Here is a 56452-nt window from a genome sequence, read left to right on the forward strand (position 1 = left end):
CAGGCCATCGCAAACGAATTTGGCCAGCTCCGAGAAGTAGGTATCATGTGGGGGGGCGACGCTATCGTCTAGGATCAGGCAATTGTCTTGGTCTGAGACGCCCGTTTGTTCTTGCCGTCCCTGACTGCCGCACGCGGCCCATAGGTAGGGCACGGGCGGGGGGCCTAACTTTTGCTCCGCGAGGGTGAGGAGGCGTCGGGTTGCGGCGTCGGCAATGTCGGTGATCAGGCGCGTGATCGTGCCATGCTCGGTCTTGGCAGCGACCAATTGCGCCAACAGGGCTGGGATTTGGGCCGTGGACTTGGCCATTTCTTCAGCTGAACCCGCACGCACCACGTCCGCGATCAACTGCCCAGAGGACAGAGCCTGATAGCGAGTCAAATCGGTCTGGGTAATGATCCCGGCGACATCGCCCGTGGCATCAACAATCGGCAGGTGCGAAACCTTACGCTCTAGCATCAGGTGTAGGGCATCAGACACAAGGGCCGTCGGGCTGAGAGTGAGAGGATCAGGCGTTTGGATGTCCGCGATCGCGGTTGAGGCGGGCAGGGACTGGGCCAGCGCCTTGAAGGTCATGTCCTTGGTTGTCACGATCCCGGCAAGCGCGCCGCCGTCAGTCACGATCAGGGAGGACACTTTGGCATCCCGCATCATCTGGGCCGCGACTTCTACCGTTGTGTCTGCGGCGCAGGCGACGGGTGTCCGGCTCATCAGGTCTGAGACAGGCATGGTCATCAGATCGCGTTTTCGGGGGCCTGCGGGGGTTGTGCGGGCGTAAAACGCCTCTGCGTCGGGGTGGGTCGCGCAGAGCTGGGTAAATGCGCTGGCGTTCAGGCAATACAACGTGACTGCCGTTGCGGCCTGCGCGGATGTCACGGCGGTGCCGTCCTTGCGCAAGCCGCGTTCGCCGAATTGGTTTCCCGCCCGCAGATGCGAGAGGGTTGAGCCAAGCGCGTCGGTGACTTCAACCTCACCCTCAGCAATCAGATACAGCCCGGCCAGTGTTTCGCCGGTGGAATAAATCGTCGCCCCCGCGGCGTAGCGCATCTGCGTCAGGCTGGCCGCAATCTCACGCTTCGTGGTCTCCGGCAGAGCCACGAAGGGCGGCGTGGTGTTCATCAATTCAAGTTCGGTAAAAGAAATGTTCGGCATGATGCAGCCCTGCGAAAAATAAAACGGCGCGCCTCAAGTGTGGGGCGCGCCGCAGGTTTGGGGAAGGGGCCGCATCGTCGCGGGAGGTGCGAACGATGGTCGTCGCGGCCCCTAAGCCGTTAGTGGTCGGCTGCCGCAGCGCCTGCACCCTTGGGGATACGAACGCTTTCCACCAGGTCCACGATCTCTTGTGGAGGGGCGGCAGTTACGCGGGACACACCAATTGCGACTGCAAAGTTGATCATCGCGCCCACGGCCCCGAAGGAGGTGGATTTGATGGTCAGAAGCAGTGGGTCTGCATCTGTGAAGCTGTTCGTGTCAGGAATGAACAACCAGCCTTTGTGCAGGAAGATGTAGACCAACGTTGTGACCAGACCTGCGAGCATGCCCGCAACTGCGCCACGGTTGTTGATGCGCTTAGAGAAGATGCCCATCATCAGTGCAGGGAAGATCGATGCCGCAGCGAGACCAAAGGCCAGTGCCACAGTTTGCGCCGCGAACCCGGGAGGGTTGAGGCCCAAGATCACCGCCACAGCGATTGCAACAGCCATCGAGATCCGTGCCGCCATCAGTTCCGATTTCTCGGACATGTTTGGCGTCAGCTGACCCTTGAGCAGATCGTGCGACACAGCAGACGAGATCGCCAGCAGCAGACCCGCAGCCGTGGACAGAGCCGCAGCCAAACCACCGGCAGCCACAAGGGCAATCACCCAACCTGGCAGACCTGCGATTTCTGGGTTCGCCAGCACGAGGATGTCCCGGTTCACGCTCAGTTCGGAACCTGTCCAGCCACGCTCAGCCGCCGTAGCCGCAAAGCCATCGGAGCCTTCGTTGTACCACTGGATGAGGCCGTCACCGTTTTTGTCGTCGTACTTGAGCAGACCGGTTTTCTCCCATGTGGCCATCCAATCGGGACGCTCTTCATAAGCGATCGGTGCGGATGCTGTGCCATCGGGATAAACAGTCGTGATCAGGTTCAAGCGCGCCATGGAACCAACAGCAGGAGCCGTCAGGTACAACAGTGCGATGAATACCAGTGTCCAACCAGCGGACCAACGAGCGTCAGATACGGTAGGGACCGTAAAGAAGCGCATGATCACGTGGGGCAGACCAGCAGTACCGATCATCAGCGACAGGGTGAACAGAACCATGTTCAGCGTATCGGCGTGGTGGCCGGTGTAGCTGTTGAAGCCCAGTTCGGTCACAAGACCGTCCAGTTTCTGCAGGAGCGGTTCACCGGAGGCGGTGTGCTCACCCAACATGCCCAGAGCGGGGATGGGGTTACCTGTCAGTTGCAGCGAGATAAAGATCGCGGGGATCGTATAGGCAGTGATCAGCACGACGTACTGAGCAACCTGCGTGTATGTCACACCCTTCATGCCGCCGAAAACGGCGTAGGCGAACACAACACAGGCACCGATCAGCAGACCGGTTGTTGCCGACACTTCGAGGAAGCGACCGAACGCAATACCCACACCCTGCATCTGACCGATCACATATGTGATGGAGGCCACCAGCAGACAGATCACAGCAACCATGCGTGCAGTCTTGGAGTAGAAACGGTCCCCGATGAACTCGGACACGGTGAATTTGCCGAATTTGCGCAAGTAAGGCGCAAGCAGCAGAGCCAAAAGCACGTAGCCGCCGGTCCAACCCATGAGGAAGGTCGAGTTATCGTAGCCAGTGAACGCGATCAGACCCGCCATCGAAATGAACGACGCCGCAGACATCCAGTCCGCGCCTGTGGCCATACCGTTGGTGATGGGATGAACGCCGCGACCTGCTGCGTAGAATTCAGATGTGGAACCCGCGCGGGCCCACACAGCGATGCCGATATACAGAGCAAAGGACGCCCCGATAAACAGCCAGTTAAGAACGAATTGGTCCATTTATCAGTCCTCCTCAACGCCGTGTTCGGCGTCCAGCTTGTTCATGCGCCAAGCGTAGAAAAAGATCAGCGCCAAGAAGACCAGGATCGAGCCTTGTTGCGCGAACCAGAAGCCCAAGTCAGTGCCGCCCACGGCGATGCCAGACAGCATCGGACGCAGGAGAATGCCAAAGCCGAACGACACAACAGCCCAGATAACGAGACACCATGTCACGATCCGGATGTTTGCCGACCAGTAGGCGTTTTTGTCGGATTGGTTATCAGCCATGTCCAACTCCCTTTTTGGTTGAAAATGCTCGCGTGCCCTTCCTCTGGCCACGCGCGCGGTTACTGTTTGCGCGGGGAATTCACGAATTCACCCCTCGCGCGCGACTTTCCCTACGATGGTCGACAGGTGCGAGGCGATCGCGTCGATCTCGCCCATGGCATCCACCGTTGTGAGAGTTCCTTTTGCGTCATAAAACGCGATGAGAGGGGCCGTTGAGGCGTGATACGCCTCCAGCCTTGCGGCGACCGTCTCTGCATTGTCGTCGGCTCGGCGTTTGAAGTCCGAGCTTCCGCAATTGTCACACGTCCCGGCCACCTTGGGGGCTTTGAACGTGTCGTGATAGCCTTCGCCACAGCCGCCACAAGTGAACCGGCCAGACACCCGTTCGACCATGGCCGCATCATCCACCGCGAGCGAAATAACGCTGTCGACGGTGGCGTTGTGCTCAGCCAGAAGCCCTTCGAGCGCCTCTGCCTGTGCGGTTGTGCGGGGAAAGCCATCAAGGATCACGCCGCGTGCGCAATCATCGTCGCCCATACGGTCGCGCAGGATGTTGATGACGATCTCATCAGAGACCAATTCACCCGCTTCCATCACGGCCTTGGCCGCTTTGCCTGCGTCGGTTCCAGCGGCAACTGCGCCGCGCAAAAGATCCCCTGTCGAGAGTTGCACAAGACCGAAGTCTTGTTCCAACATCCGCGCTTGGGTGCCCTTGCCTGCGCCCGGAGGCCCAAGCAAGATGAGCGTGACGGGGCGGGTCATGGTTTCAGTCATGCCGTCCATCTCACTTCACCGCGCGGTTTGCGATCAGGTCGTCAACGACGGACGGATCGGCCAGGGTGGATGTGTCGCCTAGACCGTCGACCTCATTCTCGGCGATCTTGCGCAGGATACGGCGCATGATTTTACCGGAGCGGGTTTTCGGCAGGCCGGGGGCCCACTGGATCACGTCGGGCTTTGCGATGGGGCCGATTTCCTTGCGGACCCATGCTTGCAGCTCTTTGACCAGCTCGTCCGAAGGATCAGCATCGGACATCAGGGTGACGTAGCAATAGATGCCTTGGCCCTTCAGTTCGTGCGGGTAGCCAACCACGGCAGCCTCGGCCACTTTTTCGTGGGCGACCAGTGCGCTTTCGACTTCGGCGGTCCCCATGCGGTGGCCGGATACGTTGATCACGTCATCGACGCGGCCGGTGATCCAGTAGTCGCCATCGGCGTCACGGCGGCAGCCGTCCCCAGTGAAGTAGTAGCCTTTGTAATCCGCAAAGTATGCCGACACGAAGCGATCTGCATCTCCCCAAAGGGTCCGCATGATGCCGGGCCATGCGTCTTTCATGCACAACACGCCTTCGGCTTCTACGGTGGTGATCTCTTCGCCCGATTGTGGGTCAAGGATCACGGGCTGCACGCCAAAGAACGGCTTGGTCGCCGCGCCGGGCTTGAGTTTGGTTGCGCCGGGAAGCGCAGTGATCAGGTGGCCGCCGGTTTCGGTCTGCCAGAAGGTATCGACGATGGGGCATTTGCCCTTGCCGACGACCTCATTGTACCAGTTCCAAGCCTCGGGGTTGATCGGCTCACCCACCGAGCCAAGGACCTTAAGGTCGCTCAGGTCGTACTTGGTGACGAAATCATCCGACTGGCCCATCAAAAGACGGATCGCTGTGGGCGCGGTGTAGAATTGGTTCACCTTATGCTTTTCGCACACAGCCCAGAAGCGGCCCGCGTCGGGATAGGTAGGCACGCCTTCGAACATCACGGTTGTCGCGCCGTTCACGAGGGGACCGTACACGATGTAGCTGTGGCCGGTGACCCAGCCTACGTCCGCGGTGCACCAGAACACGTCGTTCTCTTGGTAATCAAAAGTGTATTGGTGCGTCATGCCCGCATACACGAGGTAACCGCCGGAGGTGTGGACGACGCCCTTGGGTTTGCCTGTGGAGCCCGAGGTATAGAGGATGAACAACGGGTCCTCTGCGCCGACTTCTGCGGCGTGGCAGAAGGTCGAGGCGGATGCGGCCATTTCATCGTACCAGATGTCGCGGTTTTCCTGCCACGTCACTTGTTGGCCGGTCCGCTTGACCACCAGACATTTGACGTGATCGTCGCAATGCAACAGCGCCTTGTCGACGTTGCCCTTAAGGTCGGTGACACGGCCACCGCGCGGCGCGCCATCGGAAGTGATGACAATTTTTGCGCCCGAGTCGTTGATCCGCGAGGCAAGCGCGTCAGGGGAGAAGCCCGCGAAAACAACAGAGTGGACCGCGCCGAGGCGGGCACAGGCGAGCATCGCGTAGGCGGCAGCCGGGATCATGGGAAGGTACAGAACCACCCGATCGCCTTGCTTGACGCCAAGGTCCTTGAGGACGTTCGCGAATTTACCAACTTCATCAGAGAGCTGTTGGTAGGTGATGTTCTGAGCGGGTTCATTCGGATCATCGGGTTCAAAGATGATCGCGGTTTGATCGCCGCGGGTCGCGAGGTGACGGTCGATGCAGTTTTCGGCCACGTTCAGCGTGCCGTCTTCAAACCATTTCACATGCACATCGTCATGGGCAAATGAGGTGTCTTTGACCTTAGTAAAGGGCTTGATCCAATCAATGCGCTTGCCGTGCTCTGCCCAGAACCCTTCAGGGTCCGAGATCGAGGCTTCGTACATGGCATTGTAAGTTTCTGTATCCGCGTGCGCACCGGCCAGCAGTGGCGGAGTGTTATGAATGTCTTTAGGCATCTCGCCTTCCCTCTCTTGCTTCGGAGGAGGGGACAGAGATCTGGGCACACCTTCTGCGTTCACAGCCCAAGGTGGACTGTGGGACGGCATTGCCAAAGATCCTCTGGATCCTCCCGAAAAACGTCTGATGCGTCTGCCCCTGTGGCTCCCACCACGCAGCTGCATCTAACGCCATATAAAAGAGTGGTGGGTAAAAAGGGCCCATCACCCTGACGACTGCTTTACTTTACACTACGCGGTGAAAGATTTCGCAATGTGGCGTAATTGCGCGCTTTTTCTGTAAAGAAAGTTTCAGAAAATACCGCCGGATTTGTAAATTTCTGAGCAGTACCCAGTTTTACTGAGCGAAATCAGTCTATTTTCGGATCAAAGGTGACAGGCCGTCGCAGGCCCAAAAAGCCGCGGCAGTGGGTGGTGTGCTGTGGCGTCAAGTGGGCCGTGCCAGCATGTCGCAGGGCAAGTTAACGAAAAATTGACACCCCAGCGACTCAGATTGTTGCGCGGGCGTGGTTTGCGGCGGCGATCACATCGACCCCCATCTGGTTCAAGAGGTCCACGTAGTCGAGCAGGACCCAGTTTTCAGCAATTTGTGTCTGGGTGCAGCGGTAGAAATCCATCACGCGCAGTGTCAGGGCTTTGCCGGTTGCGGGAACACCCAAGTAGGGGCCTGCATGGGTCATTGTCATCGAGGGCCAGCCGGAGACCGCCGCGTAGGGGCCATCGCCGATCCGGCAGTAGTGATTGCCGCCCTGACGATCTGGGAAGGCATTTAGGAACGGGGCGCGATGGTCTTTGACAAAACCTTCCCACTGAAAGTTAGATCCAATGCCGCCGGGCCCGTACCAGAACATATCCTTGGCCCATAGTCCCCCTTGGCCGGTTTGATTGTCCGAACCAAAGGTTTCCGGGTCATAGACATGCAGTGCGCCCAACATCGCTTGCACAATGTCGAGCGACCGCGCGCCGTCGCCCGTTGTCGGGCAGACACCATCGTGGGTCGCAGGGCCGGGAAAGAGCATTTCCGTTCCAAGTTCGAACGGAATGGGCTTTAGGCCCGCCTGACGCATCATGTCGATCAGGTCGATGATGACCTTGGCCTCAGTGATGCGGCCGTTCTCGACCCGGTAAAATTCACCTGCCCGCAAGAATACCAGCCGGTTGTTGGGCGGAATGCCCCACAGCGGTGCGTTGAAGGTGCCGACATAATGGCTGACCGCGCCGACCCATTGCCCGCCCGGCGCACGAATATTGTCGCCCCCGATGAAAATTTCATCTCGGCGGTGCAGCCCGGTAAGCGCGTGGCGCAGAGGCATGATCACCTGCTCAACCACAGCCTCACGCCCCTCAAGCCGATTCACGGGGGCACACATGTCCCAAATGACCTCTGGTGCGATGACGGCACTGGCGGCCTCAAGCTCAGATTGGGGGCAGGTGAACAGCGTGTTGAGCGCGGGACGAAGGGCATTGCGGTAGTTCAGCATGGGACACCTTTGCGTGTTTGTCAGAAAAGCCTTGCCAAAGGGCGTTTCAAGAATCTAGCTTATTTTGCAATCGTATGCATTTTGCTGTGATGTTAGTTGGCTCAAGGAGCATATTTCCCTCAGTGGCAATGCAGACGCCAGAAAAAGAAGACCCCCAAATAGACAACGTTCAACGGGAGACATCGAATGTTTATTAAGAAAATCGCGCTCGCTGGTGCGGTCTCGCTCTTTGCCAGTGGTGCCGCAGTGGCCTGTTCCTATGAGAACACAGTGCCCCTGAAGTCGCTGACGGCTGGTTTCGAAGCTTGGAAGGCTGTGACAGACGCAATGGCGGCCTGTGGCAACTTTGAGCCTGAACTGGACCAAGAGTTCCGCACCAAACAGCCCGCAGCCTTTGCGGCGAACCCTTCGCTTTACCACATCGGTGGGGTGTCCAACGGGACCGTTACGCCACTGCTGAACGAGGGCACGATTCGTCCGCTGGATGATCTGGTTGCCAAATACGGGCAAAACCTCAGCCCCAACCAATTGATCCGCGTTGATGGTCAGATCATGGCCATCGCCATGATGGTGAACACGCAGCACATGATGTACCGCTCGGACATCTTTGCCGATCTTGGGCTGGAAGCCCCCGCAACCTACGACGATGTGCTCGCGGCAGCCGAAGCGATCAAGGATGCAGGCGTTGTGGACTACCCACTTGGTGCCACAATGAAGTCCGGCTGGAACCTCGCGCAGGATTTCAACAACATGTTCCTCGGCTTTGGCGGCACCTTTTACGGTGACGACAGCATGCCGATGGTTAATTCCGAAGCGGGCATCAACACGCTTGAGATGATGCAGAAGCTGGCTGTGTACATGGACCCTGAGTTCCTTGTATCCGACAGCACATACGTGCAGCAGCAATTCCAACAGGGCAAAATCGCGATGGCGAACCTGTGGGCCTCGCGCGGTGGTGCAATGAACGACGCCGCCGAAAGCTCGGTTGTGGGCAAAGTCGGCTCCTCCGCAGCGCCTTTGGCGATGGCAGGTGGCGCGCCAGCGACGACCCTGTGGTGGGACGGTCTTGTGATTGCGGCCAACATCTCGGACGAAGAGGCTGACGCAGCCTTCCGTCTGGCGATGGAAGGGCTAACCACGGACATGGTCCAAGCGAACAACGATGCGGCGATCTGGCTTGTGAACGGCTACCAGCCTTCGGATATGGCGGCCGGCGCGATCGCCACAGCGACCGCAGCACCCGCACCTGCGCCGTACCCATCGACCAGCCAAATGGGTCTGATGCACACAGCTCTTGGCAACGTGTTGCCCGCGTTCTTCACCGGTGAGATGTCTGCTGAGGACGCACTGGCCGCGGTTGAGGATGCCTACAAAACAGCCGCCGAAGAAGCAGGCCTGCTGTAAACTCTAACTTGGGGCCCGCGCAGACGTGCGGGCCCCGCTCAGGACCATGAAAAAGAAGGACTGACGATGAAGCCCAAAGTCTTTGCGATGTTCGTCGGCCCGTCCGTCTTTTTGATGCTCTTGTTCATCGCAGCACCTCTGATCTCGGTGCTTGTGAATTCGTTCCAAGTCACCCAGCCGATTGTTGAAGTGGTCGAGGTCGAGACATGCACGCCCGGCTTTTTGACCCAGACCTGCGTGACCGAGGTCAAGACAGTCCCGATCCTTGATGACTTCGGCAAGATCCAGACAACAACCAAGTGGGTAGGTCTGCAAAGCTACGCCAACGTTTTGGAGCTGGACCGCGTGGGCGAAGCGATTTCATCGGGCGCATGGGGCAATATCCTTCAGATCGATTTCTGGAAGGCGTTGCGGTTCACGCTGACGTTCACACTGATCACGCTACCCTTCGTGCTGGGCCTTGGGCTGGCAATCGCGGTGGTGGTGAACAACGCAACCAAGGCCGTAAAGGGACCGGTGATCTTTGTGTCCTTGCTGCCGTTCATCATCACCCCAGTGATTGGCGCGCTGTCCATCCGATGGCTGTTTTACGGCGACGGGATCGTCACGGTCTGGTTAGAGGCGCTGTTCATGACCGACATCTCGGTCGCGGCGAATGGCTGGGCGGTTGAGTTTTTGATGATGTTCTACCGCGTTTGGCACGTCGCCCCCTTTGCCTTTGTGATCTTTTACGCAGGCCTGCAAACGGTCAACCAAGATACCCTCGAAAGCGCGATTATCGATGGCGCGTCGCGCTGGGATCGGTTGCGGTATGTGATCGTTCCGCACCTGATGCCCCTGATTATCTTTATCACGTTGATCCATTTGATGGATGCGTATCGGGCGTTCGAAGAAGTCGTCGGCTTTTCGTCGCAATCGCAACGGATCACGCTGCAATGGCTGACTTACGACCTGTTGCAACCGGATGATGCGGGCAACCGCGCGATCAGCCGGGCATCGGCCAGCGCGATGCTGACGATGATCGGGATCGTGCTCATCCTTATTCTGCCACTGCGCCGCACATGGCGTGATCATAAGGGAGGCTGACATGAGCGACGCTGCCATTCCACGCGCCATGCGCCAACCGTTCGGGCTTAAACTGGCCTCGAACCTCTTTTTGATCTTTTGGCTTTTGCTCGCGGCGTTCCCGCTGTTTTGGGTTCTGGCCATGAGCTTCAAATCACCGGTGGATGCCTTTTCCAGTTCTGCGGCTGAGGTGATTTTCGGACCAGAGACTTTGGCCAAGGGCGACGGGCTGTCGTTGATCGACATGGCCTTGGGGATCGCTTTCATTTGGCTGTCGATCAAAGCTGCCGTTAAGTGGTTGATGCCGATGGCCGCCGGGGTGGGCACCCTGCAACGGGTGTTTAGCTGGCTGGTCATCTGTGCGGGCTTTGCCGTTATGGTGATCGTGGGTCTGTTCGTTGTGTTGCCGTGGATTTTGGCCCCGCTGAACGCCTTGGCTGGTCCGCTGGGCACACCGATTTTGGGCCTAACGACCGAGCATTACTATGCGGTCTGGGTCGAGAACGCCTTTTGGCAAAACTTCAACAATTCACTGCTGGTGACGGCTGGGGTTGTGACTGTTTCGCTGACGGTGGGGACCTTGGCGGGTTACGGTTTGGCGCGGTCGGGATCGAACCTCGCGTTCTGGATTTTGATCGTGGCGTTGGTGTTTCGTGCGCTGCCGCACTCGGTTTTGGTGGCAGGCTACTTGCCGTTTTTCATCAACTCCGCCGAATGGCTGCGCCCAATCCTAGGTGAAAACGCACCGACGCTCTATGGTCAGCCCTTGGCGGTGATTGCGGTGTTGGTGTCGATCAACCAACCCTTTACGATCTGGATGCTGCGGTCCTTCTTTCAAAGCATCCCGGAGGAGCTGGACGAAAGCGCGCGCGTGGACGGCTGCACTCATTTTCAAGCATTCCGCTGGGTGATTATGCCCGTGATGTGGCCGGGGGTCATTACGACCGGACTGTTCAGCTTCTTGCTGGCGTATAACGACTTCTTGGTGACATCGCTGCTGTTGGACGCGTCGAACCAGACGATGGTCCCGGCGATTGCGGGCTATTTCAATCGCGAAACAACGACCACGGATCAGGTGGAGGCTGTCGCGGCGGCCGTATCCATCACGGCTCCGTTGTTCTTGTTGGTGATGGTGTTCCAGCGCCAGATCGTGAGCGGCCTGACAGCAGGGGCTGTGAAAGGCTAGCGAACGTGTGTGGCTCCTGGCGGTTTTCGCCCGGGGTCAACGCATCAATCAATGCCTAGCTTCTGCCGCACGCCATGTTCCACTTTGGTCGGCGCCCACAAGGGAACGCCTGCGCGGAATGCGGCGCGCCCGATCATATGCGCACCTACAGGTGCCGTGATCAGCAGGAACACAACGATGGCAATGCACTTTGCGACCGTCTGCGTATCGCCGAAAAAGACCGCAACTGCGGCCATGATCAGGCCAGAGGACAAAGTGCCCGCCTTGGTTGAGGCATGCATGCGGATCAAAACGTCCGGCAGGCGGACGATGCCGAGTGCTGCGACAAAGGCGAAAAAGCCGCCAAGCAACAACAGAACGGATATGATGATTAGGCTCATGGCTTCGGCTCCTCGGCGGGGGGCTCATCCATTAGGCTTTGCGCCAATTTGGTGTCTTGGGCGCGGATGATTTTACGCTCAATGAAGCGGGCAAAGGCGACCGTCGCCAAAAAGCCGATCAGCGCTAGCACGATGGCCACGTCCAAAAAGGCCTGAACTTCGGACAAAAGCGCATAGAGCCCGCAGAAGGCCACGATCAGGACTGTCATCAAATCGAGTGCGACGACCCGGTCGGCCAGTGATGGGCCCTTGATCAAGCGGATGAACCCGAGGGCTACGGCAACCATCACCATGATAAAGCTGGCATGTAGTGACCAGTCAAAGAACTCTTGCGGTGTCATTCAAACGCCTCCCGCACCCATTTTTCCATTCCGTTTTCAATGTCGGCCCGGATTTGGTCCGCATTGTCGGCGAACATTGCGTGTACCACGAGGGTGTTACAATCCTCGGTCACGTCCATGCTGAGGGTGCCGGGCGTGAGCGAGATAAGGTTCGTAACCAGCAACACCTCGGCCTCGCCTTTGGCCTTTAGGGGCACGCAAATGACCCCGGGCTTTGCGCGGTGTCGTGGGGTGAGAACATCCCACACCACGTAAATGGAACTCACGATTAGTTCCCAATGGAACAGCACGATTAGCTTGACCCATTTGAACACGCGCTTGAAATAGCCCCCGCCATTGTCCTCGAATAGTGGTGAGGCAACCCACAGCGCGACAAATCCGACCACTGTGCCCACCGCCAGTCCCGGTAGGGTAAAGTTGCCCGTGAGCGCGGCCCATGAAACGGCCAGAATTAGGTTCAGTAAAAACAGGCTCATTGTGTGACCTCCGGCAGTGCCGTCGCAGGCGCGGTTATGGCGTCAAGCGGCGCGTTCAGGCGCAATACAGTCTCAATATAGAGCGTTGGATCCAAGAGTTGAGCCGCCGATGTTTCTGCAAAGCTGACGAAGGGCTGAGGGAAGACGCCAATAAGCACGGTCATGATTGCAAGTGCCGTAATGGGTGTCATCAGCGCGAGCTTTTGGCCTGCGGGAAGGGTCGCAAGTGTGGGCACGTATCCCTCGGGGTGGGGTTTCCAAAAGGCTTGGCCCCAGATTTTCGTCATCGAGTAGATCGTCAGTAGCCCCACGGCCAATGCGACACCGGCGATGATCCAGCCTTCAACCTCAAGGGCTGCTTTCACCAACACGTATTTGGCCCAAAACCCCGAAAGCGGCGGGAAACCCGCAAGCGAGAAAGCCGGGATCAAGAATAACAGCGCAAGGAACGGTGCACCCTTGTAAAGGCCACCAATTGCACCCAGCTCTGTGCTGCCCGAGATGCGCTGCGCTACACCCGCGATCAAGAAAAGGTTCGCTTTTACGATGATGTGGTGGACCAGATAGAACACTGCGCCCACCAAAGCCAGTGGCGTGAACAGCGCCAGCCCCAGCACCATGTAGCCAATCTGACTGACGATGTGGAATGATAGGATTTTGCGGAAGTCAGTTTGCGCGGCAGCCCCCAAAACTCCGGTCACCATCGTAAAGCCTGCGATCCATAACAGCAGGGTGTGGGTGAATGCGACATCCGTGTCGAACACCAACGTGAACATGCGGATCAGTGCGTAGACGCCGACCTTGGTCAGCAGCCCCGCAAACACCGCTGATACTGCGAAGGACGGGGTGTGATAGGATGCGGGCAGCCAGAAAAACAGCGGAAAGACGGCGGCCTTTACGCCAAAGCCGATCAGAAACATCGTGGCGATGACGGTTAGGGTGCCCTGGTCCTGAATGCGGTCCACGCTGCCTGCAAGGTCGGCCATGTTCAGCGTACCGGTCATGCCGTACAGCAGGCCAATGCCCGACAGGAACAGGATCGTCGAAATCAGGTTGAGCGTGACGTATTTGATGCCCGCGTCCAGTTGTTGTTTGGATCCACCAAGCACCAAAAGCCCGAAGGACGAGATCAGCATGACCTCAAACCAGACGTAAAGGTTGAACAAGTCGCCGGTTAGAAATGCGCCCGTTACCCCCGCGATCAGCACCTGAAACAGCGCGTGAAAGCCGAGTTGGTCCATCCGCTCGGTGATGTCCCCGATGGAATATACCGCGACCGCGAGCCCGGTGATCGCAGTGATCACGACCATCACAGCGCTTAGGTAATCTGCCACAAGCGTGATGCCGAAGGGGGCAGGCCAGCCGCCCATTTGCGCAGCTACAACGCCTTGGTCCAGAACTTGGCCCATCAAGATGACGGCGGCGATCAGCGTCCCAATGGACCCCGCGACCGAGATATAGCGTCCCTCAGGCGTGTTGCGGAACAAGAATGCCAGCACCGCCGTGGCGAAGGGCAGGATGATGGGGGTGGCGAGGTACCAACTCATTTCGAGGTCTCCTCGGCTTTGGTCTCGCTCTCAAAGCGCGGCTCAGCGATGCGCATTTCATCAGCATTGAGCGTGCCTAGGTTTTGATACGTGCGGTAGACCAGAGCCAGCGCAAAGGCGAACAGGCCAAACCCGATCACAATGGCGGTCAGCACCAATGCCTGCGGCAGGGCGTTGGCGGCGCCCACCACGGTGTCAGCGCCTTCTGCAATCAGCGGCGGCGTTTCGGGGGTCAGTCCCCCGGCGGCAAAGATCGTCAGGTTGGCCGCGTTGGACAACAACACCAGCCCAAAGATGAACCGCAGAACATTGCGCGCCATCATCAGATAGACAGACGTGGCGACCAGAACGCCCACCATGATGGCAATCAGACTTTCCATCAGACTTCCTCTTCCAGCGCGAGCACCATGGCGAGGATGGACCCCAGCACCACGAGGTAAACGCCCACGTCAAATATCAAAACGGTCGAAAGGGGCAGGCCCTTTTCGGTCTCGGTCGCGCCGAGGAACATCCACTGGCCTGTGAAAAACGCATCACCATCGAAAAGGGAGGCAACCCCAGCAAACAACGCAATCCCAAGGCCTGACATCGCGATGTCGAGGGGATCAATCCGAAGCGCCGTCCGCGCCTCAGCCGAGCCATGGGCCATCGCATATAGCACAAAGCCGGACGCGCCGATCAGCCCTCCAATGAAGCCACCGCCCGGTTCGTTGTGGCCGCGCAAAAGCATATAGATCGAAAACATGAGCAGCAGCGCCACCATCAGCCGGGTAGCGGCTCTGACGATTAGGGAACTCATTTCTCTTCTCCTTTTGGCGTACCACGCAGCAGGACAAAGGCACCCAATGCCGCGATCATGACCACCGCAATTTCACCAAAGGTGTCGAGCGCGCGGAAATCCACGAGGATGACGTTTACGACGTTGCGGCCGTAGGCTTCTGGCCATGAGGTCAGCTCAAAGTAATCCGTAAGGCGGCGATCCAGCGGCTCGGCCATGGATGCCAGTAGGACAATGGCCGATGTGGTGCCCACAAGGATCGCGACCAGCGCATCCCAGCCGCGGATTTCGGCAATTTTCTTGGGGTTGAGATAGGGCAGTTTCAGCATCGCAAGTGCGACGAGAACCACGACCAATGTCTCAACCAACAGCTGGGTGATGGCCACGTCTGGCGCGCCAAACATGATAAAGATGAGGGCGACACCGATCCCCACCACGCCAAGGGCCGCAACTGCGGTCATGCGCGAATTTGCTGTGGCGGTGACAAAGGCACCTGCGGTGATAAAGATCAAAACTGCCCAATCGCGAAAAGCTACGCCCGTGAAATCAAACTGGACCTGCCATGCATCGCGCAGCCACATGGCATAGGCAGCCGTCACGCCCAAAAACGCAAAAATCACAAAGATGTAGCGGCGCAGAACCCCGTGTTGCAGTTTTTGCGCCTGCCACTTGGCAAAAGCCGCAAAGCCATCAAGGAACCTGTCCCAACCGCGGTCAAAGTGGATAGGGTTCCAGCTTTCGATACTAGCCAGCCGTGCGCGCAAGCGGCGGTGGCCAAGATAGAGAACAATGCCCGTCGCGAACGTGACAAGCGATAGGATCAGGGCGGCGTTGACTTCTTTGTAGAGGTATAGATCAACAGCAACCGGGCTGCCGTAGACGGCGGCAGTTGCGGGGCGCACGAGCGTTTCGGCCCAGTCTGAATTCACGCCAAGCGCAAGACCAAGGCCCGCAAGGATCAGCGGACCCACCAGCATTGCGATGGGCCCTTCGCGCGGGGCCTTGGGTGTGTCACCCAGTTTGCCAAAGAACGGGCGCAGAGCCACGATACCGCCCACCGCAAACATCAGCGCGGAGGCCGCAAAGGCGGTGCCAGTGATCCAAAGCTGCGCGGTCGGCATGCTCAGCGCGGCCTTGTAGAGGAATTCTTTGCCGATAAACCCGATCAGCGGCGGGATACCTGCCATCGACAAGGCCGCCAATACCGCGGCCAGTGCGGTTAGGGGCATCTTGCGCGACAGGCCGGACAGGACCTCAGCCTCTCGGCTGCCGGTACGGTGATCCACAATACCGATCATCAAAAACAGCGCGGCTTTGTAGAGTGAATGGACGATCAAGAAGAGCATCGCGCCCTTGATGGCCGCACTCGTACCCGCCCCGATAAACAGTGTCAGTGTGCCAAGCGCCATCAGGGTCGTATAGGCCAGTACCTGTTTGATATCGGACTGCCGCATCGCAAGGATGCTCGCGAAAACGGCTGTGAAACCGCCCGCAATCGTGAGCGACCAAAACCACAGGTCCGTACCACCCAGCGTGGGGTTCATCCGCGCCATCAAATAGATACCGGCTTTGACCATCGTGGCGGAGTGTAGGTAGGCCGATACTGGCGTCGGGGCCGCCATCGCGTTGGGGAGCCAGAAATGAAACGGAAATTGAGCTGATTTGGTGAAAGCGCCCGCGAGGAACAAGATGGATATCGCGACGATCCAAGGGTGGTCGCGCAACTCAACGTCTCGGATTTCTGACAGTTCAAATGAGCCAGCCGCAAAGCCGATCAACACAATCCCGGCAAGGAACGCGAGGCCGCCGGTGCCCGTCACCAAAAGCGCTTGTAGCGCAGAGCGGCGCGATTTGGCTTCATCGGCAAGATACCCGATCAGCAAATAGCTAGAGATCGTCGTGACTTCCCAAAATACAAAAAGCGCGAGCAGGTTGTCCGCCAGTACAAGGCCGAGCATCCCGATCATGAACGCCATCAGGAACAAGATGAACCGGGGGTATTGTGGCTGCGTGCCCAAGTACTGCGCGGAATAAAGCGTCACCAACGCTCCGATCCCGGTGATCAACAGCGCGAACGTTAGCGAAAGACCGTCGAGCCAAAAACTGATCGCGACGTCAAGCGACGGAACCCATTCTATCGACCAGCGCAAGGTTTCTCCGGCAGCGATGGCGGGGATGAATTGCAAAAACCAAATGAATAGCACCAGCGGCACGGCCACAGATATCCAACCCGATGGCCCGCCAAAAAGTCTTGGCACCTGTGGTCCCGTATCCGCCATTTCGCTCGCCCCTGGTAATGCTTTGTTGGGTGGAAGCTAGCATCTCATTTTGATTGTTCAACACTTATAAGGCGTGACTTTCGATAGTATGAACCTAACTATCCAGCTAACGCCCAGATCGGAGGGTTTCATGCCCACACTGCAGCAGTTCAGATACCTCGTGGCCGTGTCGGAGGCTTTGCATTTTCGCAAAGCGGCGGATCAGGTTCATGTGACTCAGCCGACGCTGAGCGCGCAGCTGCGAGAGTTAGAGGGCAAGCTGGGTGTGCAATTGGTTGAGCGGTCACGCTCTCGGGTCATTTTGACCCCGGTGGGGGCTGAAATTGCCCGCCGTGCCAAGGGCATCCTGCGGGATGTCGAGGAAATCACGTCGCTCGCGCGGCAGGGCTCCAACCCGCTTGAGGGGACGGTGCGTGTGGGGTTGGTGCAGTCGCTCGGTTCTTACTTTTTGCCCCTCGTGATCCCTGCCTTGCACGCGACATACCCGAACCTAAAATTCTATGTCCGAGAGGGAACGGCGGCGGATCTACAGGCGCGGCTTGATCAGGGCACGCTCGACATTTTGTTGTTTCCGCTGCCTGCCGAAGGCCCCGACCTGCGGATCGCGCCGCTGTTTGAGGAGCCGCTTTTGCTGGTCGTGGCTCATGACCACTCGCTTGCCTCTAAGGCCGAGGTGAAACGCGCGGACCTACGTGGCGAAACTGTGATGCCGCTCGAATCCGGTCACCGCTTGCATGGGCAGGTTGCCGAAATCGCGGCCTCTGCGGGTGCAGAAATCTCGCTCGATTATGCGGGCACATCGCTCGACACGCTGCGCCAAATGGTGGCGACCGGGCTGGGGGTGTCGCTTTTGCCCGCGCTCTATGTCCGCTCCGAGGTTGAGCGCGAGGCATTGGTCACAGCCCTCCCGCTGGACGACCCGCAACCGTCGCGCAAGATTGGCATGGTATGGCGCGTGACAGCGGCACGGGACGAAGCCTATGAGGCAATCGCCACCCTCATCCGTGAGACGTTAGCAAAGGCCGCCCCCGAGGTGCGTATCCTTCCGCCAGAGTGACTTGCGCGCGGCTGTTCGGGGCCGTAGAGGGCGATGATGTTTGACGTTCTTGCCCTCAACGCCACGGATATACTCGTATTAGGCGGTCTCGCTTTTTTGGCGGGTCTTGTGCGCGGGTTTTCGGGGTTCGCGCTGTCGGCGGTGATGATGGCCACGGCCGTGGTGATCCTGCCGCCGGTTGAGTTGATCCCCGTCCTTTGGGTGCTGGAAGCGGTGGCTTCGATCATGATGGTGCGCGGCGGGTTGCGCGACGCGGATCGGGGCATTGCGACGGGTCTTGTGCTGGGCTCAGCGGTTGGGGCGCCCATCGGCTGGGCGCTGACGGTGTCCGTGTCGGTGATGACGTCCTCCATGATCGCGCTGACGTTGATCATTTGTCTCGCGGGGTTACAGCTCAGCCGGGTGCGGTTTGCATTCTTGGCCACAAGGCCGGGGCTCTATGGTTCCGGCGTGTTGGCGGGGGTCGTCACGGGGCTGGCGGGCATCGGCGGAATGATCGTGGCGCTCTACACGCTAAGCCAAGACAAACCTGCCCGGGTCATTCGCGCGACGTTGGTGATTTTTCTGCTGTTTACGTCCGTGTTTAGCGCGATCACGATGGTTGCCTATGGGGTGTTCACCGGGGTAAGCATTTTGCGCGGCGTCGTTCTGGCAGCCCCCATCGCGGTTGGGGTGTTTCTGGGCCAACGGCTCTTTAACCCTCGGTTTGAGCCGTATTATAAGCCCACCTGTCTGACCCTTTTGATTGTACTGGCGAGCGTCGCCCTCTTCCGTGTGAGCCTATGACCAACCTCTCTATTCTCAGCTCCGATGGCACCCAACTTGCGGTCACAGATGTGGGTCCGCGCGACGCACCTGCGTTTGTGTTTATCCACGGTTGGGCGCAGGCACGGCTTGCTTGGACCGCGCAGTCCCCACTGGCGGATCGTTTTCGCTTGATTTCATTCGACTTGCGGGGCCACGGCGACAGCGATGCGCCCCAAGACCCGGCCGCCTATACCGACACCTGCCTTTGGGGGGACGACGTGCGCGCGGTGCTAGAGACACTGCAACCCAAGACGCCGATGCTGGTGGGCTGGTCCTATGGTGCACGCGTGATCGGCGCCTATTTGGCGACGCATGGGGCAGGGACCGTGGCGGGCATCGCGCTTGCGGGTGGCGTCTTGGCGCTTGGCTCCGCGCGGGAAGAATGGATGGCCGGCCCAGACAGTCCGGGCATGAACCGCGCGCTCTATTCTGATGATGACGCCGCCCGGGCAGAGGCGACGCGCGGTTTCGTCACCGCTTGCACCCATGCTCCGCTTGATCCCGGATTTACCGCGCAATTGATTGCGGCTAACGATCGTGTCGGCGCGCTGGTCCGCCGGTCACTGTTCAAAACGGATGAGGACTTGCGCCCCGTTTGGGCCGCGTTCCACCGCCCCGCGCTGGTGGTGCATGGCGCACAGGACAGCGTGATCCCGGGGACCGTCGGGCAGGCGGCGGCGGATGCGCTTCCGCAGGGGACGCTTGCGGTTTATGACAATTGCGGCCACGCGCCATTTTTGGAGCATCCCGCGCGGTTTAACGCCGATCTTGCGGCGTTGGCCGAACGCATCACTCCTTAGCGCGCAAAACACCAGCAGGGCGCGCCGCCAAAGGCCGCCACGCAAAGGCCAACCCCGCCAAAAGCGTGGCCATCGCACCGCCCAAGATGATTGCCGTCGCAGAGATCCACTCAAATCGGTACGTGCCGTCCATGACGAATGTCATCACGGCCCAGCCCGCCAACGCGCCTGCGCAAATCGCGACCGTGCCTGCGGCGGCACCCAACATGGCGGAGCGTAGCGCAAAGCTGGCAAGGATCGTGGCGCGCGTAGCCCCTAGGGTCTTGAGGACAGCGGCTTCAAAAACGCGCGCGCGCTCACCCGCGGCGGCGGCACCAATTAACACGATGAACCCGGTCAGCAAAGTGGCCGCTGCCCCGTAGGATGTGGCGGCGGCCAACCCTTGCAATGCCTCGGTCACCAAGGCGATGCCGTCGCGCACGCGGATCGCGGTGATGTTGGGGGCGTCGCCCGCCACATCGCGCAGAATTGCGGCCTCAGCCGCTTCTTCGGCGTAGACAGTTGCGATGTGGGTGTGCGGGGCGCCAGCCAATGCGTTCGGCGACATCACGAGGATAAATCCGATACCTGCGTTGGAAAAATCAACTTCCCGCAGGGATGTGATGGTTGCGGTTATGTCACGGCCCAAGATGTTGATGGTCAGCGCGTCGCCCAGCCCGATCCCCATTTCCTCGGCCTCTTCGGCGGCAAAGCTGATCTCTGGGGGGCCTGCATGGTTTTCGGCCCACCATGCGCCCTCCGTGACCGTTGTGCCCTTGGGGGGCAGGGTGGAATAGGTGAGGCCCCGGTCGCCCTGTAGCACCCAATGATCACCCGCCACATCCCTTGCGGGGATGCCATTGATCCGCGTGATCACGCCGCGCAACATCGGCGCGCTATCCACGCGGCGCACAGCAGGGTCGGTTGTGACCCGCTTCAAAAAGGCGGGCAGTTGGTCATTTTGAATGTCCACAAAGAAGTATGAAGGCGCTTCTTGGGGCAAGTCTTGGGTTATGGCAGCACGCAGGTTGGTGTCGATTTGCCCGACAGCAGCCAGAACCGTTAGCCCCAGCCCAAGCGACAAAACCACCGATGTCGCGTCTCCGCCGGGTCCGCCCACGGCACCCAGTGCCAGCCGCAGTCCGGTGCGGCCCCGGACCCAATGGGCGCGCGCAAGACCGCGCGCCAGCCGCCGCACACCCCATGCGGCACCCGTTAAAATAGCGAGCGCGCCGAGGATGCCGCCCGCCGAATAGAGCGCGAGCGTCGGGATGCCCGAGAGCCACATGGATAGCCCTACAAGCAGTAAGACGAGCATCGCGATCAGGATCAGCATTCCCCAAGAGGGCAGCGCGCGGGACGGCCCGCTGGCATCTCGGAACAAGGCGGCTGCGCGGACCTCTCGGGTGCGCGCAAGCGGCCAGAGTGTGAAAATTAATGCCGTGAGCGCGCCGTATAATGCGGCCTCTAGCAAGGGGCCCGCGCTGACGCCAAAGGCCACGGGGATCGGCAGTTGTGCTGCGATCAGGGGCGCCAACAGCAGGGGCACAATCGCCCCCAAAATCAGCCCCAGCGCGATGCCCACAGCCCCCAATACGCCGATTTGCATCAGGTAGGCGGCAAAGATCACACGTCCCTCTGCACCCAAGGTCTTGAGCGTCGCGATAACGGGTGTTTTGCGGTCCAGATAGGCGCGCACGGCGGCTGATACCCCAACGCCGCCCACCGCAAGCCCTGCCAATCCAACCAGTACCAGAAACGCACCTATTCTCTCGACGAACTCTGCGATGCCGGGCGCTGCGTTGCGCGCATCGCGCCAGCGCAGGCCAGTGTCGCGAAACGCCTCTAGGGCGCGGGCCTCTAGCGCGCCAAGGTCGGTGTCTTCGGGCAGGTCGAGACGGTATTGACTGTCGAACAGGGTGCCCGGCGCCAACAGCCCAGACCCGTCGAGCGAGCTCATTGATACCAATGACCGTGGCCCAAGGCCAAAACCGCTGCCTGCGGCGTCAGGTTCAACCTCTAGGGCGGCGCGTAGCGTTAGGGTTGCTGTGCCAAGACCCACCTGGTCACCAATCTTGAGGTCCATGCGCGCGATTAGGATCGGGTCCATCACGATGCCGTTGTCCGCCAACGCCTCTGCAATCGGCATTGCGGGCGCAAGCGTGACTGACCCGATCAGCGGGTACAGATCATCCACGCCGCGCACTTGTGTCAGGCCACGTCCGTCACCCTTAACGATCATGGATCGGAAATCGACTGTCTCAGACACGCGCGCGCCGGTGGCTTGCATAAAGGCACGCTCCTGCGGGCTGGCAAAGCGATAGGTGAACGACATCTCCGCGTCGCCGCCCAAGATGGTCGCGCCTTCGCGGGCCAATCCATCCGAGATCGCGACCCGGACGGAGCCTACGCCCGCAATTGCCGCCACCCCAAGCGCGAGGCACAGCAGAAAAATCCGAAATCCGGCGACGCCGCCGCGCAGCTCCCGCCGGGCAATGCGCCACGCGCTGGTCAAAACATTGCTCATTCTGCTGCGGCCTGTGCAACGTCGGTCTCAATGCGGCCGTCGCGCAGCCGGATTACCCGGTCGCAGCGTTTGGCCAGCTCGGGCGCGTGGGTCACAAGGATCAGCGTAGCACCGTGCCGGTCGCGTAGCCCGAACAGCAGGTCCATGATCGCCTCGCCGGTGTTGCCATCCAGATTGCCCGTGGGTTCATCCGCCAGCAGAATGTCGGGCCGGGGTGCGGCGGCGCGGGCCAAGGCGACGCGCTGTTGTTCTCCGCCGGACATCTGCGCGGGATAGTGATGCATGCGGCTGCCTAGGCCCACGGCCTCCAACTCGGCCTCGGCGCGCTCAAATGCATCGGCCACGCCACCAAGTTCCAACGGGGTTGCGACGTTTTCCAGCGCGGTCATCGTCGGAATAAGGTGGAAGCTTTGGAAAACCACCCCCATATGTGAACGGCGAAAGCGGGCAAGCTGGTCCTCGTTCATCGCGGTCAGATCCTGCCCCATGGCGCGGATTTCGCCGCCCGAGGCCCGCTCCAACCCGCCCATCAGCATGAGGAGAGACGACTTGCCCGACCCCGATGGACCAATCAACCCAACCGTTTCTTGGGCACCGACTTCGAGCGTGAGCCCATGCAAAATATCCACTGGGCCCGCGTTTCCTGCAAGCCGGAGAGAGACATTGTTGAGGGCGATCACAGGGGGCATGGGGCGTTTCCTTTGGGCGGCGTCTAGAAGGACATATGGGGTGGTCGCGGCGCAGGCCAAGGCGATTGTCGTGAGCATTTTCATGGTTTTGCCCGTTGCGGGCGGCGCTGCGGCCGAGCCAATCACCGTGGCAGCCCTAGGCGATAGTCTAACCCAAGGCTACGGCTTACCGCCTGAGCAGGGGTTTGTGCCGCAATTGCAGGGTTGGTTGCGGGCGCGGGGGGCGGATGTTTCCATACTGAACGCAGGTGTGTCAGGCGATACGACGGCGGGTGGGCTGTCGCGCATCGCTTGGACGCTGACGCCAGAGGTGGATGCGGTCATCGTGGCTCTTGGCGGGAATGATCTGTTGCGGGGCATTGCGCCAGAGGTCAGCCGCGCCAATCTGGACGGCATCTTGCAGGCCACACAGAACGCAGGCGTGCCAGTGTTATTGATCGGGCTGCCGGCACCGGGCAATTATGGGCCGGATTACCAAAAGGAATTCAATGGGATATACCCTGCGTTAGCGCAGGCTTACGATACTCTCTATGTCGAGGATTTCCTTGCAGGCTTAGGTGAAAACACGCCCCAAGCGCTGCGCAGCTACATGCAGGCGGATGGAATTCATCCAAACGCTGCTGGGGTCGCAAAGATAGTCGAGACGTTGGGGCCAGAGGTTGAGGCGCTGCTTGCTCGGGTCAGGCCGTAGGCCGCCAAACCTGTAGCGCGTCCGCCCCAATTTGTCGGTGCGCTGACAGCGCGAACTGAGGCGCTTGTGCCAGCTTTGACAAGCCCATCGCGGCGATGGATGGCGTGCCCTCGGCGCCGATGATCTTGCCCGCGAGGTACAGATGAATTTCATCAACCAGACCTGCCGCCAAAAGAGATGCGGCTAGTGCACCGCCGCCTTCGCAATACACCCGCGTGAGGCCTGCGTCGCCAAGTGCGTGTAGCACGGCGGAGGGATCCAAGTTGCGGCCATCCTGGCCACATTCGATCAGTCGCGCGTCGCCGAATTGGTCGCGCAGTGGGGCGGGAGCAGCCGCGCCATGGCACAGCCAAACAGGGGCGGCGCGGTCATGGAACATGCGGGCTGTCGGGGGGAGGTCTAACCTACGCGACACGACGACTCGCACGGGCTGCGGCACATCGCCCATGCCACGCACGGTCAGTTGTGGATCATCGGCGCGCAGTGTGCCCGCACCCACCATGACCGCATCATGGGCCGCGCGTTGGGCATGGACATGCGCGCGTGCAGCGGGACCCGTGATCCACTGGCTTTCGCCGCTCGCGGTTGCGATCCGACCATCAAGCGTGCTGGCCAGTTTGAGCGTCACCATAGGCCTGTTTTGTGTGATCCGGGTGGTGAACCCGCGTTGCAACAGTGCTGCCTCGTCGGTGCAGACGCCGGTCGTGACCTCAATCCCGGCGTCTTGCAGGATGCGGATGCCACCGCCGTCCACACGCGGGTCCGGGTCCGTCTGCGCGATAACCACACGCGCGACACCAGCTGCAACCAAGGCCATGGCACAAGGTCCAGTTTGCCCAGTATGCGCGCAAGGTTCGAGCGTGACATAAGCCGTCGCGCCCCGTGCATCGCCCATTGCTAGGGCCCGTGTTTCTGCGTGGGGGCGGCCGCCGTCAGCAGTCCGTGCCCGACCAATCACCCGGCCATCGCGGACAATAACACAGCCGACACTGGGGTTCGGCCACACGCGCCCCAGCCCGCGCCGGGCCAAAGCCAGCGCGGCGCGCATCCAACGGACGTCTTGGTCGGAATGCACTTACTCGTTGATCTCGGGTGGGCGCAGTTCGTGAACAAAGTCCTCGAAATCATCCGCCGCCTGGAAATTCTTGTAGACGCTCGCAAACCGCACATAGGCCACGGTATCGATGCGCGCGAGGCTCTCCATCACGATTTCACCGATGGTTTTGGACGAAATGTCGGTGTCGCCCATGCTTTCGAGCCGGCGCACAATGCCAGAGATCATCTGATCGATCCGCTCCGGCTCAACCGGGCGTTTCTGCATCGAAATACGGATAGAGCGTTCCAGCTTATCACGGTCAAACTCTTCGCGTTTGCCACTGGTTTTAACCACGATCAGGTCGCGCAATTGAACGCGTTCATAGGTCGTGAACCGACCGCCGCACGCAGGGCAAAACCGACGCCGGCGAATGGCGACGTGGTCCTCTGCTGGACGGGAGTCCTTTACCTGTGTGTCGACATTTCCACAAAACGGGCACCGCATCGGCGTCTCCCTTCACGTCTTTATGGCCCATGGGGCATTTATCCACAGGTACTATATGACCATCCCAAAGACTTGGGTAGGGGGATATTAACCATGCTCTATCTTGCGGGTCGAAGGTGCTATCGCAGTAGTGCGATGACCCTCCGCGTGTGGGGGGCGTCGCGATGCTCCACGACATAGATGCCCTGCCAAGTGCCAAGCGACATGCGCCCGCCGATGATTGGAATTTGCAAAGAGGTCGGCAGAAGGGCTGCCTTAATGTGGCCCGGCATGTCATCGGGGCCTTCGTACGTGTGGGTCAGATAATCCATCGACAGATCAGTCGTCGGCGGGACCAGCCGATGCAGATAGGCGGTCAAATCTGTGCGCACCTCAGGATCTGCATTTTCTTGGATCAGCAGCGATGCCGAGGTGTGTTGAATAAACAGCGTCAAAAGTGCTTCATCCCGACCCGCGTCCGCGACCCAAGCGGCCACGTCGCGCGTGATCTCACTTAGGCCCGGACCGTGGGTCTGGATGGTAAAGGTTGTGTGCATGGTCAGCGCCCCAAAAGGCACGGTCCTTACCAGTTGATGTGATCTTTGAACGAGCTGACCGCATAGCTCCAGCGCGAGATCATCTCTTCGAACAGCACGCCTGAAACACCGCCGTTGGCAATGATGTAATGTTCCAGATAGGGATCGCTTTCATCGTCAAGGTAGACAGACCCCATTAGCTTTTCGCTGTTCCACTCGTTGGCCTTTTGCAGTGTCAGGCCATTGTTGAGGTCAAAACCAACCGACAGCTTCCAGCTTGTGCAATCAGCGTTGTCGGTGCAGCCATAAAACCAGATGTAGTAATCCACACCTTCCAGCTGCGACTCGATACGGGGGTCACCAACACTGTCGACCTCAAGTTGGGCGCGGTAGCCCATTTCTTGCAGCGCCTTAATGACGGAAAAGGGCCGCGCTGGATCGACGCTTTGCGCCTGTGCCACAGTCGCGGAGAATAGAAAGAAGCTCAAAAGCAGTAGTGTACGGCGCATGGTTGGTATCCCTCTTTTTGCTGGTTGGGAAACAACCGTGAGAACCCAATTGGGTCAAGCTGCAACTCGGTTCAAAAATGGTGTCTTACATCCATTTTTAGGCATTTTTGCTATCGTTCGAGAGAAAGGCAACCACAGCGCGTGCGGGATCAGAACATTCGCGCGCCTTGTTGGTCAATCACCTGCTTGGCCTTTTCGATCGCAGCCTCATGCGCGGCTTCTACCGAGGGCAACGTATCGGCGCGGATCAGGTGATGGCTTTGGCCGTCTTTCTCTATGATTGCAGACAAGCGATACACATGCCCTTCCTTCATCGGCTGGGGTGTGATTGCAAACCCCTCATACATCACGGGCTCCGCAGGCTTTTGCTCGGATTTTCCAAAAAGTTTAGAGAGCAAGGACATGGGCTAAGTTTCCAGTACGACTAGTCAGCGTCTTCAATGCGACGGCAGCGCTCATCCAAAAGCTCGCCTTCATATATCCAAGAGCTTGGTCCAGAAACCGCACTCCAATTATACCCCAGCTTATGAAAAACCCGCAGCGCTGACTGGGAGAGGCTCATTTCCTCACCGTTATAAATGACGGTATGATTGTCCTTCACCGTACACACTTCAGCCTCGTCTTTTTTGTGCGCAAGGACCGCGCCGAGCGGCACCTCGGCGGTGCGAAAACTAAAGCGGTTGCGGCGTTCTTTTGCCTTCTTAAGCGCGGCAGCATCGTCAGGTTCAACAATAACGGGGCCGGTTGGAGTTATCTCTCGGACGGCCGCAAGTTTAAGTGCAGAGGCAATCCGCTCAGGCGCAATTTCAAAGAACTCGCGGCTCTTTCGAACGCGGTGGTCGTCAAACGCATCGTGGATCAGCTTTTCTGCAAGATGACAGTCTGCAACCTCTGCTGCAAAAAAGCATTCAAACGGAAGTGGGATGCCCGTGGTGTCCAACGCCCTAATCCGACCCAATAAATCCGATGTCGTTTTACCGACTTTTACGAGGCCGGGCATCGCCTCGTTGGTGAGAATATAGACAATATCCATCGAGGCGACCTTGGGTCTGGCGTTTTACTGATCCAAGAAACTCCGCAGCTTACGGCTCCGCGATGGGTGCTTAAGCTTGCGCAGCGCTTTGGCCTCAATCTGACGGATACGTTCGCGGGTCACGCTGAACTGTTGGCCGACTTCTTCCAGCGTGTGGTCGGTGTTCATCCCGATCCCAAAGCGCATGCGCAGCACGCGTTCTTCGCGCGGGGTGAGCGAGGCGAGCACACGAGTGGTCGTCTCTTTCAGGTTTTCCTGAATGGCGCTGTCCAGGGGCAGAACCGCATTCTTGTCCTCGATGAAGTCGCCCAGCTGGCTGTCTTCTTCGTCACCAATCGGCGTTTCAAGGGAAATCGGCTCCTTGGCGATTTTCATCACCTTGCGGACCTTTTCCAAAGGCATTTGCAGCTTTTCTGCCAATTCTTCTGGCGTGGGTTCGCGGCCAATCTCATGCAGCATTTGACGGCCTGTGCGGACCAGCTTGTTGATCGTTTCGATCATGTGGACTGGAATACGGATCGTGCGCGCCTGATCCGCGATCGAGCGGGTGATCGCCTGACGGATCCACCATGTCGCATAGGTCGAGAATTTGTAGCCGCGACGGTATTCAAACTTATCCACGGCCTTCATCAGACCGATGTTGCCCTCTTGGATGAGGTCAAGGAACTGAAGCCCGCGGTTGGTGTATTTCTTGGCGATGGAAATCACGAGACGCAGGTTCGCCTCAACCATTTCCTTCTTGGCCTGCCGGGCTTCTTTTTCACCCTTTTGGACCTGCTGCACGATGCGGCGGAATTCGTTGATGTCGACGCCGACGTATTGGCCGACCTGCGCCATGTCAGCACGCAACTGTTCGACCTTATCGCGGGAGCGTTCCAGCAACATCTGCCAGCCGCGCCCGGATTTTTCGGACATGCGGTCAACCCAACCGGGATCAAGCTCATGGCCACGGTATTCTTCGATGAATTCACGACGGTTGATGCGGGCTTGGTCCGCCAGCTTTACCATGCCGCTGTCGATGGACATGATCCGGCGGTTGATGCCGTACAACTGGTCAATCAGAGCTTCGATACGATTGTTGTGCAGGTGCAATTCGTTCACCAGCTCAACGATTTCAGAGCGCAAGTGCTGGTACTCAGCCTCATCGTCCTTCGAGAATGTGTCGTCTTTGTTCAGGGTTGCGGAAATCCGCAGGTCCTGCATTTCGGACAACTTGGCAAAGTCGTCGGAAATCCGCTCAAGCGCTGCCAGAACTTGGGGCTTCAGAGCGGCTTCCATCGCGGCCAACGACATGTTGGCTTGATCGTCCTCATCTTCGTCGTCATCGCGGCGGATCGGGTTGCCGTCGGCGTCCAACTCTTGGGCCGCTTCTTCTTGGGGCTTGGGCGCCTCAGAGGAATTGGCGGGAGCGTTCGCGACCACGGGCTCTACGTCATCCTCGTCACCCATGGCGTTGCCAAAGGTGGTCTCAAGGTCGATCACATCGCGCAGCAGAATATCTTCGTTCAGAAGTTCTTCGTGCCAGATCGTGATCGCTTGGAATGTCAGGGGGCTTTCGCACAGCCCAAGGATCATGGTGTTGCGGCCGGCCTCGATGCGCTTGGCAATCGCGATCTCGCCCTCACGGGACAGCAATTCAACCGATCCCATTTCACGCAAGTACATGCGGACAGGGTCATCGGTGCGGTCCAGCTTTTCGCCGCCCGTGGCGCCAACGGCTAGGTCGCGGTTGCCCGCAACTTCGACCACAGCGGTAGAGCCGGACTTACCTTCGTCTTCGCCGTCCTCGGCCTCTTCCGCTTCGATAATGTTGATGCCCATTTCGGACAGCATCGACATCACGTCTTCGATTTGCTCGGAGGACACCTGCTCAGGCGGGAGCACCGCGTTGAGCTGGTCATAGGTCACGTAGCCCTTGGTTCGGGCTTCGGCGATCATCTTTTTGACCGCAGCTTGGCTCATATCAATTGCGATATCGCCGTCCTGCTGGTCAGTTTTTTGATCTTCGTTGGTGTCTTTAGCGGCCATGGAGCGCTCCTGGAGCTTGCGGGGGCGGGCGTGGCGGAATCGATTCGCACGGTAAGGTTGTTCGAATCATTACCGCGAATCGTAGGGAAGCGCACCCGCTGCTAGCGTTTTTTCTTTTCCCAAACCTTCGTATCGAGAAGATTTTGGAGGTAATTTGACATTGACGCACTGTCCTCCGCGTCAACCCCGGTATTAGGCAGAACAGCACGATCAGCAAGAGCGCGCGTCTGATTGGCCTCATTCAAGCGCCAAGTAAGGGCTTCGTCCGCAGGGCTAGGCTCTGCTTTGGCCCGAAGGTCCTCAAGTGCCTCGCTCAACTCCTGACGGTGACCCCGGCGCGCCTCTAGCTTTGTCAAAGCGTCCATGATGCACGGGGCCGCGTCGCTTGGCTGTGCCTTTTGGCGCAAAGCGGGGCTCAGTTGGATGTGGCGTGAAGCACGCAAAGTTTCAAGGGTTTGCGCAGTGCCTGTGGCCATGAAATAAGCGTCGGGGTTGTCGGTGGCCTCTTTTGTCCACCACAACAGCGCGTTGGCCAGCACTTCGTGGCCGGGACCGACCCATTTCATTTGCTCCAAAGCCTCTGCGTGGCTGTCAATCAGGGCAGGGTGCGCGGCCAGCGCGGTCAGCACCACGCCCTCTAGCAAGATTTCCGAGGTTTCGTGGGTCGAGCTTTGAGCCAGCGCGGAACTTTTGGTCGAGGCGACGGGCGCCTGCGGTTCCTGCCACCGCGCGAAATTTCCGCGCCCACCACCGCCGCCCTGGCCTCCACGGCGCTGACCGCCGCCAAAGCTGCCGCCCTCATTGCGCTGCCCCCCTCTGGAGGGGCGGGGGCCGAATAACTCTTCACGTAGGCGCGCGATTTCATCGCCGTAATGCGCCCGGATCGAGGGGTCTTGGATACTGCGCAGAACGGTCCGCAGGTCTTTGTCCAGCTTCGCGCGCCGCTCGGGGCTGTCGATGTTTTTACCTTGGGTTTCGCGCCGCCAGAGCAATTGCACCATCGGCAGCGCGCCGCCCAGTAGGGTCTTCATCGCCTCTGGCCCTTCGGCGCGCAAAACGTCGTCCGGGTCCCGCCCCTCGGGCATCAGGGCAAAGCGCACGGATTTGCCCGCCTCAAGGATCGGGAGGGCCAAGTCGATCACCTTATAGGCCGCGCGCACACCGGCCTTGTCGCCATCCATGGCAAAAACAGGCTCATCCTCAAACCGCCACAACATCCGCAGATGTTCCTGCGTGACGGCGGTGCCAAGGGCCGCGACTGTAGCCTCAAACCCTGCTTGGCTTAGGGCGATGACGTCCATGTACCCTTCGGCTACGACCAGCGGCTGGCCCTTGCCTGCGGCGGTGCGCGCAGGCCCGTGGTTATAGAGCGTGTAGGATTTCTTGAATAATTCCGTCTCGGGCGAGTTGAGGTATTTGGCCCGCGCATCCGCCGCCATCGCCCGGCCCCCAAACGCCACACACCGCCCGCGCGGATCACGGATGGGAAACTGAATGCGGTCGCGGAACGTGTCATAGGGGCTGCGGCCATCGTCGGGGGTTTTGGCCAGCCCGGCGGCTTCGATCAGTTCCTGCGGGACGCCCTTGCCTTTGAGGGCAGTTTGCAAACCGTCGCGCCCATTGGGGGCAAAGCCGATCTCGAAACGTTCAATCGTCGCGGCATCCAGCCCCCGACGGCTGAGATAGGCGCGCGCGTCTGCGGCCACGCCGGTGTTCAGCTGGAGCCGGAACCACCGCGCCGCAAGGTCCATAACCTCAGCCAGCTGGGTGGCGCGGTCGGATTTTTCCTGCGCCTTTGGATCGCGGGCGGGCATGGGCAGCCCGGCTTCACCAGCCAAAATCTCGACCGCCTCCATAAAGCTGACATTCTCGCTTTCACGCACAAAGCTGATCATGTCGCCCTTCGCTTGGCAGCCAAAGCAATAGTAGTAGCCCTTTTGGTCGTCCACGTGGAACGAGGCAGATTTTTCTTGGTGGAACGGGCAGGGGGCCCACCAATCGCCCTTGCCTTGGTTCGACTTGCGGGTGTCCCACATCACCTTTCGACCCACGACATCCGCAAGGGATAGTCGCGTGCGTAACTCATCAAGAAAACCGGGCGGGAGACTCATGCCCCTATGGTCCCATGCGCTTGGCTCCGTGTCCAGATGACCCGCGACCCATTGGGCGGCCCCGGTGCTAAGTATTTGCATGGCGCATGGGGGCGAGTGTGCCCGAAGGCAGCTATCGGCATATTTGCGCCAACGAAGTGTCCGCATTTTTCATAAAATTGCCCCTATTCCGGCGCGCCAAGGCCATGGCCCCGCGCGACAAAGGATCAATGCCCCCGAGGGGCCAAAACGATAAGGATGCGTCCCATGTCTGTCATCAAAGCCCAACTGACCCATTTTTGGCGCGACACGTCCGGCGCAATAACCGTCGAATGGACCCTCCTGACTGGAGGGCTGGTGGCCATCGCGCTCGCGGCAACGGCGGTTGTGGGCTCGGGTCTTGATTCCAACACGGCGATGCTGAACGAGGAATTCACCCGGGAACATCGCTTCTACGAAACGCGCAATTTCGGGCGATCACCGACCGAGGTTGCACAAGCGCTAGAGATGGAAGTGCTGTCCAATAGCCGCCGTGATCGCCGGGTTGCACGGTTATTGGATGCTCTGACCGAGAACCAATTACGCAACCAACACCGCACGTGGAATACCCGCGCCGCTGACGCCAGCTACAGCAACCTGCCGCTGGCCCGTGATCAAGTTAAACTGATCGAAGTGGCAATGGATGCACGCGACGTCGATCCGCACGCAGGGGTGCCCACGCCACTGCCCACGCCCGCAACCTAGGCGCTTAGCGCAGCCCGTGCGGCGACACTTGTCATGGCATGCGTGATTTCATGCACCGCCGTCTGGGTCATGGACCGAAACACATAAATATCCATCCCGGTTTTCGTCCGGTGATACAGCGCCGACATATGCCCCAATAGCCCGCGCGCCGTGGCACCCGGCCCCATCGCAGCCATATCAAGCGGCGTCAGTCGCGCCATCACAGCCTCAAGCGCGTCGCCCTCAAGCGTGAGCGCCGCCCATGCGTCTGACTGGTCCGTCGTGGCCGCAAGCCCCGCCAGATCAGCACACTCTCCAACGACAAACGCCATGTTGCGACCCGCCCAAAGGACGTTTCCTTTGGCTTCATTCGGGGCGGGCCAGTGACCGAGCGCCTTGCGCACGGCGGTCTTTTTGCCCTTGAACGGTGAAACAGAGGTTAGCGTCGGCGTCCGCTCCGTAAGTGTGAGGTTACCAATATTGACCGGGCACAGACCAGATGCGGCGGAGGTAGCAATCAGATTACCCACGGGCGCGCCCTCCTTCTGGGTCCAAGAATACGGGGTGGCAAATCTCAACCTCCGCGTCGACGCCGCGCAACCGGTCCACAAACCGAATACGCTCACCCAGTCGCGCGGTGCCATCCCGCACAAAAGCAAGCGCCATGTAGGTGTTGAGCGTTGGCGAATAACAGGCAGATGTGGCGTAGCCTTGGTCGGTCTCGCGGTGCACGCGGTCGCCAATATTGTACAGGTGCCCGCCCGCGTCGATCTTGGTGTTCGGGTCCACGGGACGCAGGCCCACCAATTCCTCGCGAGAGGCCATCAGGACGGGGCGGCTGGCCGCAGCCTTACCGATGCAATCTTTCTTGGCTGAGATCATCCGCCCCATGCCGATGTCGCGCGCGGTGACCCGGCCCATAATCTCGGCGTGAGTGACAAAGCCCTTCTCGATGCGCAGCACGTTCAAAGCCTCCATCCCATAGGCTCCGCCGCCCAGCAATTCGGACCGCGCCACAAGGTCCCGCCAGAGGGCGGCCCCATACCGTGCAGGCACCGCAACCTCATAGGCATGCTCGCCCGAGAACGAGATCCGGAACAAACGCCCCGCCACGCCCAGCACGTCAATCGCGCCACAGGCCATAAAGGGGAAGCTGTCGTTATCGACCTGCGTATCCGTCAGCGAATTGATCAGTTCACGCGCTTTCGGCCCCGCGACCGAGAATTGCGCCCACGCTTCGGTGGTCGAGATGATCGATACGTCCCATTCGGGGTGCAAGGCTTGGGTCACGAACTCTAGGTGTTTCATGACGTTGCCAGCCGCGGCCGTCGTGGTCGTCATGACATAGTGATCCGGCGCGATGCAGGCGGTGGTGCCGTCATCCATGACAAAGCCGTCTTCGCGCAGCATCACCCCATAGCGCACGCGCCCGGGTTTGAGCGTTGAGAACGTGTTGATATAGACAAAATCCAACAGTTTGGCGGCGTCTGGCCCCTGAATGTCGATCTTGCCTAGCGTGCTGACATCGGCCACGCCCACGGCGTCGCGGACCATGTTGACCTCTCGGTCGCAGGCATCACGCCACGTCTTTTCGCCCGTGCGGGGGAAATAGCTGGGGCGATACCACAGGCCCGCCTCAATCATCGGCGCGCCCATTTGCAGGGCATTGGCATAGGATGTGGTGAACCGCTCAGGTGCAAAGCCCTTGCCCTTGGCGCCAGCCCCCATCGTCCCGATTGCGGTGGGCACATAGGGCGGGCGGAAGGTCGTCGTGCCAGTGCCGGGAATGTCCCGACCCGTGGCCTCTGCTAAAACTGCAAGCGCGCCAACGTTGGACGACTTACCCTGATCGGTGGCCATGCCTTGGGTCGTGTACCGTTTCATGTGCTCAACCGACTGGAAGTTTTCCTTGGCCGCTTGGTGCACATCCTTGGTGGTTACGTCGTTCTGAAAATCGAGCCACGCGCGTCCCGGCGCATCCACTGCCCAAAGCGGCGCAAGCCCGAGGGGCGTGTCATCGGCCACGGGCGTCTGGATGGAGGCAGGCTTGAGATCCAAGCTTTCCAGTACTTTGCGCGCCCGAAATATCCCGGACTTGAGCGCACCGTGGGTTGAGAAGTTGCCCATCGCAGCCCCGGCCGCCTCTAGCCCAGGCACGGAGCCGGGCGTGGGCACAAAGGCGTGGATTTCGGGGTTCCACGTGGGGCGTCCGTTCATGTGGCACGTCAGGTGCACCGAAGGGTTCCAGCCACCAGACAGGCCAAGGCCGTCGGCTTCGATGTCCCATTCGCGGGTGCCCTGCCGGACCTTGACGCTGCGCAGGCCCAAATGACCGCGCGTGTTGATGACCTTAGCCCCTGCATGCACAAGGTAGTCACCGCTTGGGGCGATACCGCTGCGCGCGTCGATCACGGTGGTGTCGATGCCCGCGTCCGCAAGGTCCTTGGCCGTTGCATGGGCGCTGTCGTTGTTGGTGAACAGAACGATCCGCTTGCCGGGGGCGACGCCCCAGCGGTTCAGATAGCTTGCCATCGCAGAGGTCAGCATAACGCCGGGGCGGTCATTCATCGGGTGGGCGATGGGGCGTTCCAGCGCGCCCGCCGCCAGCACCGCGCCGCGGGCGTGGATACGCCAGAAACATTCGCGCGGCAGATCAGCAGATGGATTAGGTAAGTGGTGGCTTACGCGCTCCAGCGCGCCGTAAGTGCCGCCGTCAAACACGCCCGTAATCGTGGTCCGCGTCATGATCCGTACACCCAGATCACGCAAGGTTTGCACCATCTCAGCGGCCCAGACGTGGCCGGGTTTGCCGTCCACGTCGACGGTTTCCGACAACAGTCGCCCGCCCGCTTCGGTCTGTTCATCACACAAAATCACCGACGCACCGGACTTCGCGGCCGTAAGTGCGGCCATCAAACCCGCCGGACCCGCGCCAATGACCAGCACATCACAGGTCGCAAAGGCACGCTCTGCGTCGTCTGGATGCGCCTCACCGGAAAGCCCGCCCAAACCAGCCGCGCGGCGGATGATCGGCTCATAAAGCTTTTCCCAAAAGGCTTTGGGCCACATGAACGTCTTGTAATAGAAACCCGCCCCAAGGAAGGGCGCCGCCAGATCGTTGATCCCCATCACATCGGTCTTGAGCGAGGGCCACGCGTTTTGTGAAAACACCTCCAGCCCGTCGTAGATTTCTTGCATCGTGGCGCGGACGTTGGGGTCCTGCTCTGCGCCGCTGCCCACGGTGATCAGGGCGTTTGGTTCCTCAGAACCTGCGGTCAGCGGACCACGGGGGCGGTGGTATTTGAAGCTGCGCCCCATCAACCGCTCACCCTTGCCCAAAAGGGCGGAGGCCACAGTGTCGCCCGCATACCCACGGACATATTTGCCATCAAACTGGAACAGCACCTCTTCGGCGCGGTTCACGCGGCCCTTGCCATCAAGTCTCATGTGCGGGCCTCCCGAGGATAGGTCTCGGCCAGCTCTGATCCCTTGACCTCATGGGTGACAGTGTTGCGGGTCACAACGACCCACGCGCCACAGCCCGCCTCATGCTGCCACAACTCTTGGGTGTCGCCCGCGGGGTTGTCGCGCAGGTGCAAATACGCGTCCCACTCAGGCAAAGGCGCATCAGCGGCGGGGCGGTTGAGATATGTCTCATGACCCATGTAGTAAAATTCCCGGCGATCACGGTCGCCGCAAAGGGGGCAGGTTATGCGCATGGGACGTTCCCGCGGGCTTGAGAGAGAAAGACGCAGCCAAGCGACACGCGCTGGGCGGTTTGTATGGGCGAACGCATAGCCATCAGTGCAAGTTGTGCTGAGACCCGGTGGCCTCTTCGTCGATGACATGACCGCGCGCGAGCCGGTCGAGGCGCAGCTTGCTGGCGGCGGGGTGGTGGTCGCCCGTGGCCATCAGGTGGGCAAAGCACTTGCCGGAACCAGGCACGGCCTTAAAGCCGCCATAACACCAACCGCAGTTGATAAAGAGCCCCTCGGTCTGGGTCCGGTCAATAAAGGGGGAGCCGTCGGGCGTCATGTCCATGATCCCCCCCCACGACCGCAGCACCTTGGCGCGTCCGATCATCGGCATCAGGGCCATGCCCGCCTCCATCACATGCTCGGCCATATGCAGGTTCCCGCGCGACGCGTAGGAGGCATAGAAATCAATATCACCCCCAAACACCAAGCCGCCCTTGTCCGACTGGCTTAGGTAAAAGTGCCCCATGCCAAAGCTGATCACATGGTCCACACAGGGCTTCAGCCCCTCGGTCACAAAGGCCTGCAATACGTGGCTTTCGATGGGCAAACGCATGCCTGCCATTGCCGCCACTTGGCTGGACCGGCCCGCGACAACAATTGCAACCTTCTTGGCCCGAATCGGCCCGCGTGATGTTTGCACCCCGCGCACAACGCCGTTTTCGATATCGATGCCGGTGACTTCGCATTGTTGGATGATGTCCACGCCGCGCTGGTCCGCACCGCGCGCAAAGCCCCATGCGACCGCATCATGCCGCGCTGTGCCGCCGCGGGGGTGGTACAGCCCGCCATAGACCGGAAAACGTGGGTTGTCGTAGCTGATGTAGGGCAGCATCTCGCGGATCTCATCGCGGCCCAGCATGATCGCGTCATCGCCCTGTGAAATCATCATGTTACCGCGCTTGGCAAAGGCGTCGCGCTGACCGTCGGAATGGAACAGGTTGATGATGCCACGCTGGCTCATCATGGTGTTGTAGTTCAACTCCTGCTCCATATCTTCCCACAGCTTAAGCGAGTGGGAATAGAACTCAGAGTTGCCATCAATACCGTAGTTCGCGCGCACAATCGTGGTGTTTCGGCCCACGTTACCGCCGCCGATGTAACCCTTTTCAAGGACGGCCACGTTGGTGATCCCGTACTCTTTGGCCAGGTAATAGGCCGTGGACAGGCCATGCCCGCCGCCACCAATGACCACAACGTCGTATTCGGCTTTGGGTTCGGGCGAACGCCAATGCGGCTGCCAACCGGTGTTCCCGGTCAGCCCTTGCTTGAGAATTTGCCATGCTGAATAGCGCATTAGGTCCCCGCAGAGGTGTCATCAAATTGTATGACACACCCTAACGAAGCCAAGCGCAATCCCCTGCCGATCCGCGACATCATGCGGTCAAAGTCCGACGTGCTGTTACGTGGGCGCCGGATGAAGTCGGCTCAATAGGTCCCGACCGGGGCTGCGGGCAGTGCGACGCTCTGATCGAACTCAAGGAATGAGGCAAAGCGGGGCCGCGTCACGATGATGTTTTCAAAGTTTTGCGTGGGCAGTTCGATGTTCAACGGCGGGGTGTAGGTGGAATAGGTTTCGACCACGATCACCCGCTCACCCACGGCCATCACGGGCATACGCGCCAACAGTGCCGAGATGGAATTGGTGTCGCGCACCGCGTTGCCGTCGGTGGCATAAGACCATTCGACCTCGTAGCCAACATCCCCGCGCCGCACCTCGCTATAACGCAACCACGGCTCACCGTTCTCAAACGTCAAAAACTCGTAAAGGTTTGCAAGGCCTTCAAAATCCCACGCTGTCACGATGGGGCGCCGGGATAGGATGTCCCCAATCGTGTAGGCGGCCTTGAGCGACAGGTTATACCGCCGGAACGCGTCGAAAAACGTGAACGACAGGATCAGCGTCACGAACAGGATCGGCATGATGATCACAGTCTCGGTCGAGATCGCGGCATCCTCCCGCCGCCAAAAGGAAACGATGGATTTGCGCATGGCTCAGGTCCCTCCCGGTAGGCTGGCGGTGCCTGCAATCGGTTCGCTCGAAAAGGCAGTGGCGGAGGTCATGTACAGCAGCCCATTTGTGTCGCGGGTCAGCGCGAGGCCGAACTGCGACGTGGGGAAAAACGGCTCAACCACATAGCAGGTGCGCAGAACGATCATCATGTTGGGCGTTGTCTGCTCAAACCACGTCAGCGGCCGCACCGCGTTGGACACATCCACGCAAGGTTGGTCGAACCGCGGCATCACGTAATTCGCGGATGACACCTCGGTCATTTCAACGCTGAGCGTTGCATCGCAATGCGGCAGGACCACCGTGTTGGAGCAAATCCGGTGGCGGATCACGGATTCCGTGATGGTAAGCCCCGTGCCCAGCCGGATGTCGCGCACAACCAGATCAATAGCCCGGTCCAGCATAACCTGACGCGCCAACAGCATCGCCGCCTCAAACGCCATGATGAAAATCATGATAAACGCAGGAAAGACGATCACAAACTCGACCGTCGCGCCTCCGTGGTCATCGCGGCGCATGAACCGCGCGATATGGGCCCCAAGCCGCATCACTGCGTGAGCCTCAATTGGCCGATGGTCTGCGCGATGGCGGCAAAGACCTCGTTAATCTCAAAGCCGTTCACGTCGTAGTAATGGCTGGGCGTGCTGGCGCAGTCGCGCAGGGCGGCCTCACCGCTGGGTGGGGCTTCAAACGCGATGGAAAAGATCACCAGATTGCGGTTTGCCTGCGCCTTGGTCTCGGAGCAGATTGCAGCCAACCGGCGGTCCCCCACGGTTTGCCCACCATGCTGGGCCACGGCGTTACGGATGCGGTTTTTCCAATTGTAGGGTGAGCTTGCACCACCGCTCGTGGGGTAAATGTTGTCCGCAACCCAACGCACGTTGTACCGGCTCCACAACTCAACATAGCTCATTTGGCGCGCAGCACTGCCCCCGATGGGGGTCGAGTAATTGGTGTTGTCCCAAGGGTCGCGGTAGCGGTTGTTTTCGGGGATGTAATACGAAAACTGCGGGGCTTGGCCTGAGCGTTCATAGATCCAAACATTGGATAGGCCGGATTTAAATTCATTCTTCAGGTCGTATTGATTGGTGTTGGAACCATCCGTCATCAAGATGACCACTTTGATCGTGTCACGGTCGTTATAGGCGACGGGACGGCCCGCAAAAATGGGGTCAACGCTGGCGGGGGCTGCCACGGCCATCGCGGACAGGTTGGCTTGGGTCGAGGGGTCAATCAGGATCGAGGCCCACTTCATCCCCACATCAATCGCGGTCCAGCCGTCGGCGTTCAATCCGTTGATGGCTGCGTTGATTGTGGTCTTATTGTTAGACCAAGGAATGATCGCGCCGTACTCGTTTGTAGGACACCACGGGTTCGTCATAGACCCAGACGTGCTGTCTTTGTTGAAGTGTCCCATGCGGGGCAAAGGCGACAGCGGATCAATCGTGGTGGTCGAGAACATGGCCTCCGAAAAGTTGATGCAATTCGAAAAGTTATGCTCATTGGTAAAGTTAAAATGGTTCGCAACCAACGTGCCCGCATTCACCTTGCCATTGTAGGGAATGACCGAAACCGACACGAGGTCCTTTTGCTCATCCACCAGCACCGTATTCACGAATTCAGTCGCTGCGTCCTTCATCAGCTGCATCTTGGACTTGCCACCTGTAGGCGACCAATTCCCCATTGATCCGGAGATATCCAGCACCAGTGAAATCTCAACATTCAGCACTCGCTCCTCGGCGGTGCCGGTGGCTGGGGCGTTGATGCTATCAATCCCAACCATATGCAAAAACAATGAGTTGACGTCGATACTCGCTTCTGCGGTCACCTTTCGGTACGAGCCAACAGTGTCCTGCTCCACGTCCACATCCAGGGTGTAGCCCTGCAATCCGGCCTTCGCGAAATAGTCCGTCACAACCAGCGTCGGGTCTAGGTCTTGGTCCAAGGATGCCGCCGCCAAAACCGCACGGTCTAGCGTGTTTTGCAGCTTGGTCCGGTTGGCTTCATACCGCATCGTGTCCACGGCAATGCCGCCCGCAACCAGCATCAAGATCATGATCATTAGCCCAAAGATCACCATCGACCCGCGCTCGGATCGCTTGAATCGCCGTAAATCATGACGCAGCCCGCGCCGGGGCGCGTTAGATGTGGTGTTTTGATCGGTCTCGTTGGTCTTCACGGCAATACCCTCCATCCCACGGGCACGCGGTGACATCGGACCGGCCGATGTCTCATGTGCGCACCTCTTGCGACAAGGGAAGGGTGCGGGGGGCACGTGGCGATTTTAAGGCGCTCAATAGGGCGCTTTCGCGGCATTTTCCTTAAATCAGAAACAACAAAGCCTCGTTCGCAAGGTCTGTCGCGCAGAGCGCTGATTCAACGGAGGCTTTACTTTGCGTAAACCTTATGGGTTTAGTCTCAATAATTAACATACCATAGGTTGCAAGGGAGGGGACTATGACGGGACCAGCAGGGGCCAACGAGCCGGGATTTCGAGAATCCGTTAACCTTATGTTTGATCGTGCTGTGGCACTGATGGATCTCCCTCCGGGCTTGGAACAGAAAATTCGGGTGTGTAACGCGACCTATACCGTGCGCTTTGGCGTGCGCCTGCGCGGGCAGGTCGAGACGTTTACCGGGTACCGCTCGGTCCATTCGGAACACATGGAACCGGTCAAAGGCGGCATCCGCTACGCGCTCGCCGTGGACCAACAAGAGGTTGAGGCGCTCGCCGCTTTGATGACCTTCAAATGCGCACTGGTTGAGGCGCCGTTTGGTGGCTCCAAGGGCGGTCTGTGCGTCGATCCACGCAAATGGGACGCCCATGAGATGGAGCAGATCACCCGCCGTTTCGCCTATGAACTGATCAAGCGCGACCTGATCAATCCGTCCCAAAACGTGCCTGCCCCCGACATGGGCACCAGCCAGCGTGAGATGGCGTGGATCGCGGATCAATACGCCCGGATGAACACCACCGACATCAACGCGCGCGCCTGTGTGACGGGCAAACCGTTGAACGCGGGCGGCATCCAGGGCAGGGTTGAGGCCACAGGCCGCGGCGTGCAATACGGCCTGCGCGAATTCTTCCGCCACCCCGAGGATATGGCCAAGGCTGGCCTGACCGGCTCGCTTGAAGGCAAGCGCGTGATCGTGCAGGGCTTGGGCAACGTGGGCTATCACGCGGCGCATTTCCTACAGGTTGAGGACGGCGCGATCATCACCGGCGTGATTGAGCGTGACGGCGCATTGGTCTCAGAAACGGGCCTAGATGTTGAGGCCGTGCGCGCCCACATTCTCGAAACCGGCGGCGTCAAAGGCTTTGTGGGGGCCGAGTTCGTGGAACACGGGGCAGTCGTGCTAGAGGCCGATTGCGATATCCTGATCCCCGCCGCGCTGGAGGGTGTCATCAACCTTAAGAACGCAAGCTATATCAAAGCCCCCCTGATCATTGAGGCTGCAAATGGCCCGATCACCGCAGCTGCCAACGATATCCTCGTCGAAAAGGGCTGCGTGATCATTCCCGACCTCTATGCCAACGCGGGCGGTGTCACGGTCAGCTACTTTGAGTGGGTCAAAAACCTGAGCCACATTCGGTTTGGCCGGATGCAGCGCCGCCAAGAAGAGGCCCGCCACCAGCTCGTCATCGATGAGTTGGAAAGGTTGTCCACCTCGGGCGGTGTCGACTGGAAACTGTCGCCGGGGTTTAAGGATAAGTACCTGAAAGGCGCCGATGAATTGGAACTGGTCCGCTCTGGCCTCGATGATACGATGCGCACTGCCTACCAATCCATGCGGGAGGTGTGGCATAGCCGTGATGGCGTCACGGATCTGCGCACAGCGGGGTTCCTTGTGGCGATCGACAAGGTCGCGCAAAGCTATACGGCCAAGGGGCTGTAACCCAATAATCTCGGCCTCTACGCGAGGGGCCGGGATGCCTGTAGGACTAGGCCACCTCTGGCGCGCGGCAGGGCACGGCCAATCGGTTCACCCCTTGGTCCGCCAATTCCGCAACCAAGACGTCAGTGTCCACTAATTGCACCGGCACGCCCGCGCGCAACGCAAGCGTGCTGGCCACGCCCGTCGCCTGACCCATCGCCATGCACTGCGGCATTCCCCGGACTGAGGCGAATGCCACCGGGTCTGCCGACAAAATACGCCCTGCAAACAAAAGGTTGGTTACCTTTGAAGGGATCAAGGCGCGGAACGGAATGGTATAGTAATTGCCCGCCTCAATCGCGGCGTCATGGGTCATATCCCCGTCCGAGCGCATCACATCGTCAATCGGGTTGTCACAGGCCACGATCCCATCGGCGAACTTGGTCGCCCGCGCTAGATCTGCGCCCGTGACACGGTAAACGCCCTCTAACTTGCGGGTTTCTCGCACGCCCACGGTCGGCGACAGCATCGCCATATGCGCGCCTTCAAATCCCGGCACATCGCGGCGCAACAATTGGGCAAGCTGATAGCACCGCCTGCGCCCCTCCTGCGTGGCTTGCCCCACAGCGACGGGGTCTGTGCCATCCACACCCCGCACATGGACCGAATTGCAAAACACCGATCCCTCGTGAAATCCACGCATCAGGTATAGTTTCGCAAGGTCCGGGTGCAGGCGCCCCTCCGCGATGCCGCGCGCAGCATAGGTCTCAAAATAGGGATCGGGGTCGGCGAATGCCGCGTCCCAATCCACACCCACCATGTGGAACGAAATCGTCACGGCCATCATGTTGCCAGACGCGTCACCCAAGGCATAGGGCACGCCCGCCTTGGCCGAAATATCCCCGTCGCCCGAACAGTCGATGACCATTTTGGGCGTAACCGTGAACGCTCCGTTTCGGTCGCAACACGACACGCGCGCGATGGTATCGCCGTCCATGTCCGGCTCCAGTGCCATGGCCCCCAGTCGGACGCGGACACCGGCCTCTTCCAACATCTCAAACATCGTGAGGGTCGCGATATCGTGGTCATAGATGATTTCGGGCCCAAAGTTTTCGAGCGTACAGGGCCGCTTTACCGCCGCAGGTGGCTCCATTTTGGCCAACCGTTCCGTCAGTTCTTCGATCAAACCGCCGATGATCTGATCCTGCGGATACCCGCCGCCCCACGGCATACCGGGGCAAAACGCCATCACGCCGCCAATTTTGGTCGTGGCCTCCAATAACGTCACGCGCAGGCCCTGTCGCCCAGCGGCAATCGCGGCCCCAAATCCGGCGGTTCCGCCGCCAATCACCAGAACATCTGTCTGCTCATCCCGTACGCTCATCCGTCCCCCATTTTGCGCAAAAGGCCGCTCTTCATCGTTGGGTCAAAGCCTGCGTCGCCCTCGCCTCGGGGTCAAGGCTTCCTGCGTATCGCGCGTCCAGTCGAGCAGCGCCGTTTAGCCTGCCAAACGGGAAGAGCCACATCATCCACCGTCACCACCCCATATCTGGTGGTTAACGACTTGCGGAAGTCGTTAATTTATCGTTACTTTTCAGTAATATATGCTGACCTATTGTTGCGCGTGCACAACATTCAGTCAGCCGCGCTGACCTATTCGTCGGTCAGGGTCTCAGGCGCTTTGTCCCGGTCCGCCACCATCATCGAAAGCGCGTCTGCGACGATCTTGGTTTGCGATCCGTTGGTCACCCCGCCAATGCCGACATGGCGGCGCACCCGCCACCACATGCCGGGTTGCCACGCCCGTGGGGCCGGGTCCCGCAGCCGGACCAAAAAGCCGCGCGCTGGCTTCACCGCAAACAATGACCGGTCGACCGAAGCGATCTCATCCAAGGGCGCAATCGGCGCGCCCAGATCATCAAACAACCCATCCGAGCGCAGCACGATCCGGCGGGCCCCAGCGCGCCAGCCGCGCACCGCCGCCACCAATGATACGATCCCCACGACAAACAACAGCAGCAGGAATATGAAATCGCGCGGCGGGGTCGCTAGCGCGGTATAGATCAAAAGCGTGCCCAAAAGCCCCAAAACCACGCTGCCAAAAATGCGGCGCGGTTCGGAGGCTTGGATCTCAAACAGGGTCTCTGGTGTGGTGTTCATAGCCCCCTTCTGCACGGATGGCGGGCAATGCACAACTAGCGACGCACATGAACCTCGCCGCCGCGTTCCTCAGGCTCATCATCGTGCATTTCGGCGGGAAAACCGGGGGCAGTCACGTCAAGGCCCGTGGCCTCTTCTAGGCGTTTGATGATGTTGGGCGACAATTCACGCGGACCAAACCGCTCGATCCCATCGGCAAAGATCTGGTTCACCAGCGGTGAGATTTCGAGCGGCACGTCATGGGCGTCAGCGATGGATTGGAACAGGCCAATGTCCTTGGCCACCAAATCCATCGTAAACGAGATATCGCGCGACCCGTTCAGGATCACTTGGCTTTCGGTTTCGTGCACAAAGGACGTTCCCGAGGAGATCGCGATGGCTTCATAGGCGGTGGCCAGATCAAGGCCTGCGGCTTTGCAGGTCACCAAGGCCTCGGCGCAGGACACAAGGTTAACGGTCGCGAGGTAGTTGGTGACCACCTTCAGCTGGGAGGCCGTGCCCACATCGCCGGTGTGCAAAACACGGCGTCCAAGGATCGTGAGCAGCGGCAAGACCCGCTCAAACGTCGCGCGGTCCGTGCCTGCAAAGATCGAGATATTGCCCGTGTCCGCCCGGTGGCAGCCGCCCGAAACGGGGCAATCCACGGCGGCACCGCCCGCGGCGGTGACTTTGGCCGCAAGGCGCGTGACCTCGGTGGCGTCGGTGGTGGACATCTCTAGCCAGATTTTGCCCTCGCTCACCGCGTTTAGCAGGCCATCGGGACCTTCAACGGTTTGGGCGCAAATCGTGGGTGAAGGCAGGCAGGTGATGACCACGTCGCAGGCCCCCATCAGCTCAGCCGGGGTCGCGGCGGACTTGGCGCCTCGTTGGGTAAAGTCGCGGACCTTCTCTGCATCCAGATCGAGGACGGTCACATCCTGATCGTTGCGCAAAAGCGACCCCGCCAGTTTGGCCCCCACATTGCCCAGTCCAATAAAGCCGATTTTCATGGCCATCCCTTTCATTGTTTTGGGAAAGGTTCAGCGATTCGGATCCCTGTGCGCGCCACTGAGCGACACTTTGCAAATATGCACAGACTCCGTGGAGTTTCGCCCTCTTTTGCCGGGGCGTGGGATGGTTATTTTGGGGGCAACCGATAGCAAGGAGTTATCTCATGTCTGTACGTCCCGTCACCCAAACCCGCCAAGCCCAACCCACGATGGAAGGGGCAGGGGTTCACCTTCACCGCGCCTTTGGCTTTCAAGATCCAAGCGAGATGGATCCGTTCCTGTTGTTTGACGATTTTCGCAACGACATTCCTGCGCATTTTGAGAAAGGCTTTCCGTGGCACCCACACCGGGGGATCGAGACGATCACCTATGTGTTGAACGGCACGGTTGAGCATGGCGATAGCCTTGGCAATGTCGGCACCTTGGGTGCAGGCGATGTGCAGTGGATGACCGCAGGCTCGGGCATTTTGCACCAAGAAATGCCCCACGGAAACGCGCGCGGGCAAATGCATGGCTTTCAGTTGTGGGGCAACCTGCCCAGCAGCCAAAAGATGACCGCGCCCCGCTACCAGGATGTCACGGCCGCCGATATCCCGGTGGTCATCGACGATGATGGCACGCAGGTGAAGGTCATCGTGGGTGAGTTCTGGGGCAAGCGCGGGCCGGTCGACGGTATTGCGGCGGACCCGCAGTATCTGGACGTGTATGTGCCTGCGGGCGTCAAAAAGACGTTCCGGATTGATACCTACCGCCGGGCCTTTGCCTATGTGTTCGAAGGGGCTGCGGCCTTTGCGGATGCCAGCAAGCCTGAGGGTGTTTTGCTAGAGAAGGAAGTGATGGGTGAAGAGGTCAACATTCGGGACCTTTCGGGCGATCGCACCCTGATCCGGTTTGGCACGGGCGATGAGGTAACGGTGCAGGCGGGCCCTGAGGGCGTGCGGTTCCTGTTGATCTCGGGTGCGCCGATTGAAGAGCCTGTCGCGTGGCACGGCCCGATTGTGATGAACACACAAGAAGAGCTGATGCAGGCCATGCGCGAACTGCGCAACGGCACGTTCATCAAAGCGGCGCACTAGCCGGTTTGTGATCTGCTAGTGGAGGGGCGTTTGGGCGGGATCGCTTGGACGCCCCTTTGGGCGTACGCGGCGTGCGCCGCATAAGATGAGTATTTGGGGAACAAAGGAGGCGGCGGCGCTACGCGGCCGTATGCAGGTGTCCGTTGATGTAGGTGGCGGTTACGGCGCGGTCGTCGCCCATCATGATGGTAGGAAACAGGGCCTGCCATATATCCTCGGCGCGGGTGGTGGCCTGCGCGATTGCTGGGGTCGAGGCGAGGTCTAGGACGACCAGATCGGCCTCATATCCCGGGGCAAGGGTGCCGATTTTATCCTCTAGCCGGAGGGCGCGGGCGCTGCCACCTGTGGCCAGCCACATTAGGTGCGCGGGGTGGAGCGCTTGGCCCCGCAGTTGCGCGACCTCATAGGCGGCGGCCATTGTGCGCAGCATCGAAAAGTTGGACCCGCCGCCCGTGTCGGTTGCGAGGCCAACCCGGTGCGTTTGGGCGTGGGCCATATTGAACAGCCCTGAGCCGATGAACGTGTTGGACGTGGGGCAGTGCACCATGGCGGCGTCCACCTCAGCCAGCCGCGCGATTTCGCGGTCCGTTAGGTGGATAGCGTGGCCGTAGACACCGCCGGTGCCCAGAAGGCCGTGGGATTCGTAGGTATCGAGGTAGTCGCGCGCGGTTGGGAACAGCTCTTGGACCCATGCGATTTCGTCGACTTGTTCGGACAGATGCGTTTGCATCAGGCAGTCAGGGTGTTCGGCCCAAAGCGCGCCGAGGGCCGAGAGTTGGTCCGGCGTTGAGGTCGGAGAGAACCGGGGTGTAATGACGTAGGACAGGCGGTCTTGGTTATGCCAATTGGTAAGTAGGGACTTACTGTCATCATAAGCGGATTGGGCCGTGTCCCGCAGGGTGTCGGGCGCGTTGCGATCCATGCAGGTTTTGCCCGCCAGCGCCCGGAGGCCGCGCGATTGGGCGGCGGCAAAAAACGCATCAACCGACGTGGGATGGATCGTGGCGTAGCTGCACATGGTCGTCGTGCCGTGCGCCAGTGCGAGGTCCATGTAGCGACCCGCCACGTCGGAGGCATAGGCCGCATCTGCGAAGCGCGATTCCTCGGGGAAGGTGTAGGTGTTGAGCCAGTCGATCAGCCGCTTGCCCCATGACGCGATGATCGCGGTTTGGGGGTAGTGGACGTGCGCGTCGATGAACCCCGGCACGATCAGGCCCGTGCCGTAGTCCGTCACGGGCGCGTCGGGATGGGCGGCGCGGATATCGTCTGCCGGGCCCACGGCTGTGATTTTGCCCTGCGCAATCGCCACGGCGCCGCGGCGTTCATGGTGCGCGCTTTCGGGGCCCGTTTGGAACGGGTCGCTGGGCAGTGTCAGGGTTTGGCCGAGGAGGAGATGTGTCATACGCCGTAGCCTATCTGCCGCGTGGAGGAGCGTAAATCCCGGTTGGACTTGACCCAGTCGCGCGGTAGGTAAGGGACAAGTGAAAGGTGTGCCATGGATCAGCCTGAGGTCATCGACCCCCCCGAAAATGAAGCGGCGCTGTATGCCCAGCGTTTGGGCTTGGTGCGTGCGGCACTTGAGGCGCAGGATGAGGCCGGGCTAAAGGCCCTGTTGGAGCCGCTGCACCCGGCGGACATTGCTGATATCCTTGAGCAGATTGGCCGTGGTGAGCGGGCGCGGTTCTTTGGGCTTTTGGGCGATGATCTGGACGCCGATGTTCTGAGCGAACTTGACGAAAGTGTGCGCGAAGAGATCGTGGCGACCTTGCCTTCGGCCCAAGTGGCGGAAGCGGTGGCTGAGCTGGAAACCGATGACGTCGTGGACTTCATCGAGAACCTTGAGGATGAGGAACAGGCTGAGGCGATTCTGGACGCCTTGGAGGATGCCGACCGCGTCGCTGTTGAGCGCGCGCTGTCCTATCCGGAGTATTCCGCCGGGCGTTTGATGCAGCGCGAGGTCGTGATGGCGCCTGAGCATTGGACCGTGGGCGAGGCGATTGATTACCTGCGCGCCAGCGACGACCTGCCGGAGCAGTTTTACCATCTGATTCTTGTGGACCCCAAGCTGCGCCCCACAGCCTATGTGACGCTGGGCAAGATGTTGGCGCATCCGCGTTCCGTGGCGTTGTCTGCCATCACAGAGGAAAGTTTTCGCACCTTTGATGTCACGCAGGACGAGGGCGACGTGGCCTATGCGTTCAACCAATACCACCTGATTTCCGCCCCAGTTGTGGATGAGGATGAGCGGCTGGTCGGGGTCATCACCATCGATGACGCGATGAATGTGTTGGACGAAGAGCATGAGGAAGACATCCTGCGGCTGGCGGGTGTGGATGCCGAAGGGTCCTTGGCTGATAAGGTCGCGGCGACGGTCAGGCGGCGCTTTCCTTGGCTGTTCGTGAACCTTGTGACCAGCGTGCTGGCATCGTTGGTGATTGCGCAGTTCGAGGATGTGATCGCGCAGATCGTGGCCCTTGCGGTGTTGATGCCGATTGTTGCGTCCATGGGCGGAAATGCCGGCACGCAGGCGCTGACCGTGGCGGTGCGCGCGCTGGCGACCAAGGATTTGACCGGGGCCAACGTTTGGCGCGTGATCCGGCGTGAGGTCTTGGTGGGGCTGGTGAACGGCTTGGCCTTTGCCGTGATCATGGGGATTGTTGGGGTGATCTGGTTCGGCTCACCCATGCTGGGGGCTGTGATTGGCGTCGCGATGGTGGTGAACCTGTTGGTGGCGGGTTTGGCGGGCGTCGGCGTGCCGGTCTTGCTGGAAAAGGCCGGGATTGACCCCGCGCTGGCCTCGGGCGCGTTTGTGACAACGGTGACAGATGTCGTTGGGTTCTTTGCGTTTTTGGGTCTTGCGGCCATGTGGCTGCTGTAGGCGGGACTTAAATCCGGGGCATCTCAAGCACCAGATCGCGGCTGCCTTTGCGGTAGGTCAGGCGCCCCGGCGCGATGGAGGTCACGCGGCCACTGTCGACACGGTCCCCTACGCCGACCCTTACCGTGCGCCCATTGCGCAAACGCACGAGGGCCTTGGGCGACGAGGGCTTTCCAAACACCCCGATCAAACTGACGGCGCGCAGGGAAATTGCGTTGGCCTGCGTGGCCGCGCGCGCAACTGAGCTGCCCGTGGGCAGGGTGCGCGTGGTGGTCGGAGCCTGTGGGCGCGGTGCAACAGCGGCCACGGAGGCGGTGTTTGTGGCCTGCGCCGTGGCGCGCTGGGCGATGGCCGCAACGCGTTGATCCGCATCTGCGGGGCGGGTGCGCGGCGCGGCGGATCGTGCGATGGCCAGTGGGCTATCGCTTTGCGGCGTGGTCCGTAGGGGCGGCTCTGGGGTGGTGCCTGTGCGTGCGATGGCGCCGGGGTTTGTCGCGCGCTGCCCGCCAGTGGCGGAACCGGGGCTCGCGAGCGAGGCTTGCTGGGCGGCTTGTGCGGCGGCTGCGGCAACGGAGGCCGAAAGCCGCGCTTCCTCCTCCGCTTGGACCTGAAGGCTTTTGGGCCGCGGCGTGGGTTCTGGGCGGCGCAATTCGGCCAAGGTGAGGCCGTTGTTTTCCGACCGCTCCACAGCATCGGCGGAATTGGCGGGGCGGGGCGTGGGCTGGATCTTGGCCAGAAATGCGCGCTGGGCGGCCTCGGGGGCGGCGTCGGCGTCTGGGCTGGGCGTGTCGGGCGACGTGGGCCGGGGGGGCGGCAAAACCTCAACCGGGGGTGCACCGGCGATGACCCTGACCCCATCTGGCGTCACGATGCCCTCGGCGGTGGGTGCCACAAGACCGCGCGCGTCGACAGTAAAGGTCGAGCCAGGCGGGGGCGGCGGCAGGTATCTGCGCGGCAATGTCGGCTCTATCTGGTCGCTCGATTTCGGCAGGGCCACAGCATCCGCGTGGGCGATTGGGTCGTCCAACGTGGTCTGATAAAGGCTCAGCAGGACATCCTCGGGGGCGGGTTCGGGCGCATCCGGCGTTCCGATCCACACGCCCGAGGCCGCGTAAATTTCGACGATTTGAAGCGGAGTGGGCAGGGGCATCGGGGCTTCGGCCTCTTGCTCCTGCGCGATGACGTCATCCTCGCTCGGAAGGGTCGCGGGTTCAAAACCGTTGGTTTCGGAGGGCTCAGGCTCGGGGGCCAATTCGTCGGGCAGGGGGGCGAGGGCGAGGTCCGTAAAGCTGCCGCCCTCGGGCGTGTTTGTTTCCGGTAGGAGGTTGTAGGCCGTGTCATCTTCAACCGCCTGAGGGCCGGGCCGGGCCGTGACCAATGCAATCGCGCCCACGATCAGGAAAGCCGCCAAAAGCCCCAAGGTCAGCCAGATCCCGAGGCGGTTTCGCGCAGGCGGCGGCACCGGCAGGCTGAGGTCGGCGCCGGGCAGTGGCGTGTCATCCGGGGGCGGCGGTACGCGCGTGGCAAGCTGGCTCAGACGCGCTGCCACCGCGTCCGGGTTCACGCGCTGCGAGGTGAATGTGGCTGTGGTTTCGGGCGGTGCGCTCGGTTTTGCGGCTGGGGGCAGCGGCGCTTTGGTGATGCGGAACGGGCCTGTTTCAGGCTCCAGAACTGCGCCGCCAAGCAGCTCATTTGCGCCGGCACAGGGGCCAAAGTTCGGTTGGCCATCGAACTTCCCCGCTGGCACATGGGCCGAGAGCGCGACGGGGTTAAACCCATGCTCAACAGCGAAACCCTCGGCCTCCCGCAGGGTGTCACGCGCGACGGCTGCGACCCTGCGCACTGTGCCACTGCCGGACCAATCAAACACCAAATCCGCAACGGAATAGGGGGTAAGTCCCTCTAACTGCTCCGCGATTTCGGCGCGTGCGGCAGCGTCTGTGCTGACGGTGACGTCCGTGTACAGCACCTGATCTTGGGGCAAGATCAGCAGCGTCGTAAACGCGGCACCGCTGTCGGCAATGGCCTCACCGCGTAGGTCCGAAAGTGCGCCTTGCAGGTCCGGATCGCTCAGCTTGACCACGCCCAGCGACAACCAACGATTGCCCGGCCGCCGCGCAAAAAGCGTGATATCCTGATAGGAAAAGGCCAGTGCAGAGGTCGGTTGCATATCGGATTGGGTCCAGACGCGCGGCGGGTTTGCGCCGTACCTTATGAAGGGTACGCGCGCTTTGGTTAATTTTACCCTAGGATAGGCATGAGCGAAAGACTTGCGAAATGACAGCTGGGGCAAAATAGGCGGGCCGCCGGGGGCAAAGATTGGTATTTCGGGCGGAGTTCCGCCGATCCGAACCGAGAGAGGAAAGCTATGAGATTGAATATATTGAGTGTTGCAGCCGCCTTGGTCGTGGCTATGGCTGCCGCGTTTGTCGCGCCGGTCCGGGCCGAAACGCTGCTACAGGTCACGGGCGAAGGGCGGATGACCGCCGCGCCAGATATGGCCGTAATCTCGCTGCGGGTGTCGCGCGAGGGGGCTACGGCTGCGGGCGTGACGGCGGAAATGGCGGCGGCCGCCCGCGCAGTTTTGGCCGCACTTGAGACGCAGGGCGTGGCCGAACGCGACGTTCAAACCAGCGCGCTGCAACTTAACCCGCGCTGGACGCGCCCCGCAGACGGTCAGGCCCCGCGCATCGTCGGCTATGAGGCGGCAACGGGGTTTGAGGTTCGCATCCGCGATTTGGACCGTTTTGGCGCCGTGCTGGATGCGGTGATTTCGGACGGTGCGAACGGGTTCCAAGGCGTGCGGTTCGCGTTGACCGACCCACGCCCCATGCAGGACGGCGCGCGGGTTGCGGCCTTTGATGATGCGATGGCCAAGGCGCGGCTCTACGCCGAGGCGTCCGGCATGATGGTGGGTGATGTCCGCAGTATCCGCGAAGCCACTGCCGGGCCGCGCCCGATGGCCGAGGGTCTCAGCATGCGGGCCATGGCGGCCGATGTGCCCGTCGCGGCGGGCGAGCTGGATGTGGTCATGCACGTTAGCCTTGAGGTCGTGTTGGTGCCCGTACCCTAGCTTGCCGGGCACCAGATGGCTTAGCCCAAGTAGCCCTCAACAATCACCAGATCGCTTTCGGCGATGCCAAGACGCAGCTGAAGGGCGGCCTGATACCCCGGTGATGCATAGCAATCCCGTGCCGCCTGCAAGCTGGGAAATTCGATGACAACCGTCCGGGGCTTGGCATCGCCCTCCATCACCTCTTGGGTCCCGCCACGCACCCGAAACACGCCTCCAAACTCTGCAAGCGGGGCTGCGTTGGCGGCCCGATAGAGGTCATATTTCTCAGGGTCGTCCACGCGGCCATGGGCAATCCAGTAGCCTTTGGGTGTGTCGGTCATTGGACAATTCTCCTCGCTGTTCGGCGGGGATGGAACGGCGCGGGGCAGCCGAAGTCAAGCGGCTTACAGCGGCTTGAAAAGCCTATCTAGGCGGGCCAGTTCGGTCTGTAACCCATAGGGTGGGTTGATCAGTGCCATGCCTGAGCCGACCATCCCATGATCGGGCCGCGCGGGCTTAAATCGAACCTCGTGTATCGTGATCTCAGGCACCGCTTCGCGCAAGCCGCGCACCATCGGCTGATGCCGCCCATCCACAAGGATCGGATACCACAGCGCGATCACGCCCACATTCCATTTGGCATGGAGTTGCGCAATTTGGCGCGGCAAGGCGTCATACTCGGCTTTGACCTCATAGCTGGGGTCAATCAACATCAACCCGCGCCGAGGCGTGGGCGGTGTTCGGGCCAGCGCCATGGCAATGCCGTCACCGTGAAACAGCTTATGCGCATCGTCGAAATTTAGATCTTCTAGCGCGGCAAATTCCTGAGGGTGCAACTCGGCCAAATGCGCCTGATCCCCGGGCCGCAGGAAATGCGTCGCAATCAGGGGCGAGCCTGGATAGATCGCTTCCCCATAAACCCGCGCAATGCGCTTTCGCACAGCACTATAGGGATGCTCGGGCGGAAACGCCTCCGCCAGCCGCAAAATCCCCTGCGCCGCTTCACCTGTCTTAACTGCAGCTTCACTCGTTAGGTCATAGGCGCCACGTCCCGCATGCGTCTCAAAATACGTGAGCGGCTTATCCTTCGCCGTCATATACTCCAACGCACAGGCAAGCAGAGCGTGCTTATGCACGTCTGCCAAATTGCCCGCGTGGTAACTGTGTTGATAGCTCAGCACGACCGCGCCCCTCTTTGGTTCACAAATATCCCCGCCGGAGGCCCCGTTTTTTCGTTAGAAAAAACAGCCAGACCCTATACCAAACGAGAGTTTTCTTTGGCCGCGCGGATGAAGTCTTTGAACAGCGGATGCGGTGCAAAGGGCTTTGATTTCAGCTCGGGGTGGAACTGCACACCGATGAACCAAGGGTGATCTTTCACCTCAACAATCTCGGGCAAACGGCCATCTGGCGACATCCCCGAGAACGTTAGCCCATGGGCTTCCAGCTGCTCACGGTAGGTCGTGTCGACTTCATAGCGGTGGCGATGGCGCTCTTCGATCTTGGTGGTGCCATAGACTTCCGCTACCTTCGACCCCTTGGTCAGGGCCGCATCATAGGCGCCAAGGCGCATGGTGCCGCCCTTGTCGTCGCCGACTTTGCGCTCAACCTTGTGGTTGCCTTGGACCCACTCTTTCAGGTGATAGACCACAGGGGTAAAGCGTTTCTTACCCGCTTCATGGTCGAATTCTTCTGAGCCCGCGTCGTCCAGCTTGGCCAGATTTCGCGCAGCCTCGATCACCGCCATCTGCATGCCAAGGCAAATACCCAAGTAGGGCACTTTGCGCTCGCGGGCGAATTGCGCCGCCTTGATCTTGCCCTCGGTCCCGCGCTCACCAAAGCCGCCGGGCACAAGGATTGCGTGGAAGCGTTCCAGATGCGGCGCCGCGTCTTCGCGGTCGAACAGTTCTGCATCGACCCACTCGACCTTGACCTTGACCCGGTTGGCCATGCCGCCGTGGGTCAGCGCCTCGGCAATGGATTTGTAGGCGTCTTCCAGCTGGGTGTATTTACCCACGATGCCCACGCGCACTTCGCCGTCTACGTTCCAGATACGGTCGTAGACGTCTTCCCAGCGGCTCAGGTCCGGCTTGGGGGCGGGGCTGATCTGGAAGGCATCCAGAACCGCTTGGTCCAACCCTTCGCGGTGATAGGCGAGGGGGGCTTCATAGATGGATTTCAAGTCGGGTGCTGCAATCACGCTATCGGGGCGCACGTTACAGAACAGCGCCAGCTTCTCGCGCTCTTTGGCGGGGATTTGCCCCTCACCTCGGCACACAAGGATATCGGGTGCGAGGCCAATGGACCGCAGCTCTTTCACGGAGTGTTGGGTCGGTTTGGTCTTGAGCTCACCGGAGGCTTTGATGAACGGCAGCAAGGTCAGGTGCATGAATAGGCACTGACCGCGCGGCTTGTCCTGCGAAAACTGGCGGATCGCTTCGAAGAAAGGCAGACCTTCGATGTCGCCCACGGTGCCGCCGATCTCACAGAGCATGAAATCGACCTCATCCTCACCGATTGAGATGAAATCTTTGATTTCATTCGTGACGTGGGGAATCACTTGGATGGTTTTGCCCAGATAGTCGCCGCGCCGCTCTTTTTCCAACACGTTGGAATAGATCCGCCCGGAGGACACAGAATCGGTGCGGCGCGCCGCGACGCCCGTGAACCGCTCATAGTGGCCAAGATCCAAGTCGGTCTCGGCGCCGTCGTCTGTCACGAACACTTCGCCGTGTTCAAACGGGCTCATCGTGCCGGGATCAACGTTGAGATAGGGATCCAGCTTGCGCAACCGGACCGAAAAGCCCCGCGCCTGCAGAAGTGACCCAAGGGCGGCGGATGCCAAACCCTTTCCGAGCGACGACACAACGCCGCCGGTAATGAAAATGAACCGTGCCATGGGGGCTCCCGCAAGTCTGTGTGCGCTCGTGTATTGCCCGGAGGGACGCGAGCGCGCTGCCTTCTTCACGGGAGATGAGTTTAGGCTGAGTCGGGGGGTAAGCGCAACAAAGCATACCATATCCTGCGCATTTTAAGCACGCAGAGACGATCCCTAGTTAGCTTGGTCCTCGTTAGCTTGGCCCAAGTTAGCCTAGGCCACAGGTGACGTGGCCCTTCGTTAGTGTGGTGGTCTGGTCCGCGTACTTTAGTCGGCGCGGGGTGGCGTAAGCGGAGCGTCCGTCGTGGCAGGCGGCAAAAGCGCGCCGCCACCGGGCAGTGCAGGCACCGCAGGTGCTGCCGGGGCCGGGACGCCGAGTTGGTCGATGACCGACGAGTTAGCAGAGTTTTGTGCCGCCAAGATCGTCAGTGCCACAGATGTCGTCAGAAACGCTGCTGCAAAAATCCATGTCAGCTTGGTCATCGCGTTTGCAGCTTGGCGACCGGTCATTGCACCGCCGCCACCGCCGCCCATACCAAGGCCGCCGCCTTCGGATCGTTGCAAAAGAACGATACCGATCAAGCACAAGGCTAGGATCAGGTGAATGACGAGGATGACATTTTCCATCGGCGGTCCAATCGTGGTCAGTTGGCGGGGTATGTATGTGCTGCGACGCCGCGCCGCAAGCGTTTAATCCCGACAAGACCCCCCGTCCGTTCGTAACATGACGCTACAACCAAGACGTGTGCTCGTCCAGAAGATTCTGACAGAATGTCGCAGGACGGTTGCCGGGGCATAGTTTTACGATGCGGTTGGCAAGATATTGTAAATAATTATGAATAATATTCGGCGGGGTTCAGACGGTGTTCGGGTGCGACGCGGCGGCCCGTGTGGAAATTGCCGCCCGTATTCAAGGTTGCTTAAGGGTTTGCGTCCACAAAGCTTGGGCGAACAGTCGTGATTGGCGGGCTGAGGTGTTGGAAAAGTGCCCGTCGCGTTTTTCGGTTTCGCCCCTGCGCGGTGTTGGCTATACCCGCGCGCGGACATTAAGGAGCGAATGCAGTGGCAAACGTCGTCGTGGTCGGCGCCCAATGGGGCGATGAAGGCAAAGGCAAAATCGTAGATTGGCTGAGCGAGCGGGCTGATATCATCTGCCGCTTTCAGGGCGGTCACAACGCAGGCCACACACTTGTGGTGGGCGAAACCGTCTACAAACTGCATGCGCTGCCTTCGGGTGTTGTGCGCGGTGGCAAGCTGTCGGTCATTGGCAACGGTGTTGTGCTCGACCCGTGGCATCTGTTGCGCGAGATTGAGACGATCCGCGCCCAAGGCGTTGAGATTTCGCCTGAGTCGCTGATGATTGCGGAAAACACGCCGCTGATCCTGCCGATCCACGGTGAACTGGACCGCGCCCGCGAGGAAGCCGCGAGCAAGGGCACCAAGATCGGGACAACGGGTCGCGGCATCGGGCCCGCCTACGAAGATAAAGTCGGCCGCCGCGCCGTACGTGTTGCCGATCTGGCTGATGATGCGACGCTCGTGGCCCGTGTGGACCGCGCGTTGCAGCACCATGATCCGCTGCGCAAAGGTTTGGGGATTGAGGCTGTTGATCGCGACGCCTTGATTGCTGCGCTGCGTGACATCGCAGGTAAAATTCTGCCCTACGCGGCACCCGTCTGGAAGGTGCTCAACGAGCAACGCAAGGCCGGCAAACGGATCTTGTTCGAAGGTGCCCAAGGCGCGCTTTTGGATATTGATTTCGGGACGTACCCATTTGTGACGTCTTCCAACGTGATCGCGGGGCAGGCGGCAA

At 60.2% G+C, this 56452-nt stretch carries 52 protein-coding genes (2 of these 52 running past the window's edge); 13 read left to right on the forward strand and 39 right to left on the reverse strand.

What is annotated here, in order from left to right; genetic code table 11:
• The 6 genes from THS5294_RS16685 to THS5294_RS16710 form a co-directional block, all read right to left on the reverse strand.
• Nucleotides 1–1152 carry the 5' portion of a DUF294 nucleotidyltransferase-like domain-containing protein gene (locus THS5294_RS16685; protein WP_058124613.1) on the reverse strand. It extends 675 nt beyond the left edge of the window, so the window shows 1152 of its 1827 coding nt (coding positions 1–1152); its start codon is at nt 1150–1152; the stop codon falls past the left edge of the window.
• A 119-nt stretch (nt 1153–1271) separates the two neighbouring features.
• The gene (locus THS5294_RS16690) at nt 1272–3041 is read right to left on the reverse strand and encodes a sodium:solute symporter family protein (protein WP_038004696.1); all 1770 of its coding nucleotides are present in this window, start codon (nt 3039–3041) and stop codon (nt 1272–1274) included.
• A gap of 3 nt (nt 3042–3044) precedes the next feature.
• Complete coding sequence (locus THS5294_RS16695; protein ID WP_038004698.1) at nt 3045–3308, reverse strand: DUF4212 domain-containing protein; 264 nt, start codon at nt 3306–3308, stop codon at nt 3045–3047.
• A gap of 87 nt (nt 3309–3395) precedes the next feature.
• Nucleotides 3396–4091 (reverse strand): adenylate kinase, encoded by a 696-nt coding sequence (locus tag THS5294_RS16700; RefSeq protein ID WP_058124614.1) that lies wholly within the window; start codon nt 4089–4091, stop codon nt 3396–3398.
• Between the two features lies 1 nt (nt 4092).
• Complete coding sequence (gene acs / locus THS5294_RS16705) at nt 4093–6036, reverse strand: acetate--CoA ligase (protein WP_058124615.1); 1944 nt, start codon at nt 6034–6036, stop codon at nt 4093–4095.
• Nucleotides 6037–6524: 488 nt separating this feature from the next.
• Nucleotides 6525–7517, reverse strand: a complete 993-nt coding sequence (locus THS5294_RS16710; RefSeq protein WP_058124616.1) for an ester cyclase — start codon at nt 7515–7517, stop codon at nt 6525–6527.
• A 186-nt stretch (nt 7518–7703) separates the two neighbouring features.
• Here THS5294_RS16710 and THS5294_RS16715 point away from each other — a divergent pair, with 186 nt between their 5' ends.
• The 3 genes from THS5294_RS16715 (at nt 7704) to THS5294_RS16725 (ending at nt 11172) form a co-directional block, all read left to right on the forward strand.
• Nucleotides 7704–8921 carry an ABC transporter substrate-binding protein gene (locus THS5294_RS16715; protein ID WP_058124617.1) on the forward strand — a complete coding sequence of 406 codons (1218 nt, stop codon included), beginning with the start codon at nt 7704–7706 and terminating at the stop codon, nt 8919–8921.
• A 66-nt stretch (nt 8922–8987) separates the two neighbouring features.
• Complete coding sequence (locus THS5294_RS16720) at nt 8988–10007, forward strand: carbohydrate ABC transporter permease (protein WP_038004707.1); 1020 nt, start codon at nt 8988–8990, stop codon at nt 10005–10007.
• A gap of 1 nt (nt 10008) precedes the next feature.
• Entirely contained in the window at nt 10009–11172 is a 1164-nt protein-coding gene (locus THS5294_RS16725; RefSeq protein ID WP_058124618.1) for a carbohydrate ABC transporter permease, read from the forward strand.
• 44 nt (nt 11173–11216) lie between these two features.
• On the opposite strand, the gene mnhG is transcribed toward THS5294_RS16725, so the two are convergent.
• The 7 genes from mnhG to THS5294_RS16760 are packed head-to-tail and all read right to left on the reverse strand — an operon-like array spanning nt 11217 to nt 16973.
• A complete protein-coding gene (gene mnhG, locus THS5294_RS16730) occupies nt 11217–11552 on the reverse strand; it encodes a monovalent cation/H(+) antiporter subunit G (protein ID WP_058124619.1) in 336 nt (111 codons plus the stop codon).
• Nucleotides 11549–11893 (reverse strand): MrpF/PhaF family protein, encoded by a 345-nt coding sequence (locus THS5294_RS16735; RefSeq protein ID WP_038004712.1) that lies wholly within the window; start codon nt 11891–11893, stop codon nt 11549–11551. The genes mnhG and THS5294_RS16735 overlap by 4 nt, the downstream gene beginning before the upstream one ends.
• Complete coding sequence (locus THS5294_RS16740; RefSeq protein WP_038004713.1) at nt 11890–12369, reverse strand: Na+/H+ antiporter subunit E; 480 nt, start codon at nt 12367–12369, stop codon at nt 11890–11892. The genes THS5294_RS16735 and THS5294_RS16740 overlap by 4 nt, the downstream gene beginning before the upstream one ends.
• Nucleotides 12366–13916, reverse strand: coding sequence for a Na+/H+ antiporter subunit D (locus THS5294_RS16745; RefSeq protein WP_082645064.1), 1551 nt, complete (start codon nt 13914–13916; stop codon nt 12366–12368). Before THS5294_RS16745 ends, THS5294_RS16740 begins: the two co-directional genes overlap by 4 nt.
• Nucleotides 13913–14296, reverse strand: a complete 384-nt coding sequence (locus tag THS5294_RS16750) for a Na+/H+ antiporter subunit C (protein WP_038004715.1) — start codon at nt 14294–14296, stop codon at nt 13913–13915. The genes THS5294_RS16745 and THS5294_RS16750 overlap by 4 nt, the downstream gene beginning before the upstream one ends.
• Complete coding sequence (locus THS5294_RS16755) at nt 14296–14715, reverse strand: Na+/H+ antiporter subunit B (protein WP_038004717.1); 420 nt, start codon at nt 14713–14715, stop codon at nt 14296–14298. Before THS5294_RS16755 ends, THS5294_RS16750 begins: the two co-directional genes overlap by 1 nt.
• On the reverse strand, nt 14712–16973 hold the full coding sequence (locus THS5294_RS16760; protein WP_058124620.1) for a putative monovalent cation/H+ antiporter subunit A: 2262 nt from the start codon (nt 16971–16973) through the stop codon (nt 14712–14714). The genes THS5294_RS16755 and THS5294_RS16760 overlap by 4 nt, the downstream gene beginning before the upstream one ends.
• 130 nt (nt 16974–17103) lie before the next feature.
• Here THS5294_RS16760 and THS5294_RS16765 point away from each other — a divergent pair, with 130 nt between their 5' ends.
• The 3 genes from THS5294_RS16765 to THS5294_RS16775 are packed head-to-tail and all read left to right on the forward strand — an operon-like array spanning nt 17104 to nt 19637.
• On the forward strand, nt 17104–18030 hold the full coding sequence (locus THS5294_RS16765) for a LysR substrate-binding domain-containing protein (protein WP_058124621.1): 927 nt from the start codon (nt 17104–17106) through the stop codon (nt 18028–18030).
• A gap of 36 nt (nt 18031–18066) precedes the next feature.
• Nucleotides 18067–18816 (forward strand): sulfite exporter TauE/SafE family protein, encoded by a 750-nt coding sequence (locus tag THS5294_RS16770; protein ID WP_058124796.1) that lies wholly within the window; start codon nt 18067–18069, stop codon nt 18814–18816.
• The gene (locus THS5294_RS16775) at nt 18813–19637 is read left to right on the forward strand and encodes an alpha/beta fold hydrolase (RefSeq protein WP_058124622.1); all 825 of its coding nucleotides are present in this window, start codon (nt 18813–18815) and stop codon (nt 19635–19637) included. Before THS5294_RS16770 ends, THS5294_RS16775 begins: the two co-directional genes overlap by 4 nt.
• Here the strand turns inward: THS5294_RS16775 and THS5294_RS16780 are convergent.
• Both THS5294_RS16780 and THS5294_RS16785 read right to left on the reverse strand, forming a co-directional pair.
• On the reverse strand, nt 19627–22143 hold the full coding sequence (locus tag THS5294_RS16780) for an ABC transporter permease (protein ID WP_058124623.1): 2517 nt from the start codon (nt 22141–22143) through the stop codon (nt 19627–19629). The two genes, THS5294_RS16775 and THS5294_RS16780, sit on opposite strands and share 11 nt — an antisense overlap.
• Entirely contained in the window at nt 22140–22832 is a 693-nt protein-coding gene (locus tag THS5294_RS16785; protein WP_058124624.1) for an ABC transporter ATP-binding protein, read from the reverse strand. The genes THS5294_RS16780 and THS5294_RS16785 overlap by 4 nt, the downstream gene beginning before the upstream one ends.
• 82 nt (nt 22833–22914) lie before the next feature.
• On the opposite strand from THS5294_RS16785, the gene THS5294_RS16790 reads away from it, so the two are divergent.
• Complete coding sequence (locus tag THS5294_RS16790; protein ID WP_058124797.1) at nt 22915–23523, forward strand: arylesterase; 609 nt, start codon at nt 22915–22917, stop codon at nt 23521–23523.
• Here the strand turns inward: THS5294_RS16790 and ribD are convergent.
• From ribD to dnaG, 8 genes are all read right to left on the reverse strand, one after another.
• On the reverse strand, nt 23513–24598 hold the full coding sequence (ribD, locus tag THS5294_RS16795; RefSeq protein ID WP_268873764.1) for a bifunctional diaminohydroxyphosphoribosylaminopyrimidine deaminase/5-amino-6-(5-phosphoribosylamino)uracil reductase RibD: 1086 nt from the start codon (nt 24596–24598) through the stop codon (nt 23513–23515). The genes THS5294_RS16790 and ribD overlap by 11 nt on opposite strands.
• Nucleotides 24599–25063: a transcriptional regulator NrdR gene (gene nrdR / locus THS5294_RS16800; RefSeq protein ID WP_038004730.1), complete on the reverse strand. Its 465-nt coding sequence runs from the start codon at nt 25061–25063 to the stop codon at nt 24599–24601.
• A gap of 119 nt (nt 25064–25182) precedes the next feature.
• Nucleotides 25183–25599: a secondary thiamine-phosphate synthase enzyme YjbQ gene (locus THS5294_RS16805; RefSeq protein ID WP_058124626.1), complete on the reverse strand. Its 417-nt coding sequence runs from the start codon at nt 25597–25599 to the stop codon at nt 25183–25185.
• 26 nt (nt 25600–25625) lie between these two features.
• Nucleotides 25626–26087 carry a YbjN domain-containing protein gene (locus THS5294_RS16810; RefSeq protein ID WP_058124627.1) on the reverse strand — a complete coding sequence of 154 codons (462 nt, stop codon included), beginning with the start codon at nt 26085–26087 and terminating at the stop codon, nt 25626–25628.
• Between the two features lie 149 nt (nt 26088–26236).
• Nucleotides 26237–26491, reverse strand: coding sequence for an HlyU family transcriptional regulator (locus tag THS5294_RS16815; RefSeq protein WP_058124628.1), 255 nt, complete (start codon nt 26489–26491; stop codon nt 26237–26239).
• Nucleotides 26492–26511: 20 nt separating this feature from the next.
• On the reverse strand, nt 26512–27120 hold the full coding sequence (locus THS5294_RS16820) for a GIY-YIG nuclease family protein (protein ID WP_058124629.1): 609 nt from the start codon (nt 27118–27120) through the stop codon (nt 26512–26514).
• 24 nt (nt 27121–27144) lie between these two features.
• Complete coding sequence (gene rpoD, locus THS5294_RS16825) at nt 27145–29148, reverse strand: RNA polymerase sigma factor RpoD (RefSeq protein WP_058124630.1); 2004 nt, start codon at nt 29146–29148, stop codon at nt 27145–27147.
• A 101-nt stretch (nt 29149–29249) separates the two neighbouring features.
• Complete coding sequence (gene dnaG, locus THS5294_RS16830) at nt 29250–31259, reverse strand: DNA primase (RefSeq protein WP_058124631.1); 2010 nt, start codon at nt 31257–31259, stop codon at nt 29250–29252.
• A gap of 246 nt (nt 31260–31505) precedes the next feature.
• Here dnaG and THS5294_RS16835 point away from each other — a divergent pair, with 246 nt between their 5' ends.
• Complete coding sequence (locus THS5294_RS16835) at nt 31506–31982, forward strand: Flp family type IVb pilin (RefSeq protein ID WP_058124632.1); 477 nt, start codon at nt 31506–31508, stop codon at nt 31980–31982.
• Here the strand turns inward: THS5294_RS16835 and THS5294_RS16840 are convergent.
• From THS5294_RS16840 to THS5294_RS16870, 7 genes are all read right to left on the reverse strand, one after another.
• On the reverse strand, nt 31979–32491 hold the full coding sequence (locus tag THS5294_RS16840; protein ID WP_058124633.1) for a sarcosine oxidase subunit gamma: 513 nt from the start codon (nt 32489–32491) through the stop codon (nt 31979–31981). The genes THS5294_RS16835 and THS5294_RS16840 overlap by 4 nt on opposite strands.
• On the reverse strand, nt 32484–35408 hold the full coding sequence (locus tag THS5294_RS16845) for a sarcosine oxidase subunit alpha family protein (RefSeq protein ID WP_058124634.1): 2925 nt from the start codon (nt 35406–35408) through the stop codon (nt 32484–32486). Before THS5294_RS16845 ends, THS5294_RS16840 begins: the two co-directional genes overlap by 8 nt.
• Complete coding sequence (locus THS5294_RS16850) at nt 35405–35680, reverse strand: sarcosine oxidase subunit delta (RefSeq protein ID WP_038004743.1); 276 nt, start codon at nt 35678–35680, stop codon at nt 35405–35407. Before THS5294_RS16850 ends, THS5294_RS16845 begins: the two co-directional genes overlap by 4 nt.
• An 82-nt stretch (nt 35681–35762) precedes the next feature.
• Complete coding sequence (locus tag THS5294_RS16855) at nt 35763–37013, reverse strand: sarcosine oxidase subunit beta family protein (RefSeq protein ID WP_058124635.1); 1251 nt, start codon at nt 37011–37013, stop codon at nt 35763–35765.
• 131 nt (nt 37014–37144) lie between these two features.
• On the reverse strand, nt 37145–37708 hold the full coding sequence (locus tag THS5294_RS16860) for a TadE/TadG family type IV pilus assembly protein (RefSeq protein ID WP_038004747.1): 564 nt from the start codon (nt 37706–37708) through the stop codon (nt 37145–37147).
• 3 nt (nt 37709–37711) lie between these two features.
• Nucleotides 37712–38275: a TadE/TadG family type IV pilus assembly protein gene (locus tag THS5294_RS16865; RefSeq protein ID WP_058124636.1), complete on the reverse strand. Its 564-nt coding sequence runs from the start codon at nt 38273–38275 to the stop codon at nt 37712–37714.
• On the reverse strand, nt 38275–39906 hold the full coding sequence (locus THS5294_RS16870) for a TadE/TadG family type IV pilus assembly protein (protein WP_158508608.1): 1632 nt from the start codon (nt 39904–39906) through the stop codon (nt 38275–38277). The genes THS5294_RS16865 and THS5294_RS16870 overlap by 1 nt, the downstream gene beginning before the upstream one ends.
• A 278-nt stretch (nt 39907–40184) precedes the next feature.
• Between THS5294_RS16870 and THS5294_RS16875 the strand changes: the two genes are divergently transcribed.
• Complete coding sequence (locus tag THS5294_RS16875; protein ID WP_058124638.1) at nt 40185–41624, forward strand: Glu/Leu/Phe/Val family dehydrogenase; 1440 nt, start codon at nt 40185–40187, stop codon at nt 41622–41624.
• A gap of 46 nt (nt 41625–41670) precedes the next feature.
• On the opposite strand, the gene THS5294_RS16880 is transcribed toward THS5294_RS16875, so the two are convergent.
• The 3 genes from THS5294_RS16880 to THS5294_RS16890 form a co-directional block, all read right to left on the reverse strand.
• On the reverse strand, nt 41671–42987 hold the full coding sequence (locus THS5294_RS16880; protein WP_058124639.1) for an FAD-dependent oxidoreductase: 1317 nt from the start codon (nt 42985–42987) through the stop codon (nt 41671–41673).
• A gap of 269 nt (nt 42988–43256) precedes the next feature.
• Nucleotides 43257–43763, reverse strand: coding sequence for a hypothetical protein (locus tag THS5294_RS16885; protein WP_058124640.1), 507 nt, complete (start codon nt 43761–43763; stop codon nt 43257–43259).
• Nucleotides 43764–43798: 35 nt separating this feature from the next.
• Nucleotides 43799–44752 (reverse strand): NAD(P)-dependent oxidoreductase, encoded by a 954-nt coding sequence (locus tag THS5294_RS16890; RefSeq protein WP_058124641.1) that lies wholly within the window; start codon nt 44750–44752, stop codon nt 43799–43801.
• Between the two features lie 164 nt (nt 44753–44916).
• Here THS5294_RS16890 and THS5294_RS16895 point away from each other — a divergent pair, with 164 nt between their 5' ends.
• Nucleotides 44917–45828 (forward strand): pirin family protein, encoded by a 912-nt coding sequence (locus THS5294_RS16895; RefSeq protein ID WP_058124642.1) that lies wholly within the window; start codon nt 44917–44919, stop codon nt 45826–45828.
• Nucleotides 45829–45946: 118 nt separating this feature from the next.
• Here the strand turns inward: THS5294_RS16895 and guaD are convergent, their stop codons facing one another.
• Nucleotides 45947–47230: a guanine deaminase gene (guaD, locus tag THS5294_RS16900; protein WP_058124643.1), complete on the reverse strand. Its 1284-nt coding sequence runs from the start codon at nt 47228–47230 to the stop codon at nt 45947–45949.
• A gap of 93 nt (nt 47231–47323) precedes the next feature.
• On the opposite strand from guaD, the gene mgtE reads away from it, so the two are divergent.
• Nucleotides 47324–48706, forward strand: coding sequence for a magnesium transporter (gene mgtE, locus THS5294_RS16905; protein ID WP_058124644.1), 1383 nt, complete (start codon nt 47324–47326; stop codon nt 48704–48706).
• A 7-nt stretch (nt 48707–48713) separates the two neighbouring features.
• On the opposite strand, the gene THS5294_RS16910 is transcribed toward mgtE, so the two are convergent.
• Nucleotides 48714–50876 (reverse strand): hypothetical protein, encoded by a 2163-nt coding sequence (locus THS5294_RS16910; RefSeq protein WP_058124645.1) that lies wholly within the window; start codon nt 50874–50876, stop codon nt 48714–48716.
• A gap of 198 nt (nt 50877–51074) precedes the next feature.
• Between THS5294_RS16910 and THS5294_RS16915 the strand changes: the two genes are divergently transcribed.
• Nucleotides 51075–51779, forward strand: a complete 705-nt coding sequence (locus THS5294_RS16915) for an SIMPL domain-containing protein (protein WP_058124646.1) — start codon at nt 51075–51077, stop codon at nt 51777–51779.
• Nucleotides 51780–51799: 20 nt separating this feature from the next.
• Here THS5294_RS16915 and THS5294_RS16920 read toward each other — a convergent pair whose 3' ends face one another.
• The 4 genes from THS5294_RS16920 to secG form a co-directional block, all read right to left on the reverse strand.
• Nucleotides 51800–52102 carry a DUF1330 domain-containing protein gene (locus tag THS5294_RS16920; RefSeq protein WP_038004762.1) on the reverse strand — a complete coding sequence of 101 codons (303 nt, stop codon included), beginning with the start codon at nt 52100–52102 and terminating at the stop codon, nt 51800–51802.
• A gap of 63 nt (nt 52103–52165) precedes the next feature.
• Complete coding sequence (locus THS5294_RS16925) at nt 52166–52942, reverse strand: 23S rRNA (adenine(2030)-N(6))-methyltransferase RlmJ (RefSeq protein WP_058124647.1); 777 nt, start codon at nt 52940–52942, stop codon at nt 52166–52168.
• 74 nt (nt 52943–53016) lie between these two features.
• The gene (gene pyrG, locus THS5294_RS16930; RefSeq protein WP_038004765.1) at nt 53017–54660 is read right to left on the reverse strand and encodes a CTP synthase; all 1644 of its coding nucleotides are present in this window, start codon (nt 54658–54660) and stop codon (nt 53017–53019) included.
• 246 nt (nt 54661–54906) lie between these two features.
• Nucleotides 54907–55266: a preprotein translocase subunit SecG gene (gene secG / locus THS5294_RS16935; RefSeq protein WP_058124648.1), complete on the reverse strand. Its 360-nt coding sequence runs from the start codon at nt 55264–55266 to the stop codon at nt 54907–54909.
• A gap of 435 nt (nt 55267–55701) precedes the next feature.
• Between secG and THS5294_RS16940 the strand changes: the two genes are divergently transcribed.
• Nucleotides 55702–56452, forward strand: partial view of an adenylosuccinate synthase gene (locus THS5294_RS16940; RefSeq protein WP_038004767.1) — the 5' portion only. It continues 545 nt past the right edge of the window; 751 of the gene's 1296 nt are visible here — the first part of the coding sequence; the start codon lies at nt 55702–55704; its stop codon lies off the right edge, out of view.

The sequence above is a fragment of the Thalassobacter stenotrophicus genome (genome assembly GCF_001458315.1).
Taxonomy (GTDB): Bacteria; Pseudomonadota; Alphaproteobacteria; order Rhodobacterales; family Rhodobacteraceae; genus Thalassobacter; species Thalassobacter stenotrophicus.

What these genes read in the sequence shown, in the direction of transcription:
- THS5294_RS16690 (WP_038004696.1), bottom strand. Translation starts at nt 3,041, where the DNA reads ATGGACCAATTCGTTCTTAACTGGCTGTTTATCGGGGCGTCCTTTGCT.
- THS5294_RS16695 (WP_038004698.1), bottom strand. Translation starts at nt 3,308, where the DNA reads ATGGCTGATAACCAATCCGACAAAAACGCCTACTGGTCGGCAAACATC.
- THS5294_RS16700 (WP_058124614.1), bottom strand. Translation starts at nt 4,091, where the DNA reads ATGGACGGCATGACTGAAACCATGACCCGCCCCGTCACGCTCATCTTG.
- acs (WP_058124615.1), bottom strand. Translation starts at nt 6,036, where the DNA reads ATGCCTAAAGACATTCATAACACTCCGCCACTGCTGGCCGGTGCGCAC.
- THS5294_RS16710 (WP_058124616.1), bottom strand. Translation starts at nt 7,517, where the DNA reads ATGCTGAACTACCGCAATGCCCTTCGTCCCGCGCTCAACACGCTGTTC.
- THS5294_RS16715 (WP_058124617.1), top strand. Translation starts at nt 7,704, where the DNA reads ATGTTTATTAAGAAAATCGCGCTCGCTGGTGCGGTCTCGCTCTTTGCC.
- THS5294_RS16720 (WP_038004707.1), top strand. Translation starts at nt 8,988, where the DNA reads ATGAAGCCCAAAGTCTTTGCGATGTTCGTCGGCCCGTCCGTCTTTTTG.
- THS5294_RS16725 (WP_058124618.1), top strand. Translation starts at nt 10,009, where the DNA reads ATGAGCGACGCTGCCATTCCACGCGCCATGCGCCAACCGTTCGGGCTT.
- mnhG (WP_058124619.1), bottom strand. Translation starts at nt 11,552, where the DNA reads ATGAGCCTAATCATCATATCCGTTCTGTTGTTGCTTGGCGGCTTTTTC.
- THS5294_RS16735 (WP_038004712.1), bottom strand. Translation starts at nt 11,893, where the DNA reads ATGACACCGCAAGAGTTCTTTGACTGGTCACTACATGCCAGCTTTATC.
- THS5294_RS16740 (WP_038004713.1), bottom strand. Translation starts at nt 12,369, where the DNA reads ATGAGCCTGTTTTTACTGAACCTAATTCTGGCCGTTTCATGGGCCGCG.
- THS5294_RS16745 (WP_082645064.1), bottom strand. Translation starts at nt 13,916, where the DNA reads ATGAGTTGGTACCTCGCCACCCCCATCATCCTGCCCTTCGCCACGGCG.
- THS5294_RS16750 (WP_038004715.1), bottom strand. Translation starts at nt 14,296, where the DNA reads ATGGAAAGTCTGATTGCCATCATGGTGGGCGTTCTGGTCGCCACGTCT.
- THS5294_RS16755 (WP_038004717.1), bottom strand. Translation starts at nt 14,715, where the DNA reads ATGAGTTCCCTAATCGTCAGAGCCGCTACCCGGCTGATGGTGGCGCTG.
- THS5294_RS16760 (WP_058124620.1), bottom strand. Translation starts at nt 16,973, where the DNA reads ATGGCGGATACGGGACCACAGGTGCCAAGACTTTTTGGCGGGCCATCG.
- THS5294_RS16765 (WP_058124621.1), top strand. Translation starts at nt 17,104, where the DNA reads ATGCCCACACTGCAGCAGTTCAGATACCTCGTGGCCGTGTCGGAGGCT.
- THS5294_RS16770 (WP_058124796.1), top strand. Translation starts at nt 18,067, where the DNA reads ATGTTTGACGTTCTTGCCCTCAACGCCACGGATATACTCGTATTAGGC.
- THS5294_RS16775 (WP_058124622.1), top strand. Translation starts at nt 18,813, where the DNA reads ATGACCAACCTCTCTATTCTCAGCTCCGATGGCACCCAACTTGCGGTC.
- THS5294_RS16780 (WP_058124623.1), bottom strand. Translation starts at nt 22,143, where the DNA reads ATGAGCAATGTTTTGACCAGCGCGTGGCGCATTGCCCGGCGGGAGCTG.
- THS5294_RS16785 (WP_058124624.1), bottom strand. Translation starts at nt 22,832, where the DNA reads ATGCCCCCTGTGATCGCCCTCAACAATGTCTCTCTCCGGCTTGCAGGA.
- THS5294_RS16790 (WP_058124797.1), top strand. Translation starts at nt 22,915, where the DNA reads ATGGTTTTGCCCGTTGCGGGCGGCGCTGCGGCCGAGCCAATCACCGTG.
- nrdR (WP_038004730.1), bottom strand. Translation starts at nt 25,063, where the DNA reads ATGCGGTGCCCGTTTTGTGGAAATGTCGACACACAGGTAAAGGACTCC.
- THS5294_RS16805 (WP_058124626.1), bottom strand. Translation starts at nt 25,599, where the DNA reads ATGCACACAACCTTTACCATCCAGACCCACGGTCCGGGCCTAAGTGAG.
- THS5294_RS16810 (WP_058124627.1), bottom strand. Translation starts at nt 26,087, where the DNA reads ATGCGCCGTACACTACTGCTTTTGAGCTTCTTTCTATTCTCCGCGACT.
- THS5294_RS16815 (WP_058124628.1), bottom strand. Translation starts at nt 26,491, where the DNA reads ATGTCCTTGCTCTCTAAACTTTTTGGAAAATCCGAGCAAAAGCCTGCG.
- THS5294_RS16820 (WP_058124629.1), bottom strand. Translation starts at nt 27,120, where the DNA reads ATGGATATTGTCTATATTCTCACCAACGAGGCGATGCCCGGCCTCGTA.
- rpoD (WP_058124630.1), bottom strand. Translation starts at nt 29,148, where the DNA reads ATGGCCGCTAAAGACACCAACGAAGATCAAAAAACTGACCAGCAGGAC.
- dnaG (WP_058124631.1), bottom strand. Translation starts at nt 31,259, where the DNA reads ATGAGTCTCCCGCCCGGTTTTCTTGATGAGTTACGCACGCGACTATCC.
- THS5294_RS16835 (WP_058124632.1), top strand. Translation starts at nt 31,506, where the DNA reads ATGTCTGTCATCAAAGCCCAACTGACCCATTTTTGGCGCGACACGTCC.
- THS5294_RS16845 (WP_058124634.1), bottom strand. Translation starts at nt 35,408, where the DNA reads ATGAGACTTGATGGCAAGGGCCGCGTGAACCGCGCCGAAGAGGTGCTG.
- THS5294_RS16850 (WP_038004743.1), bottom strand. Translation starts at nt 35,680, where the DNA reads ATGCGCATAACCTGCCCCCTTTGCGGCGACCGTGATCGCCGGGAATTT.
- THS5294_RS16855 (WP_058124635.1), bottom strand. Translation starts at nt 37,013, where the DNA reads ATGCGCTATTCAGCATGGCAAATTCTCAAGCAAGGGCTGACCGGGAAC.
- THS5294_RS16860 (WP_038004747.1), bottom strand. Translation starts at nt 37,708, where the DNA reads ATGCGCAAATCCATCGTTTCCTTTTGGCGGCGGGAGGATGCCGCGATC.
- THS5294_RS16865 (WP_058124636.1), bottom strand. Translation starts at nt 38,275, where the DNA reads ATGCGGCTTGGGGCCCATATCGCGCGGTTCATGCGCCGCGATGACCAC.
- THS5294_RS16875 (WP_058124638.1), top strand. Translation starts at nt 40,185, where the DNA reads ATGACGGGACCAGCAGGGGCCAACGAGCCGGGATTTCGAGAATCCGTT.
- THS5294_RS16880 (WP_058124639.1), bottom strand. Translation starts at nt 42,987, where the DNA reads ATGAGCGTACGGGATGAGCAGACAGATGTTCTGGTGATTGGCGGCGGA.
- THS5294_RS16885 (WP_058124640.1), bottom strand. Translation starts at nt 43,763, where the DNA reads ATGAACACCACACCAGAGACCCTGTTTGAGATCCAAGCCTCCGAACCG.
- THS5294_RS16890 (WP_058124641.1), bottom strand. Translation starts at nt 44,752, where the DNA reads ATGAAAATCGGCTTTATTGGACTGGGCAATGTGGGGGCCAAACTGGCG.
- THS5294_RS16895 (WP_058124642.1), top strand. Translation starts at nt 44,917, where the DNA reads ATGTCTGTACGTCCCGTCACCCAAACCCGCCAAGCCCAACCCACGATG.
- guaD (WP_058124643.1), bottom strand. Translation starts at nt 47,230, where the DNA reads ATGACACATCTCCTCCTCGGCCAAACCCTGACACTGCCCAGCGACCCG.
- mgtE (WP_058124644.1), top strand. Translation starts at nt 47,324, where the DNA reads ATGGATCAGCCTGAGGTCATCGACCCCCCCGAAAATGAAGCGGCGCTG.
- THS5294_RS16910 (WP_058124645.1), bottom strand. Translation starts at nt 50,876, where the DNA reads ATGCAACCGACCTCTGCACTGGCCTTTTCCTATCAGGATATCACGCTT.
- THS5294_RS16915 (WP_058124646.1), top strand. Translation starts at nt 51,075, where the DNA reads ATGAGATTGAATATATTGAGTGTTGCAGCCGCCTTGGTCGTGGCTATG.
- THS5294_RS16920 (WP_038004762.1), bottom strand. Translation starts at nt 52,102, where the DNA reads ATGACCGACACACCCAAAGGCTACTGGATTGCCCATGGCCGCGTGGAC.
- pyrG (WP_038004765.1), bottom strand. Translation starts at nt 54,660, where the DNA reads ATGGCACGGTTCATTTTCATTACCGGCGGCGTTGTGTCGTCGCTCGGA.
- secG (WP_058124648.1), bottom strand. Translation starts at nt 55,266, where the DNA reads ATGGAAAATGTCATCCTCGTCATTCACCTGATCCTAGCCTTGTGCTTG.